This window comes from Brucella sp. IR068 (assembly GCF_049065885.1).
In the GTDB taxonomy this organism is placed as follows: domain Bacteria; phylum Pseudomonadota; class Alphaproteobacteria; order Rhizobiales; family Rhizobiaceae; genus Brucella; species Brucella intermedia.
On sequence record NZ_JBAKHE010000014.1, the window covers coordinates 1 to 56810 of the forward strand.

The following is a 56810-nucleotide window of genomic DNA, read 5'->3' on the forward strand; positions in this document are numbered from 1 at the left end:
TTAAGGAGCACCAGATCAGGAGAAGCCATCAGTCGTGCACGGATATTGGCAAAGTCTGCCGGATCATCGACATAGCGGTGGATGACCCTTGCGATATCCTTCTCGTCAAAGGTGGAGCGCTCATTGCCAAGCTGTCTGAGGAGAGGCTCCGGATCGGCAAGCAGTCGGGCGGTCATTTTGCGCCGGCGCGCCAGATCGGCAGGTGCAAAATACATCTCGACACCCTTGCGCATCATCGCCGACTTTCCGGGTCCCAGATGCCTCTGGGCAATGCCGTCAAGTCCCTGTTCGGCATGGGAACGACCGTCAAGGCGGATATCACGGCCAGCAAGCGCCAGATACCGGCTGGCTGTTTGCGCCCAGGCGATCTTCCACGCCTTCATTGTCTCCCTGTTGCCGGCCCAGACTGTGTAGACGATCCTGCCCTTCGGCTGGTCCCCTGCTGCCACACGCAGTGGCTTTCCGTCATCGCCGGGGACAGGCATGACCTTGAGACCGAAGCCTTGCGCTGTCAGGGGTCTGAGCGTTGTCAGAACATGTACATGCGGATTACCGTCCCTGTCGTGATAGACCCAGTCAGCAATCATGCCCCTTGAGGTCAGGTTGTCTCTCACGAACTCACGGACCAGGGAGATGTTTTCCCTAAGCGTCAGTTCCTCCGGCAGTGCTATAATCAGTTCGCGGGCAAACTGCGCGTTCACACGCGTCTCGAATGCGTCAACCGCATTCCACAGTGTCTCGCTTGCGTCAGCGGCAGTCTTCCCCTCGATAGCAGTCTGCAGCCACGCTGGAACCGCCTCCGGTAGAGCCAGTTCCTCGTGCCTCAGTTCGTCGTCGCCATCCTTGAAGCTGAAAGACACCCCCCTTTGTTCGTCCACCATCCGGGTGCGGTGCCGATAGGCGGCAGCAGAAATAATGTTGCGACCCGCGCCCCTGCTGATCATCTGCGCTCGCACGAACATTATCGCCACGTCTTTTCTCCTGACCGGCAGTCAATACGTGTGAAAGCCCAGGATTACCCGGGCAGCTGACTCGCCACTTTTCCGTCCCCTTCGCGAGCTGCACCGTTGCACTTGGGGGATTGAAATTGAAAACATGTTTAACTATCTTTTTTCAGTCAGTCAAACTCACAATGCCTACGGTTCGAACAGAAAGGTTCACAAGATGCACATTGATTTTCCGCACAGAATATTAGACGCGACATTGAAGAATGCCGCAGGAACATAAAAAACTATAAACACTAAAATTAGCTCACCGTATGAAACGGCTGCACGACTGCTGGCCGGGCGAACCCCTTGTCCAGACGGAAAGGATGTTTGAACGAACGACGCGTCTTCTCGCAAGACCCACTCAGGTCTGAAGTGCCAGAAGAAAATCCAGGTTCAAACCAGGGAGATCGCATTTGATGATTAGAGCAATACCGCTCCCGGGTCTGCTTTTCGCTCTTGTGCCAGTCGTTCTTTCTGGCTTTACTTTTTATGTCGCGCATTGGTTTTGGACCGAACTGGCCGCAGGCTTGTCAGGAAAGCTCCAGTACTGGTTTATGCGTGCTGCGCCTGTACCAGTGCTTCTATCGGGGCCGCTTGGGGCACTGCTGACGGTTTGCTTGCTACCGCTGCACCGGCGCCGACCGGTCGCCATGGTCAGCCTGTTTTGCTTTCTGCTTATTGTGGGTTTTTACACGCTGCGCGAGATCACCCGCATCTCCCCTTTCGTAGAAAGCGGAGTCCTGCAATGGGATCAGGCTCTATCATTCCTCGATATGGTGACCCTGGTTAGCGTCGCAATTGGATTTGTTGTTTTAGTGGTATCCGTGCGCATCTCTAGCGTTGTGCCCCAAACGGTGAAGCGTGCTCGTCGCGGAATCTTTGGAGATGCAGACTGGTTACCGATGTCGGCGGCGGCACAGCTCTTTCCTGCGGACGGCGAAATCGTTGTTGGCGAGCGCTATCGTGTCGACAAGGAACTCATCCATGAACTGCCTTTCGATCCGGTCAATCCGTCTACCTGGGGGCGCGGTGGAAAAGCTCCACTCCTGACTTATAATCAGAATTTCGATTCAACCCATATGCTGTTTTTTGCGGGATCAGGTGGGTTTAAAACGACCAGTAATGTCGTGCCCACAGCCCTTGTCTATAGTGGTCCGATCGTTTGCCTGGACCCGTCATCCGAGGTTGCATCGATGGTAATCGAGCATCGCCGCAAAAGGCTCGGGCGAGACGTCGTGGTGCTCGACCCCGCCAACCCGGTTAACGGTTTTAATGTACTTGACGGGATCGAAACGTCGATCAAAAAAGAAGAAGACATCGTCAGCATCGCACATATGCTGCTGTCGGAAAGCGCTTGCCCTGAAAGTTCAACGGGGTCTTTTTTCCAGAGCCAAGCACACAATTTGCTAACAGGACTGTTGGCGCATGTAATGCTATCGCCAGAATTTTCCGGGCGGCGAAATCTGCACAGCCTGCGTCAAATTCTTTCCGAACCGGAAACGTCGGTTCTTGCCATGCTGCGTGAGGTTCAGGAAAATTCCGTCTCGACATTTATTCGCGAGACGCTTGGCGTTTTCGTCAACATGACAGAGCAAACATTTTCAGGCGTTTACTCTACGGCATCGAAGGACACCCAGTGGCTATCCCTGGCAAATTACGCATCCCTTGTCTGCGGAGACAGCTTTAAACCAGCGCAAATAGCCCAGGGCGAAAAAGACGTATTTCTCAATATCCCTGCATCAATCCTTCGCTCCTACCCGGCAATCGGGCGAGTAATCATCGGCTCGTTAATCAATGCAATGATGGAGGCGGATGGCGCATTCCGGCGACGGGTTTTGTTCATGCTCGATGAGGTCGATCTGCTTGGCTATATGCGCATACTAGAAGAGGCACGTGATCGCGGGCGCAAATACGGAATCAGCTTGATGCTGATGTACCAGTCCGTTGGCCAACTGGAACGCCATTTTGGCAAAGATGGTGCAGTTTCATGGATCGATGGATGCGCATTCGCAAGCTACGCTGCGATCAAGGCGCTCGATACCGCGCGTAATGTGTCGGCGCAATGCGGGGAGATGACGGTAGAAGTGAAGAACAGTTCACGCAACAAAGGATGGGATAAGAGCCATCTTTCCCGAAAATCTGAAAGCATCAATTTCCAGCGTCGACCGCTTATAATGCCGCATGAGGTTACCCAGTCTATGCGCAAGGATGAACAGATCATTATAGTACAGGGGCACCGCCCCATCCGCTGCGGTCGCGCCATTTATTTTCGACGCAAGGAAATGGACACAGCCGCCGCAGTCAACCGGTTCGTTAAGTCCGGAAAATGATAAATCAAAAAAGTATTCGCGAAGCTGCCGTTAGCCCCCGCTTTTTACCGTCTAGGTAAAAGGCGCTTTCGCTGCAAAGCAGTGCGTCAAAGCCTTTCCGATAGAACAAGGGGACGTCGGGTTTGTGAATTCAAGACCGGTTGATTTGAAGGGATGGGGCCCCGTCTCCGGCAGAAAAGAGGAAGGGGCACGAACCCGGGTGGAATTCGCGTCTAACATTGCGGAGGTTTCACGCTTCAACACAAGGATGTATCTGACTTCAGCCAGACCTGAAACCGCCACCGCACACTTTCGAGCATCAAACCCGGCGAGCCTGATGATCAAGGTGGTTCGGTCCACCCACTCGCCGCTGCTGTCGACTTTATCGAGCGAACTGCAGAACCGATTTTCAATCGGCGAAGGTGAAGCCCTTCCCGCGAATTGCATGCAAAGGGAGCACGATCCCGGCTTTTCTGGCCCGCCGTCTCAGGCGACTCACAATGGTATCCAGGTGAGCATAGTTGAACTCATAAATATCTTCTCCGAGCGCAACGACCAGATCATGCCGCTCAACTATTGCGCCGCGCTCAACCAACAAACGGCTCAAAATCCGTTGTTCGGATGTCGTGAGCCGCAGACGATGCCCCCGGCCATCGGTAATGACCCAGCCGCTTTCCACCAGTGCCCATTCAGGAGACGGACACGGCGAAACAGTTATGGGCTTCTCCAGACGATTAAAGACCGCCGTCACAGTAGCAGCGAGTTCCCGAACATCCACTGGTTTGACGAGATAGGCATCGGCGCCAGATTCGAGACCATTAATACGATCATCAATAGAACCGCGAGCTGTCACCATAATAATGCCGACTGATTGCGATGTTCTCAAATGCGCGGCCGCGGATAGCCCGTTTTCCCCCTTCAGTCCGACGTCGAGAATAACAATGTCTGACGGCTTGGCTGCATATGCTCGGTACAGAGCTGCAGCGGATTCGAACCCATGAGTGTTCAAGCCCAGACTGGCTAAACCAAAGACCATTTCCTCGCGGAAGTCGTCGTCATCATCGACCACATATACGAGAGGGATACTGGCGGCATCATCTTTTCCACGTCTCTCGTCGAAATTGGGGCGATTTCGTAAGATATCTGACATTGTCAATCTCAAGTATTCACGACGTTACCGGTATCGGCAACTTTTTGGCATACAGGTCCGCGGGGGCAAGCAGAAGAGCGGCTAAATCTTGCTCACTGAACGCGAACTCTTGCCAATCCGCTCCTCGTATAGCAATGACGTCTTTGGTGCATTATCCAGATGTCTCACTTTTATTGCCCAGCGGTCTCATCCGGCATGCTCTTTCAACGCCACTCCCGAATCTCAACAAGTGTGCGCGAAGTTCCGGAACAAGCGGCTCAGACAACCGCTCGCGCCGCGCTTCACCGGGCATCAAGCCGAAACGTTCACGGAAACTACGCGAGAAATGGCTAGCGCTCGAAAATCCGTGTTCAAATGCGATTTTGGCAATCGATCGCGGAATCATGTCTGTTTGCGTGATCTCAAGAAAAGCTGCGTCGAGTCGGCGGTCTCTGATCACGCCCGCAATGCCACCGTCTTCCGCAAACGCACGATAGAGATGCGCGCGCGAGACATTAAAACGACGAATAATCAAGTCCAGGCTAAGTTCCGGATTATTGAGATTCCGATCGACATAATCCAGAACCCGCTGACGTAAGGCAATGCTTAAGGGGCGAAGTTCTTCAATCCCTGTTGCGCGCAAACCTTGCAAGGCGGCGGCCAGAATCGTAACCAACGATTCCTGCACTGCGACAATTTCGTCATTCGATAGATGTTCGCTCAGGCCATTCAACCCCTCGAGGTAAGCAGTGATCAACTGCGTCATCGGAAGATGTGCTTGCAGTACTACACCATGCAGATTTGCATGCCCCGTCGCCTTCGCCAGAATTCCGCGCGGTATAAGAGTAGACAGAGTGCCGCCCGCGGTCACGTCGCTCTGAAGAACTTGTGTTAGATCAAGGATACAGATATCTCCCGATCGTGCCGTCAGGCTGTTGTTCGCGGCGTCGCCCAGGATTTCCCCTCCCTTTACAACCGCAACGAGGAATTGATCCAGACCACTCCATGCTATTATACGTCGGTCGCGATTATATCGCTGAGAGTTAAATGTAACGGAAGCCAGAGTAAACCCGGCTATCTCGCGAGATCTTATGGCACCCTCCAGTCGACCACTTTTGCTTCCAGGAATCGGTGTCGTTTCATAAAAGGGTCGGGAAGCCTCCCGCCAGAAATCATTCCTCAGGCGTTCCTCGACGAAATCAGTTGAAATAATAACGTCCTGACCGGATTTAGCCTCACAGCCATTTTTCTTCACCGACATTTGCCGCCCTGTCCTTCGATCCAACTGCGAGTCGAGGTATTTACCTGCGAGAAGTTATAACACGCGTTTTGTTCTGCATAATGCCTCGTCCCCAAACTCAATCCTGGATCGCCTCACGCACAGGCTCATGCCGATTGAGCGAGTAGATAATTTTTTGTGCTATCTCCGCGGTTCAAAAGGCCCGAGCAAGAACCAATTCACCATCCTGTTCGTTTAATGGCGCTGGAGACGGTCAACGTCAGTTATATCAGTAATAGCTAACAGTGCTTGCATTAATATTAATTTTCATCATTTTACAAAACAGTCTATTGATAGGATATCAGTATATCAATTAGTGTGTTCTTCTAATGGAATGAAAAGCCGGGAGCCTGTTGCTCAGAAATTTCCCCGTATCCGGAGGTTGATGATGTCTAGATGGACAATAGCTGCAATGGTTTTGGCTGGTGGGACGTTCATACCGCCCGTCGTCTTCGAAGCTGGGGCACAAACGACAGTAGAGTGCCGATCCAGAGACTATAAATATGATGAATGCTATGCTGGCCCCCTGTCCAGGCCACAGCTCATTCATCAGACATCGAGTGCCTCTTGCATATTAAACCGCACATGGGGATACAACCCGAAAAGCCGCTATATATGGGTGGCTCAAGGGTGTTCGGGTGTGTTTGCGGATGTGGGTGGCTATCATCACGGTCGTGGCGACGGGTTTGATCCAGGAGCACGCCAGTACGATCACCGAGGCCATGATGTTGGCGGGGTAGTAGCGGGCGCGGTACTGGGAGCGATTGTTGAAGGAATGTTGACGGATCATCCGAAGAAGCACCATCACACGACGAGCAACCACCGTGATACGGACGACTATAATGGCTGTCACGGCATTGGATGTAATGTTGACCGACCGAATGACTCCGGTGAGATCGATACGACGCCCCAGTTCGACAGAAACGGGGAACCAAACTACGATACCCACGGCAACTACATCGGCTGCCATGGAGTTGGCTGCCTGGTCGATAGTCAAGATTAGTAAAAACCGTGCAGCCCGCCCTCCTTCAAATATTACAAGACCCACGACGAATGTTCATATTCGTGGATAGACTTCATGTCACTATCACTTCTTAATATTTCCAGAACCTGACACTCCGGCATGAAAAACATTCGAATGCGTTGAATCAATTTATACCTTTATCACGTTCCAATGGGAGAATTGAATGACAGGCCTGAAACCCAGACATTTACTGCTTGCGTTTTTACCCTTGGCGGTTGCCGGATGCGTTACCGCAGATGATGTATACCGGGACAACTGTACCTCCTTCGGTTTCAGGCCCGGCACTGATGCATTCGCAAACTGTATGATGGAACAGAGCGCACGCCACGATGAGGATGAACAACGCGCACAAGATCGCATTTATGCTCAAGAACAGCGCGACCGTGAGCGCAAAAGGGAGCGTCGCCGCCGCGAGGAACAACAGATCGATACCAGGCCTCAGTTCGATAAGGACGGCAATCCAAACTTTGATACACAAGGGAATTACGTTGGTTGCCATGGAGCCGGATGTGGGGTCGACAATCCCGATAATCCGGCTGATAGTAACAACTAAAAATCTGAACGGTATCAAAAATCTGAACGGTATCGCCGCTTATGTCTAAAAGCTGTTTGACCCGGGCAAAGGTCAAGATCGGGCCGCCGCTGCGTCAAATTCTATCGCCTTTGACATTGGGCGTATCCGTAGCATGGCTGGCTATAGTGGCGTGCCTTGGCTGGTGGATTTCCCACCTTGCAGTATCAGCTGAGACCAGGAGATTGGCTGCGAGCGCCGAGTATGAGGCACAGACAACGGCGCGCGTTGTTGATCGGCTGTTCACGGAGATGAACAGCGTCGCCAACATGGTTGCTAAGCAGAACCGGGTAATCGAACTTGCGTCTCGCTATCGGGTTGATCCCCCGGGCTTCTCGGAACTAACGCGTGAAGAGCGGGCAGCTATACTTACAAGTGACCCCCTCGTTCGTCTGGTCGGCGATTTCATGACCCGGCTATCGGACGACCTTCACTATGCCCGTATTTATATGAACAATTTGTCACACGATACCGTAACATCCAGTCAGTGGGCTGATCGCTTTAACATAGTGGGACAGATTTATACCGGCCGGGCATATCTAATTGATGCATTGCGCGATGGTAGCGGGCAACTGTTTGGTATCGCTCGCTTGAACCAGATGCCATCGTATTTTGTTACCAGTCGGATTGAGGGCACTGGCGACGAGGCGCTGGGGTCGGTTACGGTGCGGTTTGACGCACCGGTAATGGCACGCTATCTGACAGGTCAACACGTCGCATTGATCGTGAATCGCCAGGGACGAGTAACGACGGCATCTTCTGCGACATTCATGCTACGCAACGTTGCGGCGGTTTTGCCGCCCGAAACCCTGCAGCCTTCAAACAGCGACGAGAGTCCAGGAGAGGCGATGGCCGTGCAGCAAATTGCGGACGTGGAAGGGGGCGACCAGTGGTTGATCGACGGCCACTCCTATCTGATACGGCATCAGCCGCTGGGTAACGCGCAGTACCAGTTACTTACCTTGGCGCCGCTCGATTATTTGGGCGCTCTACAACGGCAATATCTTGTCGCCGCCGGGGGCGTTGCAGCCTTGGGCCTTGCGCTGATTGTACTTGCTGGTCGTTTGGTTGACCAACGTACCGAACGCCGTCAGCGAGCAGAGCAGGATCGCATTCTGGCCATCTCGCAGGCAGCCGAGCGCGAGTTGACCATCAAAGTACAGGAGAGAACGGCAGAACTAGCGGAGAGTAATGCGTCACTTGAAGCCGAGGTGGAGCGCCGCCGGCTGCTTGAGATAAAGCTCCAGCAGTCTCTCGACTCGGTTAACGATGCTCTTGCACAGCAACGGGACTTTGTAGCCGTGGTGTCCCACGAGTTCCGGGGCCCGCTGGCAGTGATTGCAGCTGCTGCTGACAACCTGCTCATTTCATTGGCTGATGGCACAGACAGCATAAAGTTACGCGTCAGCAAAATAAGCCGCACTGTTAAACGTATGGCATTGCTAATCGAAAACGTGCTGGCTGGCGACCGGATAGATGCGGGACAATCACAATCCGGGCAAGCGGATGTATTTGATCTCAACGAGATTATACACACGGCACGGATGGGATTTGATGAGGCTGCCGCTGATCGCATTACTTTCGTGAATGGTGGCAGAACGCCGGTTAAATGTGACCGCGCCCTTATAGAGATTGTTCTACACAACCTGATACAAAATGCGCTGAAGTACTCTTCTGAGAATTCTCCAGTAAATATCCAATTGTCGACTGATCACAATATGGCTCTTATTACGGTGACTGACCAAGGCAAAGGCATCACTCCAGATGAGCGTGAACTGATATTTATGAAATACTTTAGATCGCCTGGCCATACTACAACAGGGTTTGGCCTGGGACTTTACATATCACGCGAGATTGCCCGACAGAATGGGGGCGATATCACACTGATGGCCAGCGATACCACGGGATCAACTTTTTGCTTCTCGCTTCCCATTGAGGCAGAATTTGGGGCAAGTACCGTATCCAAAGCGGAATAACGACCGTTGTTGGACCGATCATCCGAACCTCATTTATCGGAATTGCCACGCCGCCGTTCCTGATGCACGTTCAAGACCCGGAATTGCCCGGCTCTGGAACCGGCCATGACGCAGATGCTCATATCAGAACAAGAAATGGCGCCGCAATGACAGGAAGTGACAGTTTGTGCCAGTTTCTGCAATTGCCTTATGAGTGCATGCTGTTAGACATACCGATTACAAGTATCACATGAACGATGGTGATTTTGCGTTGAGCGATACAAGTATTCTCTATCTTGTTCCAGATACGGGCGCGGCATTTTCGAAAATTTTGAGAACAGTATCCGGGTTTGGAAATGATTATTCAGATTTCCAGAAATCGACGGCCATCAACGCCGGATATTATTATATCGACGCAAATTGGCTGCGTCAGGGATGCAAGTTAGATGTGGAAGGGGACATCAATGAAACCAGGGCGAAAAAAAAGCAGAAATAATGATCAGCCTGAAGTGACTTGGCTTCGTGGAGGTCGTGTCGGCAAGTATAAGGGAGTTGCTGGTGGCATAGCGCCTTGTGAAGCGAGCTTTACGCTGTCCCTTACAGGTTTGTCAGCCGTTTCAGCTGCGGTGTTTGCATCGCTCTTTGTTTGGTCTTCACCATCACGGGCAGGTAGCTGTGTGGAAACCACGCCAGCTTCGGGAACCTGGACTTGTTCCGGTCCTGCTTCCGGCAGCGATACATCGGTCGCTATCTCATCCTCTCCGCATGTTACAGTTGTCACTCAGCAGGGCTTTGGTCTTTCGGCCGGCGCTGGCCCGGCTTTTGTTGTAAGTTCAAGTGGCGGCATAAGCATAACGGACCAAAATGCTTCTTCCATCACGTCTTCTGGTGACCGAGGTATTGATGTTTACAATGATGCTACTGGCGACGTATCTGTCACGTCGAATGGTAGCATAACCGGCACAGATGCTATTTATATCGCCAATGATGGCACGGGATCTACAATGGTCACAACGTCGGGGACAGTGACCGGAACAACCAACCATGCCATCTACGTTGGTAATAACGTTGACACAACAGATATAATCGTCAGCCAAACAGCCGGCACCATTTCTGGTGCGCGGGATGGCATTCATACATCTCAATATGGAACTGGTGCTACCGTAATCAGTGTCTCCGGGGACGTGAACGGTGTAGGTGATAATGGCATATGGGCGGCAAATCAGGCTACCGCGACAGACATCACCATTACCCAGGAAGCAGGTAGTACGATCACAGGCTATACGCACGGTATTCGCGCAGATAACCGCGGTACTGGAGCTACATCGATCACAACTGCTGGGATCATAAACCAGACCCAGACAACTGGCGCTTTAGTTTATGACACCTATGGTGTCTATGCCTACAATTATGCATCTTCGACGGATATTACCCTTACCCAGACCGCCGGAGCGATTTCCGGCAATTATTTTGGAATGTATGCCAATAATCAGGGTACGGGTTCAACGACGATCGTCAGTGCGGGAAATGTGACGGCAGCGGTATCTGGCGGTCTCTATGCTTTTAACGCCAGCACAGCGAAGGACATCGTTGTCAACCAGACATCCGGAACGGTCAACGGTGGTACTTATGGTGTTTTCGCAGACAACACGGGAACCGGATCAACGACAATTACATTGTCTGGTGACGTGATCGCTTCTGGTAACTACGGCGTCTATTCGCGAAATCGCAGCAGCGCAACCGATCTGACTGTAAAACAGACCGCAGGCTCTATTGCTGGCAACACCGCTATTCTCGCTCGGAATCAAGGTACGGGCGCGACGTTGGTCAGCGTTGTGGGTACAGTAACCGGCGGTGCGGGCGCGGGCATCCAAACGATAGCAGCAAACGGCTCGACCATCGATATTGCAGCTTCGGCAACAGTCAGGGCAACATCCGAGATCGCCATTCGGGATGGCGGTGCTGCTGGTAATTCGACCGCGTCGGATACGGTCGGGGGCAATGTCATTGTTAACAGCGCTGGCACTGTAACCGGCGATGCGATCCTTGGCCTCGGCAACGATACCTTCAATCTGGCTGGTGGAAGCTATAGCGGTAATATTTACGGCGATGACAGGGACGATCCCCAGAGCAATGACGGTATCGCCAACCATGAAGGCGATGATACGTTCAACTGGACGGGCGGCAAACTGACTGGTGGTTTCTACGGTCAGGATGGTTCCGATACCGCAACGGTGAGTGCATCGAGCTATGATGGTTCGCAGGTGCTTGACGGTGGCGATGACACTTCCGTCGCCGATGGCATGATCGATACGCTCACGCTCAAGGGTGTGACTGCGACCACGAATGGCGGCAAGATCACCAATTGGGAAGTCGTCAAGCTGGACGGTGCCAATCTGTCCATTGATGGCGGTGCATGGCATGTCGGTGAGCCAGATGAAGGAACGACCGGTGTGTTCCTGAACAACGGTTCTACCCTTGACGGCATGGCGTCGCTCGACTTCGACGGCAATATGACGATTGATTCAAGCTCGACTTTTGTTGGTACAGGCGACGGAGCCGGGGTTTACGCGTTCAGCGGCGATGTGACCAACGCCGGAACTATCACCACGGTCGATGATGCCGTGGGCGATGTTGTGATCATCGGTGGAAACTACAACGGCAATGGCGGACAGATGCTGTTCGATGTTGCGCTCGGTGATGACAACTCCAAGACGGATATGATCATCGTCAATGGCGATACATCGGGCACGACGAATGTTGGCGTCAACAATGTCGGTGGAACCGGCGCGCAGACTAATGAAGGTATCCGTATCATCGAAGTGAACGGAGCTTCCAATGGCTCGTTCTCGCTCATCGGCGATTACACGGTTGGCGGCAAGCAGGCGGTTGTTGCAGGCGCATACGCCTATCATCTTTACCAGGGCGGCACTTCAACACCCTCTGACGGAGACTGGTATCTGCGTTCACAGCTCAAGCCTACTGAACCTGAAACGCCGCTGTATCAAGCTGGTGTACCGAGCTATGAGGCGTATCCTCAGGCCTTGCTTGGTCTTAATGGCGTACCGACCCTACAGCAGCGTGTTGGCAACCGCTTTTGGGCCGGTAGTGGCAACAAAGTTGTTGCGCAGGGCGCTGATCCGGTCGGAACGCCTTATGCCGCTCCCGAAGAAGCTGGCGTTGCGATTGGAGGCAACGGAGTCTGGGGTCGTATCGAAGGCGCCCATAACAGCATCGAACCTCGTTTCTCGGCCTCGGCTACCGATTACGACCAGAATGTTTTCAAACTCCAGGCCGGTATTGATGGACTGCTGACTGAAACCGAAAACGGCAAGCTGATTGGTGGAGTGACGATCCATTACGCCCATGGCAAAACAGACATAAACTCCGTTTACGGCGATGGTGAAATCCGTACGGACGGTTACGGTTTTGGCGGCACACTGACGTGGTATGGCGAAAACGGCTTCTATCTCGACGGCCAGGGACAGGTGACGTGGTACACGAGCGATCTGAATTCCCTTCTTGCCAACACAAATCTGGCCGATGGCAATGACGGCTTCGGCTATACCTTCTCGCTGGAAGGTGGCAAGCGGATTGCCATTGACCCGGCATGGTCCCTCACCCCACAAGCACAGCTCGTCTATTCGAACGTGGATTTTGACGCATTTACCGATGTTTTCGGTTCTCGTGTCAGCATTGATCACGGCGAGAGCCTGCAGGGCCGTCTCGGGCTTACACTTGATCATGAAAACTCATGGCAGAATGACAAGGGCTTGCTTGACCGGACCCACGTCTACGCCATCGCCAATCTCTACTATGAGTTCCTTGAAGGAACGAAGGTCAGTGTTCAGGGAGTGAGCTTTGCAAGCCGCAATGATCGCGTTTGGGGCGGTCTGGGTATCGGCGGGACCTATAACTGGGATGATGACAAGTATTCGATCTATGGCGAGGGCCTTGTCAACACCAGCCTCAACAACTTCGGCGACAGCTATTCTGTCAAGGGAACAGTGGGCTTTCGCATGAAATGGTAAAATAGTCACCGAGGGCTGATGTTGACGCCCGAACGTATTCAACATCAGCAATCGTGACAGACCGCTGTCAGTCCGCCCTCATTTAACTGACAGCGGTCTCCCGATTTATTCAAGACGTAGCCGGAAAGAGCCTCCGGGTTACCTGTAGATAAAAAGTTGAAGGAGTCGCGTTAATGGTTGATCATTCCATCAAAGGTAAAACCGTTCTTATTGCTGGCGGCGCGAAGAATCTTGGCGGACTCATTGCGCGGGATCTCGCCGTACACGGCGCAGGGGCGATTGCGATTCACTACAACAGCGCGACGAGTAAGGCCGATGCCGACGATACGGTAGCCGCAGTGAAGGCATTGGGTGCCCAGGCAGTCGCCTTTCAGGCAAACCTTGTCACAGCCGGTGCAACCGAGAAGTTGTTTGCCGACACCATTGCAGCAGTTGGCAAGCCGGATATTGCTATTAATACCGTCGGCAAGGTATTGAAGAAGCCAATGGCCGAGATTTCGGAAGCCGAATACGACGAGATGTCTGCGGTGAACGCCAAAGCCGCTTTTTTCTTCATCAAGGAAGCCGGCAAACAAATAAAGGACAATGGCAAGATCTGCACGCTCGTCACCTCCCTGCTCGGCGCCTATACGCCATTCTACTCCAGCTATGCCGGCACAAAAGCTCCGGTGGAACACTTCACGCGCGCAGCTTCAAAGGAATTTGGAGAACGAGGTATTTCAGTAACCGCTATCGGACCTGGCCCGATGGATACGCCGTTTTTTTACCCAGCTGAAGGCGCCGACGCGGTTGCCTATCACAAAACAGCTGCAGCGTTGTCGAATTTCTCGAAAACAGGACTGACAGATATTGGGGACATAGTTCCCTGGGTACGACTTCTGGTCTCTGAAGGCTGGTGGATGACCGGTCAGACCATTCTGGTAAATGGCGGCTACACGACCAAGTAGTTTATTGCAACGGGAACTGGTACCGTCTGGACTGAAGGATGCACGACAACAAGAGGTTGGGACAGGACATGAAACGTTTAGCGACTGCGGGTTTCCTTATCCTCGCAATAATGCAGTCGTCGGTCGCATACGCCGACCTGAAAGCGGCAGACCGCAGACTGAATAATCTCTATAGCCAAGTAGTCAACTCTCTGCCTGCCTCAAATCAAATGCAGCTCAAGGAGAGCCAACGCAACTGGATCAAGTATCGCGATAGTGAGTGCCGATATCAGCAAGTAAACTATGCGATCATGGTTTCAGAAGCAGATTGCAAGGAATTTCTAACACGCCAAAGAGCTGATCACCTTAACCAACAATTAGGCTGGCTGAAAAAAATGGCCGACGAGGCTGACACCGAATCCTCGACAGAATGCAGACAGGAGATCGGTGCGAAGGCAGCAAACGTTCTTGTTAATCAATGCAAGGAGATCTCACCTGCAACGCACCCGCCGTGTAATGCAAGCAATTCGTGCGACATGATCAGGGATGAAATCAAGCGTGGTTGCGGCATGGTCGGTGACAAGAAGCCACCTTACTGCCAGTAGAAATGGCCTTTCAATCCGTCTGCGAGAGCTCTTCCGCTCGCCGGTGTTTTGGGAAAGCGGAGCCGGCAGATGAACTGATGAAGCGTAACAATGCATGGTTCTTGACCATACGTTCCTTTTTCGCTGCCAATACGACCTGACTGCATTCTAAGAAGGCCACATTAAATGATCAATTCCTCGTTGGAATGGTCCGTTCCGTTATTGATCCTTTTTTGCGGTACTGGTTTGATCGTTGCAGGCCGGTTTGGAGTTCAGACCACCCGTTGGGGTGTCGGACTTTGCCTGCTTGGAACCGGCTATGGCTTCATGCTTATCCGTACCGAAACATTCTCGGCGATTAAACCGCTGTGGGAAGACGCGCTGATCCTGACTGGCGTCCTCATTTGCTGTCGAGCACTTACAGAACGCTTCAAACCTGGTAACGTTCAAGCTCTGGATTGGCTCGTTGCAGGCTTATTCCTCTGCACAGCCGCCCTATCACTGATACTTTACCAAAGCGTACGGCTAGAGACTTTATCGATACTTGTAGGCACAGCATCGCTGATATTAATTTCTCTTTGGCGTGTAAAGTCGCTGAAGAAGACGGCTTCTGACAAGATATTTATAGCAGCATTCATTATCATTGCTTCTTCAATTATATTCCAATGTATATTCTACTTATCATCCAACGATATTGAGGGCCCGATTGGCTCGTGGAGCAACTCATTTCCAGGGGTCATGGTTCAGTATACAGGTCTTTTTGGCGGCGTCTTGACGACCTTTGCGATTGTCATCGCAGCTGGCGTGGATGCAATTCATCATTATCGTGAGTTGGCTCACACCGACCCTCTAACCCAGGTGCGTAACCGAAGAGGTATGCAGGCATTTATAAGTTCGGTTCACCTTGACCAAGGAGCGCGCGAACCAGTGACAATTGTCCTGGCAGACATTGATCACTTCAAGATGGTGAACGATCGATTTGGCCATCACGCCGGCGATATGATTATAGTTGATTTCGCCCAGCTGTTACAAAAATGGGCAGGGCGTGGAAGCTGCGTGGCCCGTTTGGGTGGTGAAGAATTTGCAATTTTGTTACCTGGAACCTCCATGCACATTGGAGTCACGCTAATTGAGGCATTGCGGCTGGAGTTCGCTTCACGAAAATGGCCTCATATATCTGCGCATCTCCATCTGACCGCAAGTTTTGGCTTAACAACGCTGGAACAAGGTGAACCGTTCAACTCTGCAATCGCGCGTGCAGATACGAATCTTTATAAAGCCAAGCAGCGGGGAAGAGACCGTCTTGTAGAGGATAAAGCAGCATAATTATTGGTGTCGGTCGCGTACTTCTGCTTCACCCGTTTTGTGACGGAAAAAACAATATGCTTCCGACGATAGCGGCGTGGCGCGACCTGATAGAAACTGTAATCAGCTCCTCCAGAGCTGATTACTATCGTCGTACCACCCTGAAATCCCGCGTATATGCCCAACGGCTCCCTGACGGTTGCCAGGGAGCTCTGGTTCAGACAATTTACTGGCATTACAGATGAACGCCCGGCGACTCGCTATTGGATAAACAACCCCACGCCCGGTGCGATCGGCAGACCGAGTTCCATCCAGAGGATAAGGAACAACAACCACGAGACAAGAAAACCGAGTGCGACGGGGATTGTCATCGACGCAAGCGTTCCGATACCCGCATCCTTTTGATACCTCTGCAAGAATGCGAGGCAGACCGCGAAATAGGGGCTCATCGGCGTCACGATATTGGTAGAGGAGTCAGCGATGCGGAAAGCTGCCTGAATGAGTGCCGGTTCGAAACCAACCAGCATCATCATCGGCACGAAAATAGGTGCCATCAAGGACCATTGCGCAGACCCCGACGTGATAAACAGGTTCATGACGGTAGCCAGTACGACAAACGATACCAGAAGCGGGATGCCGCCAAATCCGCTGGCATCGAGCATGTGAGAGCCGCCTACGGCGATCCACTCCCCCAGGTTTGTCCACTTGAACCAGGCAAGGAACTGCGAAATGGCAAAGAACAGAACCAATGTCGGTGCAAGCTCCTTCACTGCTTCTGCCATGAAGTTTATGCCATCTTGTGACGTTTTGATTTTACCGACAGTCCGGCCATAGATCCAGCCGAGGAAGAGGAAGAATATGGCAAAAATAGCCACTGCGCTTTCCAGGAATGGTGAAGGTACCAGTCCACCATTTTCATTGCGAAGCGGAGATCCGGCTGGCACTACGGCTGCGACTATAATGGCTATGAGTGCCAGGGTTGCCCAACCAACGCGCTTCAACCCTTTCAGCTCCAGTTCACTGACAGGATGAACATCGAGCACCACACTACCACGATAGGTACCAGCCACAGGTTCGACAATTCGCTCGATAATGAATGCGCCAACAATTGAAAGTATGATCGCTGAGGACGCAATGAAATAGTAGTTGTCGATAGGCGATACGTATGCGTTTGCATCGACAGTGTGTGCAGCACTTGTTGTAATACCTGAGAGTATAACGTCTGCTGGCGTGATCAGCAGGCTCGCATCATAGCCAGCTCCGACAGCTACATATCCTGTCACTGCACCCACCAGAGGATTCCGGCCCATTGCCTGGAAAATCATCGCTGAAAGCGGGATAAGGATAATATAGGCCGCATCAGACGCAACGTGGCTGCACATGCCAACCAGAAAAATAACGAATGTAGTCAGATAGCGGGGGGCTTTCATCACGCTGACCTGCATCAGTGCAGCAATAAGACCTGTCTTGTCCGCAACTCCGATGGCAAGCATAATAACGAGCACCACACCGAGTGGTGGAAACATCACAAAATTCTTGGCCACGGTGGTCAGAGCAAATACCAGTCCTTCGCCAGACACGAGGCTTTTGACGGTGACACTTGCGCCGGTTTTCGGATTTACTCCTGATACGCCGTAGATTGCCAGAACCCATGATAAAAGTGCGACGACAACACAAAGAGATGCGAAAAGGATGACGGGATGCGGCAGTTTATTGCCCGCCCGTTCGATCGCATTGAAAAAACGTTGCATATTAATTCTTCCCTTCCAGGCCCTGTACTGTCCGATCCGCACCTTGTAATGCGGTTCCTCCCGACGACTCAGGGTCGGCATCATGATGAATGGCTTCAAGCAGAGGGGTTAAACCGCGACCTGAAGCCGGCTTTTCAAGGATTTTTTTTGAGGCGCTGTTCGGCTATTGCGACGAACATGCCCGCTGCCACCGGCAATATTTCGTCGCGATAGTTATAATGCGGATGGTGGAGGTAGGCGCTATCTTCACCGTTACCGACAAAGAAGAAGCAACCGGGAATCTTTTCCAGATAGAATGCAAAATCTTCCGCACCCATCGTGGGCAATTGATGCATGAAACCGGCTTTTTCAGCGCCGAAGCTCTCGACAGCAACCTTTATTGTAAAGTCCGTTTCATCGTTGTCATTGACAACAGGCGGAATCCGCATTGTCTGTTCCAGTCTGACGCTTGCACCATAGGCCTCGCAAGTCTGCGCAACGACCCGGCGAAGTTCCCTGTCGATTGTCGCTGCAGCCTCAGGCGAGCCATCGCGCGTGTTGATCATCATTGTTGCCTGGCCTGGAATGACGTTGTGACTATTGCCGCCATGGAATTGGGTAACCGTAACGACACCTGAGTCCAGCGGTGACACGCGTCGAGCAATGACACTTTGCAACGATTGAATAACTCCTGCTCCGATAAATACCGGATCGATGGCCAGGTCGGGGCGGGAAGCATGACCACCCTTACCCGTTATGGTGACCTCATAAAGCGAACTTCCACCCATCGCAGGTCCGGCCTTGGCAAAGACCCGCCCTAATGGGTAACCGGGCCGGTTGTGATAACCATAAATGGTCTCGACCCGGTCCAGCGCGCCTTCTTCGATCATGCGTGCGGCCCCAAGGCCGCCTTCTTCTGCTGGCTGGAACAACAGCGTAATCCGACCAGAAAGATGCTCATGATGCCGCGCAAGTCTGTCCGCCGCCAACAACAGCGAAGCGGTATGTCCGTCGTGGCCGCACGCATGCATTTTGCCGGGTGTCTTCGAAGCGTAAGTCAAACCGGTTTCTTCCTGGATAGGCAATGCATCCATATCGGCACGAAAGCCGATTGAGGAACCGGGACGCCCTGTATCAAGGATGGCAAGAACGCCCGTTTCGGCGAGACCGGTTTTGACTTCATAGCCGCGCTGTTTCAGGAATTCAGCGACCAGATCGCTCGTTGCGTGTTCCTCATACTTGAGCTCGGGATTGCTGTGCAATTGTTGGCGAATTGCCGTTGCATCAGCAATGGCATCACTGGTGAAAACAGACATTAAAACCTCCCTGAAAGCAAAATCGGGGCGCTAAGTGCCGCCGATCCTCAGTTCAGGCTTGATATCAAGCCGACAGGCATGCCACAATTTCATAAATTAGTTCATATCGTTGCTTTTTCGGCAAAGCAGAAAGTCCGTTATGCAGCACATCGCCTTGCGCTATTTTCTGGAAGTAGCCCGAACAGGCTCGATTACCGAGGCCTCCGCACAGATGAACGTCTCGGGTTCAGCGATCAGCCGCCAGATATCGCGACTGGAAACCGAGCTCGCTGTGGAACTATTCGAACGCCGACCGCGCGGGATGGTTTTGAGCCCGGCAGGCGAACTGCTGGTCAAACATGTCAGGCGTATCGCATTGGACACCGAACGCGCTTTGGCTGACGTGCGGGAAATGCGCGGTCCGCAGCGCGGGCTAGTGCGTGTCGCAACTTACGAGGGCTTCGCGGTCGATCGCCTGGCGCGTATCATTGCTGATTTTCGTGCGCAGTTTCCGGGAGTTCTTTTTCATGTGTGGGTGGGAAACTCGTCAGAAATTTGCGAACGCGTCAATGAAGGCAACGCTGATATCGGCATCACCTACAGTTATTCCGCACCTGCCGGGGTGAAAATCGAGCGTATCGCCAGAAGGCCAATGTACGCCCTGATTCCACGCTCCCATCCGCTGGCCCGGCGGAAACAGGTTACACTTGCAGATCTGTCAACAGAACCAATGGCCATGCCTGACAAGGGCCGAACCCAGCGTCAGCTCATCGACACCGCTCTGGCTACCAAGGGACTGGCAATGGATCCCGTTTTCTCCACCAACTCGATGGCAACACTGAAGGTATTTGCCTTCGCCGCGGAAACGATTATGTTTTCCAGCTCAGCCGGCAGTAAGGACAATACCCTTCCGGAAAACATCGTTGCCATTCCTGTAGTTGACGAGACCATGAAAGCCAGTGTGCTGCAAATCGTAACCATGCAGGGACGAAACCTTCCGCGAAGCATTGCCGCATTTCTGGACTTCCTTGGTCAATCGGTGATTGAGCGCTGATCGTGGCTGGAGCAAGAAGGACGACACCCTTAGTTTCAGGCTTAGCTTTCCAACTCGTCGCGAAAGTAAATCTCCGTAGCCCTGAAAGAACCGTCAATTCGCCTGCATTGAACCACGATATCAATTGCAATCTTAAGTGACGAAAGCACTTCGACGCGCTCAAGAGCACGTCCCGCCTCCGATTCTTTGACGAGGGTGGCGAGTTGCTCGAATGCGAGTTGTGTCGATCCGGCATGAACGGTGGTGATCGAGCCGGGATGTCCCGAGTTCACGTTTCGAATATAATGAAATGCTGTGCCATCCCTCAGTTCCTGCAGAAGAATACGGTCCGGTCGCATGCGAAGACAGGATTCCAGAAGCTCGCGGGGACCGACTCCGGATAACCCCTGTCCGCCCTTCGAATAGAACAGACGCACATGGTTGGGCTGAGGAATAACCAGCTCTGGTGTGTCCTCGATCGAAATCACTCGTTCATGGTTTGGAATGTGTTTGATCAGGGCCTTTGCAAGGGTTGTTTTGGCAGAACCCGTAGCGCCGGAAATTACGACATTCTTACGGGCAATGACGGCGTGCTGCAGAAACAACTTATATTCGCCGTTGCGGTATAACTCCGCCAGTTTGGTTTCCGATCTTGGACAGGCTGCGCCTGTGTTTCTCGCTTCGGAAAAGAAGCCGTTGTCCTCCAGGTCCTCAAGTGCGAAATCAACAGATGAAGGTTTGCGGATCGTGATGCTGACCGTGGCATTCGTGGTTGCAGGCGGTATGACGATTTGAATGCGTTCATCGTCTGGAAGCGTTGCCGAAAGAATTGGCCGCTTTTCATCGATAGACTGGTTCGAGAATGTAGCAACTGCCCTCGCAAGACGCATAAGCCTTTCGAAGGTCAGACCCGGCGCATCATGGGAGCACCATCCATCGGGTCCTTCTGTCAGTACCTGCCCAGGCTTATTGATGATCACTTCATAAAGCGACCTGTCCTCGAGAAAGATCGCGATTGGTGACAACAGTTCGCGAACGACTGCCGCATTCGTGCTGTCCATACTTTACAACCTTTACTTCGTCACCACTTTCGATTCCGGTTTGAAATCACCCAAAACAGCCCGATCGAAGATACGGTTCTTCGGTTCGGTAATGCGAAGGCGATAAACATCCGAAAAATCGAGATCACGAGCCACGAAGATGGAGACGATCTCGCCTTGGTGCTTGTTTAGCGTTGGGGGAATATCGATCGACTTCTCGACTGCGATTGCCGCTGCTTGCTGACCGGCGCTCATAGTGTCTTGCGCTTCGACACCGCTATTCTGCAAACGACTGCTGGCGTAGCTGGTTGCGTCGCCCACAATCGACAAAAGCAGCGCACTTCCGAAGCGTTCCCACCAATGCCTATCGACGTGGCCATCGAAACCAGAGCGTCCAAGCGCGTCGGTCGCGGGAGATGCCAGCGTGATGATCACACCTTCGGGCGTCTTCGCTCTATTCCACAAAACGAGCAATCGTTTCTGGCCGCGCTGAAGCCCTGCGCGGTACTCTCCAACGACCTGCGTCCCCTTCTTCATCAATACCACCCTGCCATTGTCGGAGAGGACGTCTCTGTCAATGACGCAACTCGTGAAACCTGGTTGATCGGATGCGAGTGCGGTTTCGAGCACGCAAGGAATGGAGTTTCCCATCGCGACGATGAAATTCCGATTGCCAAGCGTTCCTGCGCGTGCGCCTTCAAGACGTGTCGGTCGCAATAGACTATCGAACCGTTGCTCATCGTTGCTCACCTGTCCCTGGCTCATCGCGTTGCTATCGAGCGGCAAGAAGTTACCATCTATCGATTGTGCCGGATTGTCACCGGATTGCCGTACTGGTGACTTATCCTGTTCCCGGCTATAGGCCAGAACGGGTGCCCGACGTGCGGAATCGAGCAGCTTGTCTTCTATTTCCGGAACAGGCTCCAACGTGGGTATTGGAAGCACCGTCTTTGGCGCAGGCACAGGCGCAACTGGCTCCACCTTCTCCTTTGCTGGCTCAAAAGCGTTGGTTTGGCGAATGATCACACGCTCAGGGTAGGTGCGTTGATCCTTGTTGTCCTTTCCGGAAGTAGACCATATGGCAAAGGCGATAAACGCCACTACTGCGAGTGCGATTGCGCCGCGTTTGACAGCCGGATTGCTGTCGATGCGCTGATCGGTGATCGTCTCGGTGCGCTCTCCGGGGATACGGGCTTCTTCTTCGTCTGCCATGTTTCCCCCTTTATTGTTCCGCGGGATCGGATCTCACTACACGTTCTACGGAGGGCGACGTGGTGTTGGTATCCGGATTGATGCCGACGCGGCTGTAGGCTTCGTTGAAGACACACAAAACGTCCTTGCCGCGGCGCAGGATGAACTTACTGCTGATCGCGTGAACCATGACTAGATTGCCGTCGACGGATTTCGACACCAGGCTTTCTGAGCCATCCGGGTTTTCGATATAGATTGCCGGCATTTCCTGGTTGCCCACGAAAGCGAAAGTCGTGATCTTGCCGTTATCGTAGACGCTTTGCGGTTCGAGCGACTGGGACCCCTGCGCCGAATAACGCCAGTTACGAGGCCCATAGGCTTCATGGAGGGCCAGCACATCGTCAGCTTCCTCCGCCTGTGCAGCGCGTGCACGTGCTGCAGCTTGCTGTCGTCGCGCGTTTGCTTCATCTGCGGGATACCGGAATTTCAAATAGAAATAGGTGTTCTGACCAACCTCGACGGTCCCGTCACGCGCGGTCAATTCCATCTGGTAGCTGCGAGTGGAACCGTCGCGTCTGGTCGTTACAACGGAAATGTTGGTGACCGGCTGTTTTTCGCGCGGCTTTAGAAACAGAATATTGCCGGCTGGTGCAACTTCCCAGGCGACACTGTTGCCAAGCGCGACATGGGCGATCTCTTCGTCTGCAGCAAACTCAACCTGAACAGAGGATCGTAACGAACCAACGATCCTGGTGATGTTGAAGGGCTGATAATTGACGAAGCGGACGCGGCTATCCTGCGAGGCACTGTGCGGAATCTCGAGTGCATGCCCCGGAAAGGCGGCTCCTGAAAACAGTGCAGATAAAAGGACTGTCTGTCTTATCAATTGATCGCCTCCGGATCCGAACGATATTCGCTAACCGCAAAGCCAAGCGGGTTCACAAGACGATCCGTGGAGGACATGGGTGCATTGGCGTAGGCATAGGTCAGGCTTGCGATCCAGTGTGTCGTCCGGACTTCGTCACCTCGAGTGACGGTGCGCATATAACGCACGGACGCTACGTTCTGATTTATAAGCGAGATTGAAGCGATCCTGATTTTGGTCGTCGCCGCACGCCCATAGATGACTTGCGGCGAATCCGGATTGCTACCGCGATAGTGGCTCGCAAAGCGATCCTGTTCCGCTTGCGTAGAGAGGAGCGCGACAGTCCTGAAATTTGTCTGTGCCTCACTCCAGACATAACCTTCTCGGGCACGAACATATCTCGCGGCAAAATATTTTGTCACCGCTTCATCGTAAGTCCCGGCGGTCGAAGTCAGCGCCGAAACCACATCGACGATACCGGTCGAATTGTCGACACGAACAACGAAAGGCTCCACCGTTTTCAATGGTGTCAACGCAGCGACTGCAAGGATCGAGACGACCGCAACCAGACTTGCTGCCAACGCGATAGACCAGGCCAATCGGTTCGATCGCTCTATCTGGATCATCCGCTCCTGGTCAAAACGGCGCGCTTTTTCGAAGTAGGATTTGAGGCTTTCAGTCGTAACCATCTCCTCACCCCGCGCAAGAACGATGCGATGCAGCGATATCGAGATGGGCAAACGCCGCAGGTTCTTTGCCCTGCTCAACGTAAGGCAATGCTGACATTGATGATCTTGTATCCTGGCGATGGGGTTTCAGGTTTCGGTTTTCATCCCATTCCCACATAGCGCGATTGAGCGGACGGCGGGTCTGGCCATCGCACTTCGGCAAGGGATAGTTCAACGATGCGCAGCCGCCAAGCAATGCGGCCAGCGCAATGGACCAGAAAAATCTGTTCATCGGAAAAGACCTCTTCTTTCGATAAAGTCATGTGTTCGTACCTCTGGGGCCAACCGTTCGGCCCACTAGACGAACAGTGCGTTTAAGGGCGCGCCCGGTACTTCTGGTGCTGCGCGCAAGCATACCCTCATGAGCATCACGCGCCGCGCCGTAACCGTAAGCAAGTGATGCGCCACCCGAAGCGAGGGCGGATGCAATGCCGGGGAGTTGATAGAAGACGTAGAGCGCGGCGATCCCGATTGCGCAAAGGGCAATCGGACGCATGAGGACGTCGGAATAGGCGTTGATGGCAGTAAAGGTGGAATCGATACACGAGATCAGTAACGAACCCACCGCAACGACGAGGACTTGCAGAATGACGAAATTGACGAGTTGGCCGATCCAGGCCTCAGTGAAACGCCGGGTCGACTGAAACAGTGCCAATGCAACGAAGATTGGCCCGATCGCCAGTATGATTGCCAATGCCAGACGCGCATAAAGTGAGACGACATAGCCAATGCCCGCAACCAGAAAGCTCACCGCGATGACCAATATTCCTGCAACGCCTGTAACGATATCGATGGGCCAGGAAGCGCGCGACCAGATGTCGGTGGCGGACGCCTGTCCCTTGTCCAGAAGACTGTCAAAAGTGCTGGAGTCTGGAGCCGTGCCGGAGTTGAGCGCCCCGGCAATTTCATGCGGGAGTACATTAAAGAAAACATTCGTGACGTAGGTCTGGTAATCGCCGGCGTTCTTGACCAGCGTTACGATAATCGCGAGCTTGATCGCCCGAAACACAAATTCGAGGATCGGCTCGCTAACCGAACCCCGCAGTACCAGATAACCATAAAGCACGATGTATAGGGTGACGGCAACGGTCAACGGGCCTGTTATCCATTGTGCGATGTTCGACGTTCCATCCGAAACGAACGTTTCCAGTGGTTGTTTGAACTGCCCGTCGATAAAGTCGAACACCTGATACATCGCATCAATTCCCCAACGTTTCGCGCATCTTGCGCAGCCTTCGTTTTCCGTCGGCCGCTTCGGCGTTCACACAACCTGGCGTGCCGCGCAGATGGCCCGGATCATTGCGGCATTCGGCCAGGATGCGATTGAGCAGCGTCTCGTCCGCCATCAACGTCTCAACGGGAAAGGTTGGATCCTTCTCTTCTGAGCACCCGGTCAGGCAGACAAGGACAGCGATCGAAACAAGCCGTTTCATTGCAATGCAGCCTTCATCGAATCCATACGTTTGCGCCAGTCTTCCGCTTTGCGCTGTTCATCAACCTGTGTCTGCGCGCGTTGCACCATTTGCAGCCCCTCCATTCGGAGCACATCCGTCTGGAGAAAAGCCTGTTCCGCCTGAAGCCGCGCCTGGAGATCAGCGATTTCCTTGGCATCGCCGGCCGAAGATATTCTCTCTCGCAACTCATCGATCCCGTCGATGCGTTTGGTAGCTACGTCGTAGATCTGCTGACCGATACTCATCTGCCCGGCATTACTGTTCTGAATGCGCGATAGCTCCTTTGCGTAGTAATCGTCGGCGTCGGTGCGAAAGTTCGAATTGCCCTCCAGAAACCTTGAGGCAGACTGTCCGATCACGCCTGATCCATCGCCCTTGAACAAGCTTTCAATGGCTGCGAAATCTGGAGGCAGCGCCTTGCGAATGACCGGATCGTTAAGAACGCTGGCAACATCGGCCATGTCGGTCAGTTTGTTGAGCGAACCATAAAGTTGCTGCGCCTGCTCGATCTGCTGATGGAGCGCATCGAGTTGCGATTTCAGTTGCGCGATACTCTCCATGTGCTTGAGGATTGATGTTCTGTCGATGACAGGAATTCCTTCACCACTCGCAGTCCCGGCTGAGAAGATCAGCGCCGCAACAATGGCCACACACCGAATTTTATCCGCAATCATCAGCTTGCACTCCTTCGTTTCTGGAAAAGGGGCATCCAGTTTTCAAGCCCGTCGCCGACTTCACTTCGAATTGCATCTGCAAGTTCGACATTGGCAGTCCGACCGGAAAGAATGGCGAGTTCATCGTCAAAGCCGTTGAGGTTCAATTCGGCGACGACGCTGTTATGACCTTGTTTGAGAACGAAGCGGCGGCTTTCGATGCTGAGTTCGCGTGCGATCAGCTCGTATTCACGTTCTGTCAGTTTGAAACCGTCGACATAGTCGGAATGGCTTCCGCGTGCGTTCGGAAGAAAAATTTGCGTTGGGCACTGCTCTATGATGGTGTGAGCGATCGATGAGTTGATTGCGTCTCGAGGACTTTGCGTCGCAAACAGCATGAGGCCATTTTGCTTGCGGATCGTCTTGAGCTTGTTTTGTGCAAGGTCGAGGAAGGCGACATCCTGTAAAGCCTTCCAGAACTCGTCAATGACGATGACAATGCGCCTACCGTCGATGAGTTGCTCCACGCGGTAGAAAAGATAAGCCATCAAGGGCGAGCGGATTTCCTCATTATCGAGGAAGTCGGTCATGTCATATCCGAGCAGTTTTCCACCAGCCCCAAATTCTGCCAAACCGGTTTCCTCATTGGCATTGTCGAAGACCCATCCAAGAGGCCCTTCCTTTTCCCATCGGCGCAGCCGGGCAGCAATGCCCTCGGGGTTCGTATTGTCGAGGAAAGTCCGGAGTGCACCGATCGTACGTTGTGCCACCGGAAGATCCGCTAACCCATCGATGGCGGTGGCAATGTCGCGCAGTTCGGTGACAGACAACTGCCCCACCAGCTTTCCAATCCAGTCTGCGAGGAAGATCTTGTTTTCTGGCGTCAGGTCGAGTGCCTTAAGTGGCGCACAACCGGTGGGCTTCCCGTTTTTAAGCGGATGATAGGTGCCACCAGCAGCTCGGATGTAGAGATCGGCGCCGCGGTCCTTGTCAAAAAAGATCACGTGCGGATCGTGCTTTTCAAGCTGGGACAGCATGAAATTGAGCAACACGGTCTTGCCCGCGCCCGATGGCCCGCAAATGAAAGCGTTGCCAAGATCACCGTAATGGAAATTGAAATAGTATGGCGAACCGGATGCAGTTTTGAGGAGCGCGACGGCAGCGCCCCATTCGTTGTCGTCCTTCTGGCCTCCTGGATAGGAATGGAACGGCGACAATGCTGCGAAATTCCGCGAGCTGATTGCACCGGAGCGCGCGCGATATCTGAAATTGCCGGGGAGTTGAGACCACCACGCAGCTTCAAGACCAAGGTCTTCGCGCGCAACAACAGCACCGCCATTGGTGAGGCTTGCGCGCGCTTTTGCGAGGTGGTCGCTCAGTTCTTTTACTGACGAGGCAAACGCTGCCAGTGTCAGATGATGCTCGCCGAGAACAAAACGGTTGGATTCCAGATCGTCCATGGCGTCGTCGAGCTCTTCGATCTGCGAAGCAGCCTTGTCACTGCTGCTGAGCATCTGGTTTTGCTTGCGCCCCATAATTGTACGGGCGTCGGCCTTGGAGACGAAGGAAAAGGATTGCGACAAAATCAGTTCGAAGGGGCTAATCAGGACAGCATCCAACATGCCCGGCTTCGTGGTAGCGGGGTATTCCTTGAAGCTCAGCATCCCGGTAAAGCGGCTTTCAGCCTCGTGCCGGATTTCGATTGTCTCCCGACCGAAAATAACACGATCAGAATAGATCGCCGAGGCAATGCGTCCCTCTGTGAGCGGGACCGGCTCCCTTCGTCCGCCGACGAGTTGATGCAAGACCTCGCACGGTTCGGAAAAAAGCAGGCCATCGGCATCGTATAGCGATAACACTCGCGGCTCGAAGCGTTTCAATCCTGCTGTTATGTCGACCACCTTGTCGCGGAGTTGTTTCAGTGCCTCGTGGTCGAATTCGATATCGCCGTTGCGCGCACGGATGAGACGCGAAAGCAGGTTTGCTGCTTTTTCGGCAGGATCGCGCAGGGGTGACCAGACGACCGTCAGATATAGATCGTTTCGAAAAAGATCTTCGCTCACCATTCGCTGGCGATAATTTTCGTTGAGTTGAGCGGAGAATTTCGCATTAAACCGTCCGTCGGGATAGGTCTTGTCACGCCGACGGATCAGATGGGTCCATAGTGCGAGCCGCTCATCGGAAATGTTCTTGTAGAGCGTGTTTATATCGCGGTGCAGAGCGTTGATATCCAGAACATCTGCGGTTTCGAACGAAACGCCTTCAAGTGCAATCATCACCATGAGCGAACGCGAGTTCAAGGCGATTGTCGTTTCATCGACGTGACGCACGTAAGGAATGAAGGTTTCGGGACCGAGCTCCCGGGACTTGAAGATTGCGGTATCAGGCAAGACCGAGATCCCTTTCGTCGAAGCGGCGGGAGAGTCTGAGCGGCGTGATCGAGCCACCACCCCACAGGGAGGTGTTTCGCGACCGGCCACGCGTCTCGACCCAGGCTACGGCGATACGAAACATGTTGTGATCGTGCCTGACGAGCGCACGGAAGATGCAATGAAAAACCACACCTACGAGCGCATAGACGACAGAACCGGCTGCGAGATAGAAAATCGTCGTTGCGATGACGTTCATGCCCATGGCTTCCATGGTGACACCTGCGAACATGGCAGGTCGGGTACAGGCGATGAACAGTGTATCTTCCTCAAGCACAGGCTTTGAGATCGACATTGCCTCAACTCCCGACAATCGTGCTGACAAGCTCGGAAGAACCGGCAATCACGCCGATTCCGATGATCCAGTAGCCAGCCCGACGGAGGTCCATGTAACCGAACATCCAGGCGACTGCGATCAGTATGACCGCGATGGTCGCGATCAACTTGAAGATATTGCCTGTGAGGAGATCGACGATGTTCTGAAGGATGGACTCGATGCCTGCGGCCTGGGCGAAGGCCGGTTCGACCAGGGTTGCGAAAATTATGGTCGTCATAATGGCGGACGTTGCAATCGAGCGCATACGGTAACCATAGGTCATTTTATTCTTCTCCACGCTGGTTCTGGAAAACGAGGACCGACGACTGACGCCTGGACTTGAAGACATCCCAGGAAGGCGCGGTGGCGTCGGAGGTGGCCTTCCGGCCGAGATTCTCTGCGACAGCGTTTGATGTCGCAGCGGCCCATTCTTCGCGCTGTCCATCTTGACTGCTGCCGACACTCAACGTCGCGCTCGTTGATTTTAGCCGTTCGATCTCACGTTGAACCTGGCTGTCATATTCGGCGGATGAACCGGCAGAGATATCTCCGCCACCGTAAAATGACTGAAGCATGATCTTCCCGGCCTCGGTTTCATCGGCACCCGCCTGGACGGCCCGACGATAGGTGCTGTCAAGCAGTGTCGCGGTCGCTTTCAGATTGAGGCACGGATCGAAAGCTTCGGCGATCGTGAGGTTGAGCCTACTGAGGTCATCAAGACCTAATCCCGCGAGACCAAGCTGAATGTCCTGATGCCCGGCGACCAGGGCAGCGGCGACTTCTATCGCCTCGGCTTTTGAGGCCGGCTGCTGCTTTAAAGGGGGGCCGCTATTGATGCGGATGTTAAATGGTTCGAAACGGCTTTCGAGGCTGACAATACCGGCAAGCGTTTCGGTAGCAACGGACGGCGCGCAATTGTGGGCAAGATCGACAAACCATACGGGCATGACTAGAACCACACCCTCTGCTTGCCGACACCGTCGATCGTAACATCAATGTAGTTAGGTTTTTCGCGAACAAGAGGTCGAGCAGTTTTATGGCCCATACACTGACGGTAGCCTTTTTCGTACTGCCATTTGGCATCAACGAACAGGCTATCGTCATTGCGAAGCTGTTCGCTGCGATGTTTGCACAGGCTGCTGTTTACAGCCTGTGCCGAAGTGGAGACGCAAGACACTACGCGTCTGCGATCAGCGTAAGAAACGGTAAGGCGATAACCGTCATTACAATAATACGGTTCGTAGCGAGGACGTGAGCTCTCAAACCCTGCGCTGCTGCAGGTTGGAAACGACTTGCCTCTGGCAAGCCACCACCATAGCTTTTGCACCGGTGGACGGCATTGTGCATATTGCGTGGCCCCACCGGGATTGGATAAGCACAAGATAACTTTACAACCCCAGTCATCGGCACGAGCGTTTTGACTGGAACCGAGATATAATGCACCGAGTCCGAAAACTGCGATGGCACCACGAAAGAGAAAGTTGCTCATGCCTCCTATCCTCCTATTGTTGTTGGGCAAGTTGTCAGAACACGTTTCGCCTCAACTCCATTACTATGCAAATAATCGATAGTTAAAAAAATGGCAAGCAATTTAAGCGAACGATGGCAAAACCAGGCGCTGGCTCTTTTTGGCCTTCGGGAAATTCTGGAAAAACCGATTGAAGATGAATCGCCGCAATCGCGTATCAAACAAATCGGGATGCTGAATGTACTGTACATGATGCATCAGGCTCATGAGCCACTAACCCTTTCATCTATAATGAAAATTACCGGATTGACGCGCGGCGGCGTTATCGAAACGGTCGAACAACTGGTGCAACGTGGCATCCTCACCGAGACGCTTGGGCGCAATTCGATGGGTCGGGGAACGGCGAGACAGTTTGAATTCGCACGCAACGTATTCGAGCATATCCGCTCCACCGGCGCAGAGTAATTTAACTTATAATCATATTATAAGTTAAATGAATTTTGGTCCCGACTATCCATTTGAAGGGCCTATCTTTGATTACTCCTGTCGAAGCAAGAGGGAACGGATTTCTCGATGAAGCTCTCAACGCAGGGCAATAGGGGATCGCCAATCGGAACGCTGACAAATCGGAAGGGCTTCCTTTATGTGACCGATGAGCGACAGCCGCTCACAGTGCGTCGATCATCTCACTTGAACGCGCTTCCTTCTCAAAAATCCAGTCAAACCCCACCTGTGGTCCCCTTTTGCTGAGAGTGAGGCCGATAGTGAGGAGAGATCGTATTCCAACGAAAGTAACAAAGTCCGCCGCCTCCACCCGAAGGTGAAGGCCATTTGTGAAGGGTCGCAGAAACGCGTAACCGTCGCCAAAACCGATGACGCTCTCACGACCAATAATGTCGATCGACACAAATTGTGCACTGAATTCGGTGTGTAGAAATTTGCCTGCCTCATCGGGGTTCGAAACGAGGACGAACGCTTCAGCACGGTGTTTATACGTAAGATTTTTCATCATAGGGCCTGAGTTTTTCACGTTCCGACGCACAGAGCACCTTTCTCCATTACGGTCGCTGAACTGCTTGCACCTCTGCAGTCGCCCTCACTAAACCAACATATCGATCAGTTACTGCTGATCGTCATGCAAGTGAGACGTCGCGGAGCGAACGAGACTTGATAACGCGATGGCTATCGAAACCCTTCTGTGCGGAACCGAGGCAGTTGGGGCTAGCCGTTGTCGACCAGGAGCTCTTTGACTGCGCTACAAAAACTCTCGATCTCATCCGCCTGATGGCTGGCGGTGAGAGAGACACGCAATCCTGCTTCTCCCCTGGCTACCGTTGGGAAGAAAATTGCTGAAGCGTAGAATTTATGTTTCAGAAGTTCCTGAGCACACCCAATTGATGTCATTTCATCGCCGATACGGATAATGCGGATCGGCAGCGTGGATCCCGATTGGGCTGTGGGCATCAGTCTGTCAAAAAGTGCGATATTGTCCTGCAACGCGGCTTGTCGTTGCCCAAGCTCTGGAGATCGATGGATTTCAGCTGAAGCCAACGCTGCACCAATAGCTGCTGTATTGAGTGATGCCGAGAATGCGTGTGCAATTGCATAACGGCGAAACAAACTTTCCTGATGGGCGGTTCCCAGCATCAGCAACCCGCCAGATGCTCCAAATCCTTTGCCCAACGATGTGACGATTATGGTTCGGTCTCCCAGGTTATCGAATTGGGATCTCGCATAACCCTGCCCTTCCTTACCGACAATGGATACTCCATGTGCATCGTCAATGTACAAGAACAAGTCGTATTTTTCTTGCAGCTGTTTCAATTCATCGATGCGCGCGCCGCCTCCCATAGAGTACACGCCATCGCAAATGTATGCGACGTTTCGGTTCTTTTTGCAGATGTCCTCGAGTGCTTCATAGTCGTTGTGCGGTATCGTTTGAACGGCGGTTTCATCGGCCATTGTTTTCTTGTGGTAGGCAAGGGTCGCGTGAGCAAACCGATCGAAAACCATCGTTGGCTTTATACCGCCAGTCAGATGACCAGAAGCAACCAATGGAAGTGCGCTCATGTTAGCGGCCAGAACGGTCGTATAGGTAATTGAACGGGCTTCGAAGAGCTGCGAAAGCGCCTCTTCGAGTTCGCCAAGCTGTGCGAAGTTCAGCCTTGTCCGCGCGCAGGACCAATGTAGGCTACCGTTTTGTCGAACTGCTTCAATGGCTCCCCCGACGATACGTGGGTGATTGTCCAGCCCGAGATAGGAACACCGGACGAAATCAATGACATTGTCGTTGCGACCGAGTAACTGGACCTGGCGCCTTTCTCTCGGGACCGCGTAAAGCGCCATAACACCTTGAAGGTGAGCCGCTTCGAAATGAGAGCCTGCAATATCGATCAACTTCGCAGTATTGCGAGTACCCGTTCCAGATAGACGTTGAGATGAATCAAACGGAATTCTTGGCATCACATCCTCCATTGTGGTGCCAGTATGAAAGCTGGAAGAAATATTATTCGCAACAAAGCAGTTAAGAAGAATTATAGTTTATATTAATTACAATATTTACATTATTATCATTCATAAGTTTATTGTGAAAATTCGAACGCATATCCTGTCGTATGTACTGTTCGGATAAGGTTCTTTCCGGTCAATTTCCATAGCTGACGCCTTAGATTGCCGACATGTACGTCCACCGTTCGCAGTTGGACATAGTGATGCGCGGGCCAACCGATCTTGATGATTTGCTCCCGCTTCATTACCTGTCCTGGTGCGGCAATGAACCCTCGCAGAATTCGAAACTCGGTGGGCGTTAACCTTATTTCCAGACTCCCAAGTCTCAGGATTCTTTCGTCTGGCAGGATATTTAGATCGCCGATATGGACACGTTCACGACGATCAGACGTCAGTGTCTTGCGTTCCAGTGGCATGGATTCCCGTTCGTGTAAAAAGGACAGAACCCGCTCGGGCACGAATGGATGAGGGAAAATTTCGTCAAATCCAGCCTGTAAAAAATCAAGAAAATTCGTCGAATTACAGGGTTTAGTCAGCGCTACGAGAATTATATCTCTGGTGGCGGGGTTTTGTTTGATGGTAGCACAGACATCAAAAATGGGCTCCGTGTTCTCGCTTGTATCAAACAATATCGCATATGGAATTGCTTCCGTTGCGAAGTTCGATGAAGCTTGCAGGTCCATGAGGCTTTGCACGTAACCGCCGACACTGAGAATGTGACTTAGTATGAGGTAGCTCTGTGGGTTCTCTGTGCAGATCGGTACGTTGAGATTCACGATCAATTTTCTCCGATGAGATAAATGTTGCGACAAAGTTTTTACAAGTGCGATAAATTTTAATAAAAATTGCACATTGGTCAACCAAAATAAGTTTGAAAGTCTATTATCGAGAGTTATTATCATATTTTTGTTACATCAAAATTCGGATCGAGTATATTGCACGGCATGCGTCCTTGGCTACGAGTCCGCCGACTACCGGGTCATCTAACCTTTAAGGTTACGCTCCACAGGTGCTTGTAACTCGGGAGATGTTTCCAGCACCGCTGGAGCTTCACGTTTGCGGTCAGTTCAGCACGTTTCGACGAAATTACGACGCCGGAACTACACGGTCCGGCGTCTGTTTGCATACTTTCGCGATGTTCAACCTCGAACCCACATGTTCCATCTTTGCAGTAACACCCTGGCATTCTCGTTGATCCATTTGGCATCTGGAACCACGACGGTGTCTCGAACTTGTATTGCTGTCGGCATGAAACTCCTGGTTTCATCGGACATCATTGCAATCGCTTCCGTACTCGGAGGTGTACAGGCCAAGACATCGCAAGCCTTTGCCTGGGCGATCGGATTCTCGAGCCAGAAAGCTATGAGTTTGAGTGCATTTTCCCGATTTGGCGCTCCCTTCACTAGCGCAATGCGATCGCCAACCAAGAACGATGCTTCATAGGACCAACCGATTGGGCGCCCCTCAGCTTGCAGAGCACGTGCACGGGTAAGCCAGATTTGGCCGAGCGCATATTCGTTGTTGCGAAACCCCTGGACACTTTGATCTCCGCTCTTCCACCATAACGAGACGGCTGGACGGATTTCGTCCAGTTTCTTGAATGCTCGATCAACATCGAGTGGGAAAAGTTCATCGCGTTTCACACCGTCAGCAAGTAGTGCGGCGGCCAGCACGCGCCAGGGATCGTCAAAATTCGGGAATGCCCTGCCTCCTGGAAACTCGGATACATTCCACATATCAGCCCAAGTCCGCGGCTCCCGTCGACCTTCCTTTTCTTTCCGGTAGACGAGCAACGTTGCGGTCGACTGGAGCAAAGCACCGCCCGGCGCACACGCATTCTCGGGCAAATCAGGCCGGTCAGCGAATGCTTTACAAAACTCGCTCAGGTCTTCGGTTACAAGTCGATGAGCCTCGGATTCCGACTGGATTTCTCCATCAAGATAAAGATCCCAGGAAACGTTTCCGGCCTTGACCATTGCTGAGGCTTTCGCCCGCATTTCCGAATTGGTTGCTGATACCATTCTTACGCGAATGCCCGTCTGCTCAGTAAAAGGATCGAACCAGGCTTCTTTTAGGGCGCGATCGTAAGCACCTCCGGTCGATGCGATAACGACCTCATTGGCCGATGTCGCACCGGCGTGCGCACTTATCGCAAGGGTTATCGCCGTGACAGTCATGGATCTGCAGACGAATTCGGTCACTTTATGAATTATCATGATTGTTTCCCCGTTTTTCAGTTTTGTTTGCAGCGTGTAAGCGCGAACGACAATGCGATGAGGCACATCGACACCAGGACGACCACAGTGGAGGCGGCTGCAATGGTCGGTGTCAGATTAAAGTCAATGTCTTCAAACATCTTTCTACCGATCGTCTTGCCGTTGATATCCGAAATGAAGAACGCCACGGTGGCCTCATCGAAAGAGGCCAGAAAGGCGAAGACAAATCCGGCGCCGATACTTGGGGCGATCATCGGCAACGTGATGTGGAAGAACGCTCTGCCACGTCCTGCTCCGCAATTCAGGGCCGCAAGCTCCAATGCTGGGTCGAAGCGCTGTAGAGCCGCTACTACGGTAATCATCACGAATGGAACCGACAGGACTGTGTGACTGACCAGAAATCCCGAAAAGGTTCCGGTCAATTGATGCGGTGCAAAAACCAGATAGAGGGCGACACCCAGAACAATATGCGGAACAATCATCGGGCCGATCGTCAGTACCTGGAAAACCCCTTTGAAGGGTAGCTCGCCTCTAACAAAAGCGAGAGACGCCATGGTTCCCACAACGGTGGAAGTCAGGGCTGTCGCCAAGGCGATTTTCAGACTGAACCATGTTGAAGCCATCCAGTCAGGGTCGCCGAAATATGCAGCGTACCATCTTAACGACAGACCTTGCGGCGGGAATTGCAGGTAATCCGTCTGGCTGAACGACATTGGGACGATTATCAGTGTGGGTAGGATGAGAAACAACAAGATGATACTCACGAAGAAGGCCGCGAACAGTTTCCAGGCGAGATTACCCATGCGCCATCCTTTCAGTGACATTCTTGAAGTCCCGGTCTCCGGTCTCGAACCGATTGTAGGGAACTGATTAATGGACACTTCCGAACCCCTTATTGAGCGCTAGTACTCGTCGGAAGCACGCGACAAAGATAATTGTCATGCCAAGCAACACAGTTGAAAGAGCAGCAGCGAATGGCCAATCCAGAGTCACAGTAGTTTCCTGACCGATCAGCGTTGCCATCAACATGGAATCCGGCCCTCCAACCAGAGCGGGCGTTATGTAAAAGCCGAGCGCCAAAACAAAGCATAGGGTAGCTCCGGCAAAGATCCCGGGAAGACACAAAGGAAATGTGACGACGAAGAAAGCCTTCCAGGGATTTGCGCCTAGGTTCAGAGCAGCTCGATCAAGGTCCTTGGGTATAGCTTTGAGCGCAGCATAGATGGGCAGTACAACGAAAGGCATGAGAACATGTGCCATCGCCAATGTCACCGCTCCTTGCGTGTAAAGAAGCTTGAAGGGTTGTTCAGTTAAACCGACGGCGCTGAGAAACCCGTTCACGATCCCATTCCGCTGCAATAGGACAATCCAGGCATAGGAGCGAACAAGAACCGAAGTCCAGAGCGGAATGAAGACGCAAATCGCCGCTATAATCCCTGCAAGTTTTCCTGCTCTTGCCATGGTCAGAGCGACAGGAAAGCCCAGCACGCATCCAATGGCAGTCACAGCGACCGCAACGCCAACCGTGGAAGCCAGGACATCAAGATAAAGACTTCCCTCAACGATGCGTCCATAGCTTATCGCATCGTCCGAAAAACTAAGAAAGATGAGTCGGCCGATCGGATACATAAAGCCGACGACCAGTAGAATTAATAATGGTAGTACCAGAAACCACGATATTACCGGCGGGTATTGGCGTGCGGATCTTCCTCTAAGGAATGTGTCGAAACCGGAAAACGACGAACTCATGCGGCCAACCTCGTTTCAAGGTCGAAAGTCAGGAGTGAGAGGGTGTCCAAGTTTACACCGACGCGGCTATTCTTTCGCATCACCGGTGACGATGTTGTTGCAGGCAATTGGACACGCAGGTCGATATCTGGAAAAGCGTCTAGCCTTACCAGGACAACTGTGCTCGAACCGATGAAGACGGAAGCCTCAACAGTTCCGGACAGTTGCCCTTTTTTCGGGTCGGAAAAGATGCCGACATGTTCCGGTCTCACGGCTAGCCTGATTTCGGAACCGATAGATTTGTGAGCCAGTTTGGGATGAAGCAGCGCATCAAGTTCCACAGCAACACGTTCGGAGATATCCAGAATGCACTTGCCGTTTTTGTTGCCGCGATAAGTCGCCGGAATAAAATTGATAGAGCCGATGAAGTCGGCAACGAAGGTTCTATTGGGTTCGTTATAGAGTTCGGAGGGAGTACCAACCTGCTGGACGCAGCCATCGTGCATTACCACAATGCGGTCGGACATGGTCAACGCCTCTTCCTGGTCGTGAGTGACGTAGATTACTGTTGCTCCGAGATTCTCCTGAATGCGTTTGATCTCAAACTGCATTGCCTCTCGCAATTTCTTGTCGAGGGCACCGAGCGGTTCGTCCATCAAGATGACGGGCGGAGAAAAAACCAGCGCGCGGGCGACGGCCACACGCTGCTGTTGTCCACCTGACAACTGGTTTGGATAGCGGTCTGCGAAGTCATTGAGTCTGATCAGCTCAAGCATCTCATCGACGCGAGACCGGATATCTTTCTTCGAACCCAGTCGTCGCATTTTCAACGGGAACGCAATATTCTGCCGAACCGTCAGATGGGGGAACAGCGCATATTTCTGGAACACCATGCCGACGTTACGCCGGTTGGGCGGCAGGGTAGTTATATCTACGTCTCCCACAATAATCCTTCCGTTCGTCGGTTGTTCGAAGCCGGCGACCATGGTGAGCAAAGTCGTTTTGCCTGATCCGGACGGTCCGATTATTGAAACGAATTCGCCTGCCCGGATGTCGAGCGTGGTTTCATGGACAGCCCAGGTTTCGCCAAATCTTTTCTGAACGCCAGCAAGCATTAATTTCTGACCGATCAATCTTTCCTCCTCCGGAAACCACTTTGGTATCTGTGCCTTTGCGTTCGGTCCTCGATGCGAAATGCATCATTGACGTTCCAGACGCATAGACGTGCTCATCCAGCTACCGCGTGACTCTATGAGTACGCGCTGCTAAAACCTAAAATGACGCGACAAAAACTTTGCAAAAACTTTATATGGTCATTTTGTTGCATCATAATTCTGATGTGTCAACAGGGATTGAGGCTTAGATGAGCGCGATAAAATTGTCGGACCAGGCCAATGAAGGGCAGGCACCGGGTCTTGGCGACGTCGCATACCGCGAAATGAAGGAGCGCCTGATACGAGGCGAATATAAGCCCGGCAAGAAACTTACGGTCCGAGCCGTAGCGGAAGATCTCGGATTTAGTTCCACCCCTGCGCGGGACGCTATCAACCGGCTCACCGGCGAAGGCGCACTGGTCTATTCGGGACCAAAAACTGTAATCGTACCGGTTTTAAATGAAGACAGTTTGCGCGAGATCACACTAATTCGGCTCGCCCTGGAGGGGCTGGCGGCACAGCTGGCAGTCAACTCGGTTACCAATGAAGATATTGAAAAACTTAAAGATATTCAAAATTATATAAACGATGCACTGGATCGTCGCGCTTACGAGACGGTTTTGCGGCATAACAAGGATTTCCATTTTCATGTGTATGGAATGGCCGGAATGCCTCGGCTTTTATCCATGATCGAAGGGGCTTGGCTTAGGGTTGGCCCATCACTTTACGATCTCTATCCAGAGTTTGCTGAAGAAAAATACGGCGTTCGAAACCACCAGCTAGCCATTGAATCGCTAGAGGACAAGGATGGCGCATCCCTGCGCGCCGCATTCGAGAACGACATTCGGGATGGCTATCGGCGCTTGCGCCAGGCGGCACGAGCGCGCTCCTCGGCGAGATAGTTTTTTGTTGTATGGGCTTGACCTTTCGCATTTTTGTTGCAACAAAATTGTGAAGCTAACGCAAAAGCATTAGCTGATGTGCGTTTTAAAGGCCCAATCAATGATACCTAGTCCGAGAATAAACCGTGGCGATCCGGTGGAGAGAACGGAATCGTCACGTCTTTACGCCCGCAGCCTGCAGGTTTTGCCGCAGGGTGTGTCACGCGTCACGATCGATATCGATCCAACACCGATTTACATTCAACGTGGTGAGGGCGCCTATCTAGTTGATGTGGACGATAACCGTCTTCTGGACCTCAACAACAACTTCACCACGCTTATACACGGGCACGGATTCGAACCGGTTGCGGAAGTGGTTGCGAAGCTTTTGCGTAACGGGACCTGTTTTTCCAACCCGACGGAACACGAGGTCGCACTGGCTGAATTGCTGATCTCGCGGATCCCGGCAATGGAAAAGATTCGCTTTGTCAACAGCGGGACCGAAGCGGTCATGTTTGCAATCAAGGCAGCTCGAGCGTTCACAGGTCGCTCTGCGATCGTTCGCTTTGAGGGAGCTTATCACGGGGGTTACGATTGGGCTGAAACGGGGCAAACCGGCACCTATCCCACCAACGGGTCCGGTCGAAACGTTGCACGACCAGGATACCATGGTGCGCCGTCCAGCCTTGGCGACGATGTGATCGTGATCCAGTTCAATGACAAGGAGGAGATTGTTTCGAAACTCGAAGGCCACGCGCATCGGATAGCCGGTATTTTGATTGATCCGATGCCTAGCCGCGCCGGGCTATTTGCGCCAAGCCAGGGATTTATCGAGGCACTGACAACCTTCACGCAAGAGCATGGCATTCTACTGATCGCCGACGAGGTGTTGAATATCCGGCAAGGTTATAGGGGGGCTTCGGACCGTTACGGTCTTAATCCCGATCTGATAGCAACCGGCAAGATCATCGGTGGTGGCTTTCCAATTGGAGCCATCGGCGGGCGCGCAGAAGTCATGTCGGTCTTCGAAAAGCGGGACGGTAAGCTACCAGTTCCGCAAGGTGGGACATTCTCCGCTAACCCCGTCTCCATGGCTGCAGGTCTTGCTGCTATGAATGCATTGCCACCCGATGCCTTCGCGCGGCTTGAAGAACTAGGAGATGCCTTGCGTTCGCGTCTCTCGCAGATCGCTCAGTCGCGGCAGGCTCCCTATTCGATCACGGGTGCCGCTTCCCTCTTCCGCATTCATTCCAAACGTGAAGCGCCGACTGATTATCGCGCTTCAATCATGTCGCCTGATCAGAACTTGCGCATGCGAGAGCTCACACGGTATTTCGCCCGGAATGGTGTTCTGTTGCCCTTTGGAGCCGCGGCCAGCCTATCCACCCCGATGGGCGAAAAAGAAATCGACCTCATTGCCGCGCTTTTTGATGATTTCCTTGCACAAAACCCCGTACGGGAGGACCATCCATGAAACATGCCGCAATTACAGACAGCGTTGCCGATCGTATCGCACAAGCACTTGTCCGCCATGGTGTGGAGGTGATCTTCGCACAAAGTTTGCCCTCCGCTGTGATTCTTGCAGCCGAAGCCCACGGCATCCGCCAGATCGCCTATCGTCAGGAGAATATGGGCGGAGCGATGGCGGATGGATATGCCCGGGTTTCTGGCAAGGTGAGTGTAGTCGCGGCGCAGAACGGTCCCGCAGCGACGCTGCTTGTTCCGCCACTAGCCGAAGCTTTAAAGGCGAGTATTCCAGTGGTCGCGCTTGTACAGGATGTCGAGCGAAACCAAACGGACAAGAACGCCTTTCAGGATATTGACCAAATCACCCTCTTCCAATCCTGTACAAAATGGGTCCGTCGACTAAATGTAGCCGAGCGCGTCGATGACTACATTGATGCAGCTTTTACCGCCGCGGCAAGTGGGCGAGCGGGACCAGTTGCGCTTTTGTTGCCAGCGGATTTGCTGCGTTGCCCGGCTCCGAAGAGCGATAAGCCGAGAACTGCTTGTCTTGGCTACTGGCCGCTTGACCGGTTTCGTCCATCCGACGACCTCATTCAGACCGCAGCAGATACTATTGCTGAAGCCCGAACCCCGGTTGTGCTGGCTGGCGGCGGTATTCATGCCGGTGGTGCAGCGGCAGCGTTGGCTCGTCTTCAGGAAATAGCCTCCCTTCCTGTATTCACGACGAATATGGGCAAAGGGGTGGTTGACGAATTCCATCCTCTGTCTGCTGGCGTTCTAGGGTCTCTGACTGGCCCTCGTTCGCTAGGCTTCTACAGTCGTCACCTCATGAATGAAGCAGATCTGGTTATCCTTGCCGGAACACGCACCAATCAGAACGGAACTGACAATTGGCAGCAGATTCCTTCTTCGGCTAAAGTCATTCACATTGACATCGATGCCGGAGAGATCGGACGCAATTACGAGGCATTGCGTTTGCACGGCGATGCACGCGAAACGCTCGCGGCCTTGTGCGAAACATTGTCTAAACGAGACTTCCTTCGGCGCAGTATGCCTCGCCTCAATTACGAAGAAAGAATTGCCGGTTTCTGGGCGGAATATGATGAAGCTCGCCGACCAGTTCTTGATGACCGATCAGGCGCCATGCGGCCTGAGCGCGTTATGCAGGAATTGCAGCCCTGGCTCGACCACGACGTGACAGTCGTGGCGGATGCGAGCTATTCGTCCATGTGGGTTGTCGGTCAGTTGCGCTGTCGCAAGGTCGGCACGAGATTCATTACACCGCGCGGGCTCGCTGGCCTTGGATGGGGTCTACCGCTAGCGATGGGGGCAAAGGCCGCTCATCCTGACAAGCCGGTGGTTGCCATTGTGGGAGACGGTGGATTTGCGCATAGCTGGGCGGAACTGGAAACGATGATGCGTATGCAGTTACCCGTAACTGTCGTCCTCTTGAATAATGGCGTGCTAGGCTTCCAGAAAGATGCGGAAACCGTAAAATTCGGCCGCTATACAACGGCGTGCCATTTTGCACCAGTCGATCACGCGGGGGTCGCTTCAGCGTGCGGATGTCGATCTGCCACCGTCGATAATGCTGCTGACTTATCGGAGCAGCTACGTCTGAGTATTGAAAGCGGTAACCCCTCGCTCATCGAAGTTATTACCGATCACGACGCTCATCCTCCGCTTTCTCTTTTTGCGGCAATGGATCAGGCAGCATGACGGCTGGAGCGCGGGAGCGTATAGCAGTCGTAACCGGGGGCAGCTCAGGCATTGGGCTGTCAACGGTTAGACGATTGGCTAGCGAAGGCTACAAAGTAGCGTTTTTCGGGCAGACACCTCAGCGAGTCTCTGCGGCTGGCGAAATGCTCATTTCGCAGTTCGGGGAAGATGCCATCTTTTATCGAAGTGTAGACATAAATGAGGCGACAGCAATTGTCGGCTTTTTCGATGAGGTGCGAAGCTATTGGGGTCCGCCAGATACGCTGATCTGTAATGCGGGCGTATCGCCCAAAGCCAAGGACGGCAAAGCTGCAGCGTTTGTCGAAACGTCGATCGAGGAATGGAACGCAGTCCTTTCAACCAATTTGATCGGAGCTGTCCTTTGTTGCCAACGCGTTTTACCGGATTTGATCAAACGGCGTTTCGGGAGAATTGTTTTAGTTGGCTCTATTGCTGGCAGGACGTTACCCAGGCTCGCTGGCAGCGCTTATACCGCATCAAAAACTGCGCTATCGGGTTGTCTTCGTTCTCTCGTGTCTACGCTTGGCGGGACCGGAGTTACAGCCAATATTGTTGCGCCGGGACATATCGTGACCGAAATGACTGGCCCGATTGATTCCGATTCAAATCGTGATGCCCTTTCGCGTATTCCGGTCGGTCGGTTGGGAAACCCTGACGACGTAGCAACAGTGATCGCATTCCTGGCGTCGGAAAACGCCGGCTTCATCAATGGCGCAACGATCGATGTAAACGGGGGAGAATACGTTTCACCCTAATAGCACTTCAGCAGGACGATGAATGTTATGTCGAAGGTTCTTATAAAGACATCTGACGCGCAATTGTTTTTGATGCTTCGTCATCTGCTCTCAGTTGAAGGGTTTGATGCTGATCTCTTATCAGAGCTAAAAGCATTGACGACTTCCGAGATAGGTGCCGAACAGAGCCCAAGCGCGTTGATATTGGATAGTGGCGATGCTGGCCTTTGCGAGTTCGCTCACCTCAGGAGGAAGCTTCCAGGTCTCGCGTTGGTTCTGCTGGCAAAGGATGATATCGATACTGGACTACAGATCAATGAACAATTGGATCTGGTCATGAAACCTCCGTTCGATCCACTTGTTTTGCTGGGATTTCTCCAAAGGTACCGAGGCAATTTCGCTACTACGGATGCCACGAAGGTTGTTTTGACCTATAGCGATCTATTGCTGAACCCTATGCAGTTCAGGGTGTTTCGCAGCGGCCTTCGCGTCGATCTCACACCGTTGCAGTTCCGTTTACTTGAAGCACTCATGCAAAAGCCTGAAATTGTATGGAGCAGGCAAGAGCTTATCGACGCTGTATGGGGTCAAGGAGCTATCGTCGAGCCCCGTACGGTCGACATTCATATCGGACATATCCGCCGCGCATTGGCGCGGTATGGTCCAAACCTGGTCAGAACTGTGCAGGGTCGGGGCTACGCCCTCGATCGGTCGGCAGACCCGTTACAGTGAGTTTCAATTCATGAGGCGCTGAAAAATCCGCGTCCAGAACTGAAAATTACGCTGATCGTCTTCGAACCAGGCGTCGAGCGCAAAAAGCGCGGCAGCTGTGGGGGCCGTGTCTGCATAGATTCGCCTCGTGGCATCCACAATCAGACTGTCTTCCGCGCCATAACGGATAGCATCCTGCTGCAAAAGTTCCCGGGCGGCTCTCACATTCGAAATTTGCAACACAAGCATTCCTCCTGCGCCCGGCGGAGGGTTCAATGAATAGAGCCGGACGTTGTGGAGACCGCATGACGGCTTTTTTTAACAGCAATCGCTGTATCGTCGTCCCTAGCATGTGTTGCATTGAGAATGCACCCTTTTGTAACAGAATCAAATAGTTGTGGCAACAGTCGGATATAAGGTTTAGATAGAATTCTAGATATTTCGAGGAGTGCATCAACAAAGGAAAATAAGCGCTGTAGGATCGATGGAGAGACCTCCTATCTCGTCGGCAGAACCGCATAGGAATAAAATCTCGCAAACTTTGCAAAGGCTTTCTTGATCGACGTCGTTGAATTTTGCAATTTAAGCCAACACTCGAAATAGTTCGCCCTTACTTTTGACCGACAGGTGCGCCCGTGCTGATGAAAGACCGTATTGATCACTTGCCTCACGTAAAGCAGCGTGAGTTGCAGCGCGTGCTGGAAGTTATCTTCGAGGAATTCGAGGATGCGCTCAAGGAAGGCTCGGCTGAGTTCAAGAAGCGCGGTCGTATCGTCAAGGCCATTTTGTTCGGATCGTATGCGCGCGGCACACAGGTGGATGAACCGCATACCGGCAAAGGCTATCGTTCTGATTTTGACCTGCTGATTATCGTCAACAATCGTAAGCTGGCGGACTTTGAGTTCTGGCGAAAAACCGAAGACCGGCTTATGCGCCTGCGTGATGTGCAGACTCCGGTAAACTTCATTGTCCATTCTTTGCGTGAGGTGAACACGCGGATCAAGGAAGGGCGATATTTCTTCACTGACATCCGCAAAGAAGGTATTGTACTTTACGAACTTGATCCTGAGCCGCTCGCCCAACCCGGTATTCTCAATCCGGAAGACGCCCATCGTATTGCAAGAGAATATTTTGATGATCGGCTACCGCATGCAAGAGTTTTTGCAAAAACTGCGGGGTACCTTCTGGAGGAAGGCGACATTAAAGAAGCAACATTCATCCTTCATCAGGCGATAGAACAGGCTTATTCCACCTTTCTATTGGTAACAACAAATTACTCGCCGTCTTCGCACAACCTGAAATTCCTGCGTCGGCTCTCTGAAGGGCAACGCAGTGAACTGGCCAAGGCATGGCCGCAAGATCAACAGCGTTACAAAGCGTGGTTCAATATCGTCAATGAAGCTTACGTGAAGGCGCGGTATTCTCCGCATTTTGATATCACCGAGGAAGCACTGCGATGGCTTCTGAAGCAAGCGAACGCGCTCATCGACGAAATCGAGAAGATATGTGCCGTTCAATTGAAGAAAATGAGCGAAGCGCGATAAAAGCACAACCTAATCGCCTCAAAGGGAAATGAACCGCCAACCTGCTCCTCTCCATCGCCGAATTGGGGCCAGAAGCGGGCGATCTGGTTCAGCCAAAGAACGTTGACAAGCGGCCATCATTAGCACAACCGCCTCATTGCCAGTCAGAATCCGCCAAATGGCCGGCCGCTGATAATGCAACTGCCCGGCCAACGGATGCGAAGGCATTATTAAGCACCATAAGTATATAAAGCGCCGGATAAGTGCACCCGGCGCCGGCCATCAAAGCAGGCCTTATTTCGCGTCCACGATTTCTTTTGGAAGCGGTGTACCATGATACTTTTGGTAGATCTCAATCGCAGCGCCTGCGCCGGATATCTACCGTAAACTGAAAGGGTTTGCGTCGTCGGAAGTGCCACTGTCTGGCACCCTAATGAACTCAAGTAAATGCGGGAACGGCTTCGTGTTCCATCCTATTTGAGACCGTCGATTAATGTCGGGATCAGTTCCGAAACAGTTGGATGTACGGGCACAGCCCATTTTAAGTCTCTATAGGAAACGCGTGCGTTCATGGCGTCGATGATACCATGAATAGCTTCGTCACCCTCGATACCTAGAATTGACGCGCCAAGTATCTGGCCCGTCACGGCATCAGCAACAAGTTTCATGAAACCTTGCGTTTCAGCACGTTCGATTGCGCGACCGACCCGGCTCATTGGCCGTACGGAAACCAGAATGTCTTTGCCGGATGCGCGTGCATCTCGCTCGGTCATACCAACCCGGCCGAGCGGTGGGTCAATATAGAGCGCATAGGCGGGAATGCGGTCGCTCACCTTTCTGTCCGCCCCATCCAACAGGTTTGCCGCCACGATTTCGAAATCATTATAGGAAGTGTGTGTGAATGCTCCCCGTCCGTTGCAGTCACCCAGTGCCCAGATACCATCGACGTTGGTCGACAGCGTATCATCCGTAACGATGAAGCCGCGTTTGTCCATTTGCACGTCTGTGGTGTCCAGGCCAAGATCGTCGGTATTGGGCTTTCGTCCAGTCGCGATCAGTATGTCACTGCCGAGAACCACGTCATGATCCGTGGTCACTTCAATATCCGACCCTTTGTTGGCAAATGAAACGATGTTGGTATTCGTGCACACAGTAATGCCCTCGTTTTCGAGAACATTTGCGATAGCGTCCGACACGTCATCATCCTCGCGTGGGGCAAGGCGGGGGCCGCGCTCGATAATGGTGACTTGGGCGCCAAATCGGCGATACATCTGCGCAAATTCAAGCCCAATATAACTACCGCCAATGACCACGAGATGATGTGGTAGCCTATCGAGCTTGATGATCGACGTACTAGTGAGATAGGGCACTTTATTAATGCCCGGAAAATCGGGGATGACGGGGCGCGCTCCGACATTGAGGAATATCTCGGGCGCTGTCATCCTCTCGCCATTGACGCATACCGTAGTTGCGTTTTCGAACCGTGCCTGTCCTTGTATGACAGTCAACGTATCGAGTCCGTCGAACCACGTTTTGAGATTGTTGCGCGCGTTCAATATGACTTTCTCGGCTCTTGCCTGAACGGTTTTCATATCAATGCCGACGGGCCCGACGATTGTCACACCGAATTCCGCTGCTCGGCTGGCGACATGCGCGGCTCTAGCGCTTGCGACCAGCGTCTTGGTCGGCATGCATCCGGCATTGACGCAAGTGCCACCGAGGTATTTTCGTTCAATAAGCGCGACCTTGCGACCCTGAGCTGCCATGCGAGCAGCAAGAAAAGGCCCCGCTTGGCCTGCGCCGATGAATATGGCGTCGAATGTCTTCATAACACAGCTCCACGATCAGGAACACGATGGTATCTAAGAGCGCAGCAAGTCGGTCCAGCCCGCAGGCTTTTGTAGCAAACCATGCAAATTGAGTGTGATGTTTCTATGGCCTGTGCCAAGTCTCATGACATTCAATCCACAATTAGGCGCGTTGTGAGAGGTTCAGCCGTCACTCTTACATCCTTGCCGCGATCGTAGGCAGGCAATCTGCCAGCGTCGACATCCATGTCTCCCGCAAGCTTGCGACAGGTTTCCGGATTGGCGCAGACCTTGATGACTGGCGAGATGGCAGAGCCCGTTGCATCTTCAATCGGGATTGCCGATCTTTAAATTGAAGGCTTAGTCAACATCAGCCATATGATGGCCAATACTGCCGCAAATGCCGGAAAACCAAAAGCAAACCACCAGCGATAGAGACGATGATAGGCCGCCGGCAGTGCTTTTCCCTCGCGGGCAGCCAAACGCGCCATATTCCGCAACCGGATCTGCATCCAGACAACCGGCAGCCAGAATGCACCAACAATGATGTAGAGCGCCAACGAAAGCCCGACCCAACCGGACAGGACAGGCCATCCTGCTTCACGTGCAAGCAAATAGCCGGTGACTGGCTGGAAAATGGCAGCAGTTGCAGTGAAAACCGTATCAGCCAACACGACGATGCCACCGACATGGGCAATCAACCGCGGATCTCCTGAGCGATTGGAGATGACCATGAAAAACGCGATACCGGCGCCGGTGCCAAGCAGGACCGTTGCACCGATCACATGCAGAAAGCGCAAAATATCATAGTTCATCGCACCTCCAGCATCATCGCAACGATAGCTGCCAAAACAATAGCTGGAACCACTTTTATCATCGGTCCAAGAGGATCAAGCCACAGATCTGGCGCAACCACCAGACCACCGAAGAGATAACAGGCCGAAAGCACTATCATTCCGACTGTCGCCATGCGCGTTACCGAACGCCAAAGGATACCCAGGCCCAATCCGATATCTGCAAATGCGCCGCCATAGACTGTAATACCCGCCAGCCACGCCGGAACGTGATGTCCTTCGAGAATAGCGATAGCGCGCATTGGAGATATTAATGCGAATAGCCCCGACAAGCACCAAAACAGCGCAAGCGTGGCGATGGCCAGTGGCAGCATGAAGTACATCCGGGCGAAAAGCCGTTCCTGTCGCGTGGACGGCAGACTTCTCAGTGTCGAAACTAGCGAACGACAGGGGTAACCGCCCGCCTCAAGCCACGCGCTCGGATCGCCTCGTATCCCATCGGCAAGCGCCTGTAACCCAGTGCTGCACATCGGTGAGCGCCACCCCAGCCAGCCGAGCAGATCAGCGCCCTTACCCACTGATTTCAGCACCACTGCGGGCAGTTTTGGACGCAACCACGGAGGCGAGAATCCCTGCCATTGCCTGAAGTGGTCGACCATTTCGGAAAAGCCTCGAACCTCGGGCTCGGTGAGATCGGCAATAAGCCCGGATTGCAGTTTTCTCCTCGCCGCTGCCACTACTGCCTCTGTTACATCATCGATATGAACAGTCTGCACCTGAGCATGAGGCAAAACACGCGGCAAAATTAACGGTAAACCAGCAACGCCACGTAAAAGCGCTGTGCCGCCATAGGCATCTGGCGACAAAACAAGCGTTGGACGCAGGATCACGCAATCTTGTCCGCTCCTCGCCAGTATTTCATCGCCGCGCGCTTTTGACCGAAAGAACTCCGTTGATGCTTCAGCTCCAACGCCAGCCGCCGAAATCTGGACAATCCGTAAGGGAATGTCCTTCGTTGCCTCAACCAGACGGGCTATTGTCGTGACGTGGATGGCTGCAAGACCGTCTCGCGCGCCGTCTTGCAGTGCTCCGGCAGCGTTTACTACGACATCGACATTGCCCAGCAGCACTCGCCATTCGTCGACCGAGATGGTTGGTATGTCACGGATCAACCATGTCGCGTTTGCATCAGCGGCAAGCGCCGCACGACTTGACCGTCCTACACCGACAACTTCAAATCCGGCATTTGCCAAAGCCCGCATGCACGCTCTGCCGATGAGCCCGTATCCGCCCAAAACGATCGCCTTACGCATCGAAGCTCCCATAGATATACGATGTTCAAGTATTAGCCTCTCAGTATTGTCATGGGCAGTGCGACTGAAACGCGCGTGGGCGGCGCCCTCGAACCTGGCTGGACGCCCCGTCCATCCTCACCTAACTTTTGAATGACCTGAACGAGGCCGGAACTAACCGCTTCGCGGGAAGGCGCGTGCGACTGAGGTAGAAGGCACAGAGCGACCATTGCGCTCTGCATTGAGTGTCGCTCGGAGCGAGCAGAGAATGACAGGCTTTTTCAACAAGGAGCCTGACCATGCACAACCAACCGAGTTCGCCCGCGATCAGCCCGCTTCGTCAACGCCTGATCGACGACATGAACCTGCGCCACTTCGGGCACGGGACCCAACGCAACTATCTGCGCGATATCGCACGAATTGCCAGTTTTCTCGGAAGGCCTCCCGATACCGCGTCCGTGGATGATTTGCGCCGCTTCCAGATATGGCAGCAAAGCGAGGGCGTCCCGGTGCCGACGATGAACAGTGTCGTATCGGCGCTGAGGTTCTTCTTCAATACCATGATTGATCGCCCTGATCTTGCCCGCCGTCTCGTGCGGCTGGCGCACCCGCGCAATCTCAGTTTGTTCTGCCAAATTCAACGCATGCACGCTGTTGGAACGGTACAAGCCTCCTCTGCGCTGATACAGCGGCCACGCGTGCCCCTCATTCATCCGCCAGCAACGTCTCATGATAGGCCCAGAACTCATCTATAAAACGTTGAGCCAGGCTGTTGTCAGGACCGTTACTCCGGCGGATGACCAGAAAGCCAGCATCGACAAAGGTCGTAAAAGGTCGGATCGCCACTCCACGTCCGCGAAAATCCGTTGCTGAGGACGGATCAATGATTGTTATGCCGACACCTTCAGCGACGAGTGTCAGCGCTGTGTGCGAAAGGCGGGTCTCGATGGTGGCCGACCGTGGGATGCGTGCAAGCGCAACCTCTACACGCATGGCAAACAGCGAACCCGGCTCCAGCGTGATCATGCGTTCATTAGCGAGATCCTCCGGGGAAACTTCCGAATAATCTGCAAGACGATGTCCCAATGGAACTGCAACGACGGCCGGTATCGCCCTCGTTTCGATATCGAAACCGGGTCTGTCGAGCGGACCGTCGGCAAAACCAAGATCGACCTGACCGGATGCAACGGCCTCCACAACCAGAGCGGATGAAATGCCGTTCAAAGAAGCGTGGATATTGGGACGCTCCCTGAGAAATCGGGCGAGGAAGCGCGGCATGATCCCATTTGCAAGCGCAGGCATGGCAGCAATACGCAACATGCCCGCATTCTGACGGCTGATCTCATCGGCGAAACTCCTGATGCGATTGAGCCCGACATAGGCCCGCTCGACTTCCTGCAACAGCGTCATGGCCGCCTGCGTTGGCGTCAACTGGTTCCCGCGCCGGTTGAACAGTTTGAGTTTCGTGTCGATTTCAAAGTCGCGGATCAGGCGGCTTACGGCGGGTTGGGTGATCGCCATCAGTTCCGCTGCAGCCGTCATTTTACCCGTCAGCATGACAGTGCGGAACGCTTCGACCTGACGCAGGTTCATGTTTCACCATAATATTTGGTTATGCTCTGGGCTTCATTTCGAATTTGACTGTATTAAGTCCCGCTGTCAAACCACTCCCATAAACGTACCGGCGTGACGATGCACCGGACAAAAAAAGGGAACAAAGCAGTTGGGTGCGGTTAGCGCATATCTGGATTTGATGGGTTTTGCCGAAGACGGCTGGGGCTACGATATGCTCCGGGCTACCGGCATGACACTTGCAGTAGCTTTCTGCGGTTTCGCAGCAGGCGCGGTGTTTGGCATTGTTGCCGCTGCCGCTTCATTTTCATCCCAGCGTATTCTGAGAATTGTGGCTGACGGATATTCGACGGTGCTTCGCGGCATCCCCGATCTTCTCGTCATTTACCTGTTCTATTTCGGCAGTAGCGCTGTGTTGAGCCAAATTGGAGCATTGTTCGGCGGGCACGGTTTCGTAAGTGCGCCAATTTTCATAACCGGTGCGCTGGCCATTGGCGTGGTTTCGGGCGCGTATCAAGCCGAAGTCTATCGCGGTGCCGTACTTGCACTCCCTAAAGGCGAGATCGAGGCCGCCAAGGCCTATGGCATGCCAACGCACCTACTGTTCCGCCGTATCATGGTTCCGCAGGCAGCACGTTTTGCCATTCCGGGCATCGGCAATGTCTGGCAACTCGTCTTGAAGGAATCCGCGCTGATTTCTGTCGTTGGACTGGTTGAACTGATGCGTCAAGCCCAAATTGGCGCCGGATCGACCCGCAAACCGTTTACATTCTTTCTGACCGCCGGGCTGCTTTACCTTGTCATCACATTCGTATCGGGCCTGTTGTTCAAGACGGCCGAAAAACGCGCCATGCGCGGCATCCGGAGGGCGGTATGAACTTTCTCGACCTCCCGTTCATGTTCGACAGTTTCGTTGAGCTTTGTCGCGGTATTCCGCTGACGCTGCAGCTAATGGCGCTATCAGTTATCAGTGGCGCCGTGCTGGCGACGATACTGGCCACGATGCGTCTGTCGGGTAATCTGATACTGGACCTCATTGCGCGAGGCTACATCTTCGTGCTGCGCGGCACCCCGCTGCTGGTCCAACTCTACATCATCTATTACGGTCTCAGCCAGTTTCCCGAACTGCGCAGGAGCTTTCTCTGGCCGTTTCTACGCGAACCCTATTGGTGCGCGGTCTTGGCCCTTGCACTCAATACGGCTGCCTACAGCGCCGAAATCATACGAGGCGGCGTTCTGTCGGTCGCGACTGGGCAGATCGAAGCAGCGCGTGCTTATGGCATGAGCGGCTTCACCCTCGTCCGTCGTATTCTGGCCCCACAGGCCCTGCGGCAGATGCTGCCCGCCTATTCGAATGAAGTTATCTTGATGGTGAAGTCCACGGCGCTGGCATCAACCATCACCATGATGGAAGTAACAGGGCTGGCGGCCAAGCTGATTTCTGCCACCTACCGCCCTGTCGAAGTCTTTATCTGCGCGGGCGCGATCTATCTCCTCTTGAATTTCGTGGTCACCAGAATCTTCAAACTGCTGGAATACCGCCTGTCGGCGGCCCAGCGTCAGCCTGTCATCGTGCATGCCGCCGGAGGAAACTCATAATGCAAAGTTTCGAAACGCCTGCGGTCGAGATCAAGAACCTCGAAAAATGCTATGGCGCGCACAAGGTTCTGCATTCCGTTTCATTGCAGGCCCACCAGGGTGAAGTCATCTCCATTCTGGGCGCGTCAGGTTCCGGCAAATCCACACTGCTGCGCTGCATCAATATGCTGGAAGTACCGGATGCTGGTAGCGTAGCTATTCACGGCGAGGCATACAAGCTCGACCAACAGCCCGGACGCGCGCCTCGTCCAGCCGATGTGAAACAGGTTCAGCGGCTGCGCGGTCAGGCGACGATGGTATTTCAGTCGTTCAATCTGTGGTCGCACCTGACTATCCTCGAAAATCTGATCGAAGCGCCTGTCCATGTACAGAAGCGAAACCGATCGGAGAGCATTGCCGAGGCTGAAGCACTGCTGGAGCGTGTCGGCATTGCCGATAAGCGCAACGTCTATCCCGCACATCTTTCCGGCGGGCAGCAGCAACGCGCGGCGATTGCCCGCGCGTTGGCAATGCGTCCGAAGATCATGCTGTTTGATGAACCAACCTCCGCACTGGATCCAGAGCTGGTGGCAGAGGTGCTGAAGGTCATGCGCGATCTGGCGGCAGAGGGACGCACCATGCTGGTTGTGACCCACGAGATGGGCTTCGCCCGGGATGTGTCCAGCCGTGTCGTGTTTCTGCGTCAGGGCCTGATTGAAGAAGAAGGCACGCCCGACGAGGTTTTTGGCAACCCCAAAAGCGAACGGATCCGGCAATTCATTTCCAAACAAAACGCATGAACCGATCGATCGGTTTTTAACAGAGGTGAACATATGAAACTGAAATTCGTCCTTTCCGTTCTTGGCGTTCTCGCCGTCGCACCGACCGCGCAGGCCGAAGACATCGTGCGCATTGCCACCGAAGGTGCTTATGCGCCGTGGAATTTTTCCGGCCCGAATGGCGTGCTGGAAGGCTTCGAGATTGATCTTGCCAAAGACCTTTGCGAGCGCCTGAAAGCGAAATGCGAAATTACCGCCCAGAACTGGGACGGCATCATTCCATCGCTGACCGCTGGCAAGTATGACGCCATCATGGCCGGCATGAGCATCACACCGAAGCGTGAGGAAGTGATCGCGTTTTCGTCGCCTTATGCGGCGGCCATCAATTCCTTCGCAGTCATGGAAGACAGCGACCTCGCCGATCTGCCGGAAGGCGGCAAGCCGCTGAATGTCGATTCCGATGCAGCCAAGCCGGTTCTCGAAGCAATCGCCAGGAAAATCAACGGCAAGACCGTCGGCGTTCAGGGTTCCACAACCGCTTCGGCCTTCATGGAACAATATTTCAAGGACGGCGCGGATGTCCGTGAGTACAAGACCGCCGAAGAGCACAATTTCGACCTGACCAGCGGTCGTGTGGATGCGGTTGTCGCCAATGCGACAGTTCTTGCAGCTGCGCTGGAAAAGGACGACATGAAGGGCGCGAAGCTGGCCGGGCCACTGTTTTCCGGCAAAGTCTTCGGCATGATTGGCGTCGGTCTGCGCAAGGAAGATACCGCCCTGAAGAGTCGCTTCGATACAGCCATTCAGGCAGCAATTGCCGACGGCACGGTGAAAAAGCTTTCCGAGAAGTGGTTCAAAGTGGACGTAAGCCCGCAAAACTGAACCAACACAATCGGGCCAGCCCCTCGTCTGGCCCACCACTGACGACGCTGTGACAACAGATTGAATTTACGAATGCGCAGATTGCCGGACCAAAACATAGTCATTATCGGAGCGGGACTGGTTGGCTCTGCCATCGCCTGGGGTCTCGCCCGATCCGGTCTGCGTCCAATGCTTCTCGATGGGGAAGACCTGTCCCTGCGCGCATCCCGTGCCAATTTCGCGCTCATTTGGGTACAGGGCAAAGGCGTAGGCGCACCACACTATGCCCGTTGGACAATGCAATCGGCGCGCCTGTGGCCCGCTTTCGCAGATGAATTGCGGGATGTGACCGGCCTTGATGTCGCGTTGAAACAGACAGGCGCTTTCACCTTTTGCCTCGACAAGCGCGAGCTTCAAATGTTTGCCGAAGACGTCGCGACAGTAGCGCGGGAGCTTGGCAATGACGCCCCCGAACATGTCGTGCTCAACCATCAGGAAACGGCCAAAATGGTCCCCTCCATCGGTCGGGATGTGATCGGCTCGATCTATTCGCCGATGGACGGCGACGTGAATTCACTGCGCCTGTTTCGCGCCTTGCATACAGGCATAATCAAACTCGGCGCTTCCTATGAACCGCATTGTGAAGTCTCGTCCATCACTCCGCAAAACGGCGGCTTTCTCCTGAGTGGCGCATGGGGTGAAGTCTTCACCGAGCGCGTCATTCTGGCAGCGGGCAACGGCAATACAGAGCTTGCCAAGAGTGTCGGTCTTGCTACGCCGGTTGTGCGCAGCAAAGGCCAAATTCTTGTAACGGAGAAATGCGCGCCCTTCTTCCCCTATACAGCGGCCACGCTGCGGCAAGCGGATGAAGGCGGCGTTATGATCGGCGACAGTCAGGAAACTCACACGGATCGGATCGCCACCAATCAGGATATCAGCGCGGTTCTGGCCAACAGAGCAGTGCGGACATTCCCACATCTGGCCGAGGTCAATGTCATTCGCAGTTGGACCGGGTTTCGGATCAAGACACCGGACGGCCTGCCGATTTACGAACAATCCGAAAGCCACCCGGGGGCTTACGCCGTCATGTGCCATTCCGGCGTCACGCTTGCAGCCAACCATGCCCTGATCGTGGCGCAGGAAATAGCAGCCGATGCCAAACAACTTGCTGGTGATGCATTCTCCGGCCGGAGGTTTCATGTCTCCTAAAATGTTCCTCAATACTGAGACACCAGAGGAAACTGTAACGATCACATTCGATGCACGTACCTTGACGGTACCTGCCAATGTAACTGTCGCCGCAGCGTTGCTTGGAGAGGGTATCAACCGGCTCAGAAACAGCGTCGTTGGTGATCAACCGCGAGCGCCCTATTGCCTGATGGGCATCTGCTTTGAATGTCTGGTCACCATTGATGGTGTTCAGAACCGCCAGGCTTGCATGACGCTTGTGGCCAATGGAATGATCATTTCTTCCCAGACTGGTGCGCGTCGGGTGGAACCATGACGACAATGCTCAAAAGAATTTCCAGTATTCATGCACTCGACGCGTTTTACGACCTCGCCATTATCGGCGCGGGACCGGCAGGCATGTCGGCAGCCGCAGAGGCAAGCGCCGCTGGCGCTAACGTGGTTCTGTTCGACGAAAACACAACCGCAGGCGGACAGATATACCGTGGCATAGAACACAATACGAATGCCCAAAGGCCGTTTCTCGGCACCGACTACTGGCGGGGCAAAGACGTGCTGAAAGCATTCATCGCCAGCAATGCCACCTATGTTCCGCAGGCCCTCGTCTGGAGTGTGGAACCACAGGATGGCGACAACAACGGCGTTGATCTGCGCGTATCGGTAAGCGGCAAAAGCGGGATTGTTTCAGCGCACCGCGTGATCTTCGCGACCGGCGCCATGGAGCGCCCGATGCCTGTCAGGGGCTGGACGTTGCCGGGTGTTATGACCGTCGGCGCAGCACAGATTGCGTTGAAGGCTTCCGGCCTCCTGCCCAACGGAAATGTGGTTCTGGCGGGGACAGGCCCGCTGCTCTACATGTTCGCCGCGCAGCTGCTGCAGGCTGGTGGCAAGGTTGCAGCATTGCTCGATACGACGCCCGGCGCAAATTATGCGAAGGCCACCTCAAGGCTGCTTTCGTTCCTTTTCTCGCCCTATGCCTTGAAGGGGCTTTCGCTTCTCTTAAAAGTGCGCAAGTCGGTACCGGTTTATTCCGGTGTCACCGATATCGCAATTGAAGGAAAAGACGAAGCGGAAGCGATCTGCTTTTCGGCAAAGGGCAAAACAAACAGGCTTGCGGTCGATAGCGTATTCCTGCATCACGGTGTGATCCCCAACAACAATCTCGCCAATGCTTCCGGCTGCGCTCTGGTCTGGAACGACGGCCAGAAATGCTTTCAACCGCAACTCAACGGCAGCGGGCGTTCGTCTATTCCAGCCATCTACATTGCTGGTGACGGCAGCGGCATCGGCGGTGCATTGGTTGCCGAGCAGAGCGGGCGCATCGCAGCACTCGCAGCCTGTCAGGATATCTTTCCGGCATTGGCCCCAACGTTGAATTCGAAAATCGCTAAGCTGCATGCTCAAGCGCGTCGCGTCGAACGCGGTCGCGCCTTTATCGATGCGCTTTATCTGCCTGCACAGGCATTTCGCGCGCCAATGGATCGGGAAACGATTGTCTGCCGTTGCGAGGAAGTGACCGCAGGCGCAATCCGCGACGCGGCGGCCTGCAATATTGTCGGCCCCAACCAGCTTAAAACCATGTTCCGCTGCGGCATGGGTCCCTGTCAGGGTCGCATGTGCAGTTCCACCGTCACGGAAATTCTGGCCGAGGTGCAAAACCGTGCACCTCAAACGGTCGGTTTCTATCGTCTGCGCACTCCGGTGAAACCGGTACCGCTCTGCGAAATCGCAGCACTGACTCAAACCCCCGATGCTGTTTTCGCCGTCACCGGCGAACAACCGGATAACTCCCCAACCATCTGAAAGGACTAAATTATGGCTGAGCGTTTCATTCAGACGCCGATTATGCATCGCGTCGTCGAACACAATGGCATTGTCTATGTCGGTGGAACCACCTGTGATGACGAAAGCCTGGATATGGCCGGTCAGACCAGCGAAATCCTCGCCAAGCTCGACAGCTATCTGGCGCAGG

57 protein-coding genes (1 of these 57 running past the window's edge) are annotated in these 56810 nt (G+C 53.4%); 26 read left to right on the plus strand and 31 right to left on the minus strand.

The features are described from left to right. Positions 1–971 (minus strand): MobA/MobL family protein (locus tag ACOWVS_RS19155; protein WP_420973135.1); only part of this gene is annotated, 971 nt, incomplete at its 3' end. Between the two features lie 434 nt (positions 972–1405). Here ACOWVS_RS19155 and traG point away from each other — a divergent pair. Continuing rightward, positions 1406–3319, plus strand: a complete 1914-nt coding sequence (gene traG / locus ACOWVS_RS19160) for a Ti-type conjugative transfer system protein TraG (protein WP_085979565.1) — start codon at positions 1406–1408, stop codon at positions 3317–3319. Between the two features lie 388 nt (positions 3320–3707). Here traG and ACOWVS_RS19165 read toward each other — a convergent pair whose 3' ends face one another. Further along, positions 3708–4448 carry a response regulator transcription factor gene (locus ACOWVS_RS19165; protein ID WP_006472043.1) on the minus strand — a complete coding sequence of 247 codons (741 nt, stop codon included), beginning with the start codon at positions 4446–4448 and terminating at the stop codon, positions 3708–3710. Positions 4449–4599: 151 nt separating this feature from the next. Further along, positions 4600–5688, minus strand: coding sequence for a helix-turn-helix domain-containing protein (locus tag ACOWVS_RS19170; protein ID WP_006472042.1), 1089 nt, complete (start codon positions 5686–5688; stop codon positions 4600–4602). A 430-nt stretch (positions 5689–6118) separates the two neighbouring features. Between ACOWVS_RS19170 and ACOWVS_RS19175 the strand changes: the two genes are divergently transcribed. The 8 genes from ACOWVS_RS19175 to ACOWVS_RS19210 all read left to right on the plus strand — a co-directional run bounded on the left by ACOWVS_RS19175 (position 6119) and on the right by ACOWVS_RS19210 (position 16123). Beyond that, complete coding sequence (locus ACOWVS_RS19175) at positions 6119–6709, plus strand: DUF3011 domain-containing protein (protein ID WP_235691703.1); 591 nt, start codon at positions 6119–6121, stop codon at positions 6707–6709. 184 nt (positions 6710–6893) lie between these two features. Next, positions 6894–7283, plus strand: a complete 390-nt coding sequence (locus ACOWVS_RS19180) for a hypothetical protein (RefSeq protein ID WP_006472040.1) — start codon at positions 6894–6896, stop codon at positions 7281–7283. Positions 7284–7486: 203 nt separating this feature from the next. After that, the gene (locus ACOWVS_RS19185; RefSeq protein ID WP_006472039.1) at positions 7487–9277 is read left to right on the plus strand and encodes a sensor histidine kinase; all 1791 of its coding nucleotides are present in this window, start codon (positions 7487–7489) and stop codon (positions 9275–9277) included. A gap of 229 nt (positions 9278–9506) precedes the next feature. Then, positions 9507–9752, plus strand: coding sequence for a hypothetical protein (locus tag ACOWVS_RS19190; RefSeq protein ID WP_006472038.1), 246 nt, complete (start codon positions 9507–9509; stop codon positions 9750–9752). After that, complete coding sequence (locus ACOWVS_RS19195) at positions 9721–13287, plus strand: autotransporter outer membrane beta-barrel domain-containing protein (RefSeq protein ID WP_031346157.1); 3567 nt, start codon at positions 9721–9723, stop codon at positions 13285–13287. Before ACOWVS_RS19190 ends, ACOWVS_RS19195 begins: the two co-directional genes overlap by 32 nt. A 173-nt stretch (positions 13288–13460) precedes the next feature. Beyond that, complete coding sequence (locus ACOWVS_RS19200; RefSeq protein WP_006468263.1) at positions 13461–14234, plus strand: SDR family oxidoreductase; 774 nt, start codon at positions 13461–13463, stop codon at positions 14232–14234. 68 nt (positions 14235–14302) lie between these two features. Continuing rightward, the gene (locus tag ACOWVS_RS19205; RefSeq protein ID WP_235691670.1) at positions 14303–14818 is read left to right on the plus strand and encodes a lysozyme inhibitor LprI family protein; all 516 of its coding nucleotides are present in this window, start codon (positions 14303–14305) and stop codon (positions 14816–14818) included. A gap of 165 nt (positions 14819–14983) precedes the next feature. Next, positions 14984–16123 carry a GGDEF domain-containing protein gene (locus tag ACOWVS_RS19210; RefSeq protein WP_006468261.1) on the plus strand — a complete coding sequence of 380 codons (1140 nt, stop codon included), beginning with the start codon at positions 14984–14986 and terminating at the stop codon, positions 16121–16123. 239 nt (positions 16124–16362) lie between these two features. Here ACOWVS_RS19210 and ACOWVS_RS19215 read toward each other — a convergent pair whose 3' ends face one another. Then, positions 16363–17853 (minus strand): AbgT family transporter, encoded by a 1491-nt coding sequence (locus ACOWVS_RS19215; protein ID WP_006472036.1) that lies wholly within the window; start codon positions 17851–17853, stop codon positions 16363–16365. A gap of 134 nt (positions 17854–17987) precedes the next feature. After that, positions 17988–19148 (minus strand): M20 metallopeptidase family protein, encoded by a 1161-nt coding sequence (locus ACOWVS_RS19220; RefSeq protein WP_006468259.1) that lies wholly within the window; start codon positions 19146–19148, stop codon positions 17988–17990. Between the two features lie 139 nt (positions 19149–19287). Between ACOWVS_RS19220 and ACOWVS_RS19225 the strand changes: the two genes are divergently transcribed. Further along, on the plus strand, positions 19288–20181 hold the full coding sequence (locus tag ACOWVS_RS19225; protein WP_021585419.1) for a LysR family transcriptional regulator: 894 nt from the start codon (positions 19288–19290) through the stop codon (positions 20179–20181). 41 nt (positions 20182–20222) lie between these two features. On the opposite strand, the gene virB11 is transcribed toward ACOWVS_RS19225, so the two are convergent. Genes virB11 through ACOWVS_RS19290 form a run of 13 tightly spaced genes read right to left on the minus strand, consistent with a single transcriptional unit; the run spans position 20223 to position 30325 of the window. Continuing rightward, the gene (gene virB11, locus ACOWVS_RS19230) at positions 20223–21221 is read right to left on the minus strand and encodes a P-type DNA transfer ATPase VirB11 (protein ID WP_006468257.1); all 999 of its coding nucleotides are present in this window, start codon (positions 21219–21221) and stop codon (positions 20223–20225) included. A gap of 12 nt (positions 21222–21233) precedes the next feature. Beyond that, positions 21234–22412, minus strand: a complete 1179-nt coding sequence (virB10, locus tag ACOWVS_RS19235) for a type IV secretion system protein VirB10 (RefSeq protein WP_006468256.1) — start codon at positions 22410–22412, stop codon at positions 21234–21236. 10 nt (positions 22413–22422) lie between these two features. Next, a complete protein-coding gene (gene virB9, locus ACOWVS_RS19240; protein WP_006468255.1) occupies positions 22423–23277 on the minus strand; it encodes a P-type conjugative transfer protein VirB9 in 855 nt (284 codons plus the stop codon). Beyond that, entirely contained in the window at positions 23274–23945 is a 672-nt protein-coding gene (locus tag ACOWVS_RS19245) for a virB8 family protein (protein ID WP_006468254.1), read from the minus strand. The genes virB9 and ACOWVS_RS19245 overlap by 4 nt, the downstream gene beginning before the upstream one ends. A 4-nt stretch (positions 23946–23949) precedes the next feature. Then, positions 23950–24216 (minus strand): hypothetical protein, encoded by a 267-nt coding sequence (locus ACOWVS_RS19250; protein WP_006468253.1) that lies wholly within the window; start codon positions 24214–24216, stop codon positions 23950–23952. Between the two features lie 27 nt (positions 24217–24243). Next, positions 24244–25179, minus strand: a complete 936-nt coding sequence (locus ACOWVS_RS19255) for a type IV secretion system protein (protein WP_006468252.1) — start codon at positions 25177–25179, stop codon at positions 24244–24246. A gap of 4 nt (positions 25180–25183) precedes the next feature. After that, positions 25184–25417: an EexN family lipoprotein gene (locus ACOWVS_RS19260; protein ID WP_006468251.1), complete on the minus strand. Its 234-nt coding sequence runs from the start codon at positions 25415–25417 to the stop codon at positions 25184–25186. Further along, complete coding sequence (gene virB5, locus ACOWVS_RS19265) at positions 25414–26112, minus strand: P-type DNA transfer protein VirB5 (RefSeq protein ID WP_006468250.1); 699 nt, start codon at positions 26110–26112, stop codon at positions 25414–25416. The genes ACOWVS_RS19260 and virB5 overlap by 4 nt, the downstream gene beginning before the upstream one ends. After that, positions 26112–28481 carry a VirB4 family type IV secretion/conjugal transfer ATPase gene (locus ACOWVS_RS19270; protein ID WP_006468249.1) on the minus strand — a complete coding sequence of 790 codons (2370 nt, stop codon included), beginning with the start codon at positions 28479–28481 and terminating at the stop codon, positions 26112–26114. The genes virB5 and ACOWVS_RS19270 overlap by 1 nt, the downstream gene beginning before the upstream one ends. Continuing rightward, entirely contained in the window at positions 28474–28815 is a 342-nt protein-coding gene (locus ACOWVS_RS19275) for a type IV secretion system protein VirB3 (RefSeq protein WP_006468248.1), read from the minus strand. Before ACOWVS_RS19275 ends, ACOWVS_RS19270 begins: the two co-directional genes overlap by 8 nt. Before the next feature lie 4 nt (positions 28816–28819). After that, positions 28820–29119 carry a TrbC/VirB2 family protein gene (locus ACOWVS_RS19280; RefSeq protein ID WP_006472033.1) on the minus strand — a complete coding sequence of 100 codons (300 nt, stop codon included), beginning with the start codon at positions 29117–29119 and terminating at the stop codon, positions 28820–28822. Position 29120: 1 nt separating this feature from the next. Beyond that, positions 29121–29783, minus strand: a complete 663-nt coding sequence (locus ACOWVS_RS19285; RefSeq protein WP_006472032.1) for a lytic transglycosylase domain-containing protein — start codon at positions 29781–29783, stop codon at positions 29121–29123. A 2-nt stretch (positions 29784–29785) separates the two neighbouring features. Continuing rightward, positions 29786–30325, minus strand: coding sequence for a hypothetical protein (locus tag ACOWVS_RS19290; RefSeq protein WP_075042411.1), 540 nt, complete (start codon positions 30323–30325; stop codon positions 29786–29788). Between the two features lie 90 nt (positions 30326–30415). On the opposite strand from ACOWVS_RS19290, the gene ACOWVS_RS19295 reads away from it, so the two are divergent. Further along, positions 30416–30769 (plus strand): hypothetical protein, encoded by a 354-nt coding sequence (locus ACOWVS_RS19295; protein WP_006468244.1) that lies wholly within the window; start codon positions 30416–30418, stop codon positions 30767–30769. A 202-nt stretch (positions 30770–30971) separates the two neighbouring features. Here ACOWVS_RS19295 and ACOWVS_RS19300 read toward each other — a convergent pair whose 3' ends face one another. The 7 genes from ACOWVS_RS19300 to ACOWVS_RS19330 form a co-directional block, all read right to left on the minus strand. Further along, positions 30972–31316: a hypothetical protein gene (locus ACOWVS_RS19300; protein WP_006472031.1), complete on the minus strand. Its 345-nt coding sequence runs from the start codon at positions 31314–31316 to the stop codon at positions 30972–30974. Between the two features lie 209 nt (positions 31317–31525). Then, positions 31526–32767, minus strand: a complete 1242-nt coding sequence (locus ACOWVS_RS19305; RefSeq protein WP_006472030.1) for an aminotransferase class I/II-fold pyridoxal phosphate-dependent enzyme — start codon at positions 32765–32767, stop codon at positions 31526–31528. Between the two features lie 119 nt (positions 32768–32886). Continuing rightward, entirely contained in the window at positions 32887–33588 is a 702-nt protein-coding gene (locus tag ACOWVS_RS19310) for a winged helix-turn-helix domain-containing protein (RefSeq protein WP_247644467.1), read from the minus strand. 363 nt (positions 33589–33951) lie between these two features. Beyond that, a complete protein-coding gene (locus tag ACOWVS_RS19315; RefSeq protein WP_050791035.1) occupies positions 33952–34989 on the minus strand; it encodes an ABC transporter substrate-binding protein in 1038 nt (345 codons plus the stop codon). A 56-nt stretch (positions 34990–35045) separates the two neighbouring features. Then, positions 35046–35831 carry an ABC transporter permease gene (locus ACOWVS_RS19320; protein WP_006472027.1) on the minus strand — a complete coding sequence of 262 codons (786 nt, stop codon included), beginning with the start codon at positions 35829–35831 and terminating at the stop codon, positions 35046–35048. A 67-nt stretch (positions 35832–35898) separates the two neighbouring features. Next, positions 35899–36777, minus strand: a complete 879-nt coding sequence (locus ACOWVS_RS19325; protein WP_006468238.1) for an ABC transporter permease — start codon at positions 36775–36777, stop codon at positions 35899–35901. Beyond that, positions 36774–37889, minus strand: coding sequence for an ABC transporter ATP-binding protein (locus ACOWVS_RS19330; protein WP_006468237.1), 1116 nt, complete (start codon positions 37887–37889; stop codon positions 36774–36776). The genes ACOWVS_RS19325 and ACOWVS_RS19330 overlap by 4 nt, the downstream gene beginning before the upstream one ends. 230 nt (positions 37890–38119) lie before the next feature. Here ACOWVS_RS19330 and ACOWVS_RS19335 point away from each other — a divergent pair, with 230 nt between their 5' ends. The 5 genes from ACOWVS_RS19335 (at position 38120) to ACOWVS_RS19355 (ending at position 43464) form a co-directional block, all read left to right on the plus strand. Further along, positions 38120–38812: a GntR family transcriptional regulator gene (locus ACOWVS_RS19335; protein WP_006468236.1), complete on the plus strand. Its 693-nt coding sequence runs from the start codon at positions 38120–38122 to the stop codon at positions 38810–38812. Between the two features lie 100 nt (positions 38813–38912). Next, complete coding sequence (locus ACOWVS_RS19340) at positions 38913–40265, plus strand: aspartate aminotransferase family protein (protein WP_050791020.1); 1353 nt, start codon at positions 38913–38915, stop codon at positions 40263–40265. Beyond that, positions 40262–41977 (plus strand): acetolactate synthase catalytic subunit, encoded by a 1716-nt coding sequence (locus tag ACOWVS_RS19345; protein WP_006468234.1) that lies wholly within the window; start codon positions 40262–40264, stop codon positions 41975–41977. Before ACOWVS_RS19340 ends, ACOWVS_RS19345 begins: the two co-directional genes overlap by 4 nt. Next, complete coding sequence (gene fabG / locus ACOWVS_RS19350; protein ID WP_006468233.1) at positions 41974–42753, plus strand: 3-oxoacyl-ACP reductase FabG; 780 nt, start codon at positions 41974–41976, stop codon at positions 42751–42753. Before ACOWVS_RS19345 ends, fabG begins: the two co-directional genes overlap by 4 nt. Positions 42754–42780: 27 nt before the next feature. After that, entirely contained in the window at positions 42781–43464 is a 684-nt protein-coding gene (locus tag ACOWVS_RS19355) for a winged helix-turn-helix transcriptional regulator (RefSeq protein ID WP_235691669.1), read from the plus strand. Between the two features lie 3 nt (positions 43465–43467). Here the strand turns inward: ACOWVS_RS19355 and ACOWVS_RS19360 are convergent, their stop codons facing one another. After that, positions 43468–43692: a hypothetical protein gene (locus tag ACOWVS_RS19360; protein WP_006472023.1), complete on the minus strand. Its 225-nt coding sequence runs from the start codon at positions 43690–43692 to the stop codon at positions 43468–43470. 392 nt (positions 43693–44084) lie between these two features. On the opposite strand from ACOWVS_RS19360, the gene ACOWVS_RS19365 reads away from it, so the two are divergent. Further along, positions 44085–44987, plus strand: a complete 903-nt coding sequence (locus ACOWVS_RS19365) for a nucleotidyltransferase and HEPN domain-containing protein (protein ID WP_031346149.1) — start codon at positions 44085–44087, stop codon at positions 44985–44987. A 452-nt stretch (positions 44988–45439) separates the two neighbouring features. On the opposite strand, the gene ACOWVS_RS19370 is transcribed toward ACOWVS_RS19365, so the two are convergent. The 4 genes from ACOWVS_RS19370 to ACOWVS_RS19385 form a co-directional block, all read right to left on the minus strand. Beyond that, positions 45440–46795 (minus strand): FAD-containing oxidoreductase, encoded by a 1356-nt coding sequence (locus tag ACOWVS_RS19370; protein ID WP_006468229.1) that lies wholly within the window; start codon positions 46793–46795, stop codon positions 45440–45442. A 131-nt stretch (positions 46796–46926) separates the two neighbouring features. Beyond that, positions 46927–47112 carry a UxaA family hydrolase gene (locus ACOWVS_RS19375; protein WP_198427178.1) on the minus strand — a complete coding sequence of 62 codons (186 nt, stop codon included), beginning with the start codon at positions 47110–47112 and terminating at the stop codon, positions 46927–46929. A 9-nt stretch (positions 47113–47121) separates the two neighbouring features. After that, positions 47122–47589: a DUF2269 family protein gene (locus ACOWVS_RS19380; protein WP_006468228.1), complete on the minus strand. Its 468-nt coding sequence runs from the start codon at positions 47587–47589 to the stop codon at positions 47122–47124. Continuing rightward, positions 47586–48881: an SDR family oxidoreductase gene (locus ACOWVS_RS19385; protein WP_006472018.1), complete on the minus strand. Its 1296-nt coding sequence runs from the start codon at positions 48879–48881 to the stop codon at positions 47586–47588. Before ACOWVS_RS19385 ends, ACOWVS_RS19380 begins: the two co-directional genes overlap by 4 nt. Positions 48882–49159: 278 nt before the next feature. On the opposite strand from ACOWVS_RS19385, the gene ACOWVS_RS19390 reads away from it, so the two are divergent. Beyond that, the gene (locus ACOWVS_RS19390) at positions 49160–49615 is read left to right on the plus strand and encodes a phage integrase N-terminal SAM-like domain-containing protein (protein WP_077684217.1); all 456 of its coding nucleotides are present in this window, start codon (positions 49160–49162) and stop codon (positions 49613–49615) included. On the opposite strand, the gene ACOWVS_RS19395 is transcribed toward ACOWVS_RS19390, so the two are convergent. Then, positions 49566–50453, minus strand: coding sequence for a LysR substrate-binding domain-containing protein (locus ACOWVS_RS19395; protein WP_006468226.1), 888 nt, complete (start codon positions 50451–50453; stop codon positions 49566–49568). The genes ACOWVS_RS19390 and ACOWVS_RS19395 overlap by 50 nt on opposite strands. A gap of 160 nt (positions 50454–50613) precedes the next feature. Between ACOWVS_RS19395 and ACOWVS_RS19400 the strand changes: the two genes are divergently transcribed. The 8 genes from ACOWVS_RS19400 to ACOWVS_RS19435 form a co-directional block, all read left to right on the plus strand. After that, a complete protein-coding gene (locus ACOWVS_RS19400) occupies positions 50614–51309 on the plus strand; it encodes an ABC transporter permease (protein ID WP_036565382.1) in 696 nt (231 codons plus the stop codon). Next, the gene (locus tag ACOWVS_RS19405; protein WP_006468224.1) at positions 51306–52031 is read left to right on the plus strand and encodes an ABC transporter permease; all 726 of its coding nucleotides are present in this window, start codon (positions 51306–51308) and stop codon (positions 52029–52031) included. Before ACOWVS_RS19400 ends, ACOWVS_RS19405 begins: the two co-directional genes overlap by 4 nt. Next, complete coding sequence (locus ACOWVS_RS19410) at positions 52031–52810, plus strand: ABC transporter ATP-binding protein (protein WP_006468223.1); 780 nt, start codon at positions 52031–52033, stop codon at positions 52808–52810. Before ACOWVS_RS19405 ends, ACOWVS_RS19410 begins: the two co-directional genes overlap by 1 nt. 33 nt (positions 52811–52843) lie before the next feature. Then, positions 52844–53671 (plus strand): lysine/arginine/ornithine ABC transporter substrate-binding protein, encoded by an 828-nt coding sequence (locus tag ACOWVS_RS19415; RefSeq protein ID WP_006472015.1) that lies wholly within the window; start codon positions 52844–52846, stop codon positions 53669–53671. 72 nt (positions 53672–53743) lie between these two features. Beyond that, the gene (locus ACOWVS_RS19420) at positions 53744–54859 is read left to right on the plus strand and encodes an NAD(P)/FAD-dependent oxidoreductase (RefSeq protein ID WP_006472014.1); all 1116 of its coding nucleotides are present in this window, start codon (positions 53744–53746) and stop codon (positions 54857–54859) included. A gap of 1 nt (position 54860) precedes the next feature. After that, positions 54861–55154, plus strand: coding sequence for a (2Fe-2S)-binding protein (locus ACOWVS_RS19425; protein WP_006472013.1), 294 nt, complete (start codon positions 54861–54863; stop codon positions 55152–55154). Continuing rightward, positions 55151–56641, plus strand: coding sequence for an NAD(P)/FAD-dependent oxidoreductase (locus tag ACOWVS_RS19430; RefSeq protein WP_006468220.1), 1491 nt, complete (start codon positions 55151–55153; stop codon positions 56639–56641). Before ACOWVS_RS19425 ends, ACOWVS_RS19430 begins: the two co-directional genes overlap by 4 nt. A 12-nt stretch (positions 56642–56653) precedes the next feature. Further along, positions 56654–56810: the 5' end (the start) of a RidA family protein gene (locus ACOWVS_RS19435; RefSeq protein ID WP_006468219.1), read on the plus strand. It continues 188 nt past the right edge of the window; only the first 157 of its 345 coding nucleotides appear in the window; it begins with the start codon at positions 56654–56656; its stop codon lies off the right edge, out of view.

Bases quoted from the DNA above. Each gene is read 5' to 3' on its own strand.
- ACOWVS_RS19340 (WP_050791020.1), top strand. From the start codon at position 38,913: ATGATACCTAGTCCGAGAATAAACCGTGGCGATCCGGTGGAGAGAACG.
- traG (WP_085979565.1), top strand. From the start codon at position 1,406: ATGATTAGAGCAATACCGCTCCCGGGTCTGCTTTTCGCTCTTGTGCCA.
- ACOWVS_RS19165 (WP_006472043.1), bottom strand. From the start codon at position 4,448: ATGTCAGATATCTTACGAAATCGCCCCAATTTCGACGAGAGACGTGGA.
- ACOWVS_RS19210 (WP_006468261.1), top strand. From the start codon at position 14,984: ATGATCAATTCCTCGTTGGAATGGTCCGTTCCGTTATTGATCCTTTTT.
- ACOWVS_RS19365 (WP_031346149.1), top strand. From the start codon at position 44,085: ATGAAAGACCGTATTGATCACTTGCCTCACGTAAAGCAGCGTGAGTTG.
- ACOWVS_RS19370 (WP_006468229.1), bottom strand. From the start codon at position 46,795: ATGAAGACATTCGACGCCATATTCATCGGCGCAGGCCAAGCGGGGCCT.
- ACOWVS_RS19315 (WP_050791035.1), bottom strand. From the start codon at position 34,989: ATGACTGTCACGGCGATAACCCTTGCGATAAGTGCGCACGCCGGTGCG.
- ACOWVS_RS19200 (WP_006468263.1), top strand. From the start codon at position 13,461: ATGGTTGATCATTCCATCAAAGGTAAAACCGTTCTTATTGCTGGCGGC.
- ACOWVS_RS19170 (WP_006472042.1), bottom strand. From the start codon at position 5,688: ATGTCGGTGAAGAAAAATGGCTGTGAGGCTAAATCCGGTCAGGACGTT.
- ACOWVS_RS19325 (WP_006468238.1), bottom strand. From the start codon at position 36,777: ATGAGTTCGTCGTTTTCCGGTTTCGACACATTCCTTAGAGGAAGATCC.
- ACOWVS_RS19415 (WP_006472015.1), top strand. From the start codon at position 52,844: ATGAAACTGAAATTCGTCCTTTCCGTTCTTGGCGTTCTCGCCGTCGCA.
- ACOWVS_RS19180 (WP_006472040.1), top strand. From the start codon at position 6,894: ATGACAGGCCTGAAACCCAGACATTTACTGCTTGCGTTTTTACCCTTG.
- ACOWVS_RS19290 (WP_075042411.1), bottom strand. From the start codon at position 30,325: ATGAGCAACTTTCTCTTTCGTGGTGCCATCGCAGTTTTCGGACTCGGT.
- ACOWVS_RS19295 (WP_006468244.1), top strand. From the start codon at position 30,416: ATGGCAAGCAATTTAAGCGAACGATGGCAAAACCAGGCGCTGGCTCTT.
- ACOWVS_RS19385 (WP_006472018.1), bottom strand. From the start codon at position 48,881: ATGCGTAAGGCGATCGTTTTGGGCGGATACGGGCTCATCGGCAGAGCG.
- ACOWVS_RS19430 (WP_006468220.1), top strand. From the start codon at position 55,151: ATGACGACAATGCTCAAAAGAATTTCCAGTATTCATGCACTCGACGCG.
- ACOWVS_RS19220 (WP_006468259.1), bottom strand. From the start codon at position 19,148: ATGTCTGTTTTCACCAGTGATGCCATTGCTGATGCAACGGCAATTCGC.
- ACOWVS_RS19245 (WP_006468254.1), bottom strand. From the start codon at position 23,945: ATGGTTACGACTGAAAGCCTCAAATCCTACTTCGAAAAAGCGCGCCGT.
- ACOWVS_RS19215 (WP_006472036.1), bottom strand. From the start codon at position 17,853: ATGCAACGTTTTTTCAATGCGATCGAACGGGCGGGCAATAAACTGCCG.
- ACOWVS_RS19420 (WP_006472014.1), top strand. From the start codon at position 53,744: ATGCGCAGATTGCCGGACCAAAACATAGTCATTATCGGAGCGGGACTG.
- virB10 (WP_006468256.1), bottom strand. From the start codon at position 22,412: ATGGCAGACGAAGAAGAAGCCCGTATCCCCGGAGAGCGCACCGAGACG.
- ACOWVS_RS19305 (WP_006472030.1), bottom strand. From the start codon at position 32,767: ATGCCAAGAATTCCGTTTGATTCATCTCAACGTCTATCTGGAACGGGT.
- ACOWVS_RS19195 (WP_031346157.1), top strand. From the start codon at position 9,721: ATGAAACCAGGGCGAAAAAAAAGCAGAAATAATGATCAGCCTGAAGTG.
- ACOWVS_RS19255 (WP_006468252.1), bottom strand. From the start codon at position 25,179: ATGTATCAGGTGTTCGACTTTATCGACGGGCAGTTCAAACAACCACTG.
- ACOWVS_RS19345 (WP_006468234.1), top strand. From the start codon at position 40,262: ATGAAACATGCCGCAATTACAGACAGCGTTGCCGATCGTATCGCACAA.
- ACOWVS_RS19300 (WP_006472031.1), bottom strand. From the start codon at position 31,316: ATGATGAAAAATCTTACGTATAAACACCGTGCTGAAGCGTTCGTCCTC.
- ACOWVS_RS19280 (WP_006472033.1), bottom strand. From the start codon at position 29,119: ATGACCTATGGTTACCGTATGCGCTCGATTGCAACGTCCGCCATTATG.
- ACOWVS_RS19190 (WP_006472038.1), top strand. From the start codon at position 9,507: ATGAACGATGGTGATTTTGCGTTGAGCGATACAAGTATTCTCTATCTT.
- virB5 (WP_006468250.1), bottom strand. From the start codon at position 26,112: ATGATTGCGGATAAAATTCGGTGTGTGGCCATTGTTGCGGCGCTGATC.
- ACOWVS_RS19225 (WP_021585419.1), top strand. From the start codon at position 19,288: ATGCAGCACATCGCCTTGCGCTATTTTCTGGAAGTAGCCCGAACAGGC.
- ACOWVS_RS19335 (WP_006468236.1), top strand. From the start codon at position 38,120: ATGAGCGCGATAAAATTGTCGGACCAGGCCAATGAAGGGCAGGCACCG.
- ACOWVS_RS19175 (WP_235691703.1), top strand. From the start codon at position 6,119: ATGGTTTTGGCTGGTGGGACGTTCATACCGCCCGTCGTCTTCGAAGCT.
- virB11 (WP_006468257.1), bottom strand. From the start codon at position 21,221: ATGGACAGCACGAATGCGGCAGTCGTTCGCGAACTGTTGTCACCAATC.
- ACOWVS_RS19250 (WP_006468253.1), bottom strand. From the start codon at position 24,216: ATGAACAGATTTTTCTGGTCCATTGCGCTGGCCGCATTGCTTGGCGGC.
- ACOWVS_RS19405 (WP_006468224.1), top strand. From the start codon at position 51,306: ATGAACTTTCTCGACCTCCCGTTCATGTTCGACAGTTTCGTTGAGCTT.
- ACOWVS_RS19395 (WP_006468226.1), bottom strand. From the start codon at position 50,453: ATGAACCTGCGTCAGGTCGAAGCGTTCCGCACTGTCATGCTGACGGGT.
- fabG (WP_006468233.1), top strand. From the start codon at position 41,974: ATGACGGCTGGAGCGCGGGAGCGTATAGCAGTCGTAACCGGGGGCAGC.
- ACOWVS_RS19205 (WP_235691670.1), top strand. From the start codon at position 14,303: ATGAAACGTTTAGCGACTGCGGGTTTCCTTATCCTCGCAATAATGCAG.
- ACOWVS_RS19320 (WP_006472027.1), bottom strand. From the start codon at position 35,831: ATGGGTAATCTCGCCTGGAAACTGTTCGCGGCCTTCTTCGTGAGTATC.
- ACOWVS_RS19260 (WP_006468251.1), bottom strand. From the start codon at position 25,417: ATGAAACGGCTTGTTTCGATCGCTGTCCTTGTCTGCCTGACCGGGTGC.
- ACOWVS_RS19425 (WP_006472013.1), top strand. From the start codon at position 54,861: ATGTTCCTCAATACTGAGACACCAGAGGAAACTGTAACGATCACATTC.
- ACOWVS_RS19355 (WP_235691669.1), top strand. From the start codon at position 42,781: ATGTCGAAGGTTCTTATAAAGACATCTGACGCGCAATTGTTTTTGATG.
- ACOWVS_RS19275 (WP_006468248.1), bottom strand. From the start codon at position 28,815: ATGTCGATCTCAAAGCCTGTGCTTGAGGAAGATACACTGTTCATCGCC.
- ACOWVS_RS19285 (WP_006472032.1), bottom strand. From the start codon at position 29,783: ATGCCCGTATGGTTTGTCGATCTTGCCCACAATTGCGCGCCGTCCGTT.
- ACOWVS_RS19390 (WP_077684217.1), top strand. From the start codon at position 49,160: ATGCACAACCAACCGAGTTCGCCCGCGATCAGCCCGCTTCGTCAACGC.
- ACOWVS_RS19380 (WP_006468228.1), bottom strand. From the start codon at position 47,589: ATGAACTATGATATTTTGCGCTTTCTGCATGTGATCGGTGCAACGGTC.
- ACOWVS_RS19400 (WP_036565382.1), top strand. From the start codon at position 50,614: ATGGGTTTTGCCGAAGACGGCTGGGGCTACGATATGCTCCGGGCTACC.
- ACOWVS_RS19410 (WP_006468223.1), top strand. From the start codon at position 52,031: ATGCAAAGTTTCGAAACGCCTGCGGTCGAGATCAAGAACCTCGAAAAA.
- ACOWVS_RS19360 (WP_006472023.1), bottom strand. From the start codon at position 43,692: ATGCTTGTGTTGCAAATTTCGAATGTGAGAGCCGCCCGGGAACTTTTG.